54 protein-coding genes and 1 tRNA gene (2 of these 55 running past the window's edge) are annotated in these 56,612 nt (G+C 70.3%); 9 read left to right on the top strand and 46 right to left on the bottom strand.

The annotated features are described in order from the left end of the window. Together ABWV20_RS18890 and ABWV20_RS18885 are read right to left on the bottom strand one after the other, a co-directional pair. Positions 1-729 carry the 5' end (the start) of an AAA family ATPase gene (locus ABWV20_RS18890; protein ID WP_353357953.1) on the bottom strand. It extends 1,734 nt beyond the left edge of the window, so the window shows 729 of its 2,463 coding nt (coding positions 1-729); it begins with the start codon at positions 727-729; its stop codon lies off the left edge, out of view. 636 nt (positions 730-1,365) lie between these two features. Next, the gene (locus ABWV20_RS18885) at positions 1,366-1,548 is read right to left on the bottom strand and encodes a helix-turn-helix domain-containing protein (RefSeq protein WP_353357951.1); all 183 of its coding nucleotides are present in this window, start codon (positions 1,546-1,548) and stop codon (positions 1,366-1,368) included. Between the two features lie 216 nt (positions 1,549-1,764). Between ABWV20_RS18885 and ABWV20_RS18880 the strand changes: the two genes are divergently transcribed. Genes ABWV20_RS18880 through ABWV20_RS18870 form a run of 3 tightly spaced genes read left to right on the top strand, consistent with a single transcriptional unit; the run spans position 1,765 to position 3,967 of the window. Beyond that, a complete protein-coding gene (locus tag ABWV20_RS18880; protein ID WP_353357949.1) occupies positions 1,765-2,280 on the top strand; it encodes a hypothetical protein in 516 nt (171 codons plus the stop codon). 13 nt (positions 2,281-2,293) lie between these two features. Continuing rightward, positions 2,294-3,628 (top strand): site-specific integrase, encoded by a 1,335-nt coding sequence (locus ABWV20_RS18875; RefSeq protein ID WP_353357947.1) that lies wholly within the window; start codon positions 2,294-2,296, stop codon positions 3,626-3,628. A 42-nt stretch (positions 3,629-3,670) separates the two neighbouring features. After that, positions 3,671-3,967: a hypothetical protein gene (locus ABWV20_RS18870; RefSeq protein ID WP_353357945.1), complete on the top strand. Its 297-nt coding sequence runs from the start codon at positions 3,671-3,673 to the stop codon at positions 3,965-3,967. 122 nt (positions 3,968-4,089) lie between these two features. Here the strand turns inward: ABWV20_RS18870 and ABWV20_RS18865 are convergent. From ABWV20_RS18865 to ald, 11 genes are all read right to left on the bottom strand, one after another. Continuing rightward, positions 4,090-4,163: transfer RNA gene (locus ABWV20_RS18865), tRNA-Pro, on the bottom strand. An 89-nt stretch (positions 4,164-4,252) separates the two neighbouring features. Next, positions 4,253-5,740, bottom strand: coding sequence for a ribosome biogenesis GTPase Der (gene der, locus ABWV20_RS18860; protein WP_353357943.1), 1,488 nt, complete (start codon positions 5,738-5,740; stop codon positions 4,253-4,255). Positions 5,741-5,818: 78 nt separating this feature from the next. After that, positions 5,819-6,484 carry a lysophospholipid acyltransferase family protein gene (locus tag ABWV20_RS18855; protein WP_353357941.1) on the bottom strand — a complete coding sequence of 222 codons (666 nt, stop codon included), beginning with the start codon at positions 6,482-6,484 and terminating at the stop codon, positions 5,819-5,821. Further along, positions 6,481-7,227: a (d)CMP kinase gene (gene cmk / locus ABWV20_RS18850; RefSeq protein WP_353357939.1), complete on the bottom strand. Its 747-nt coding sequence runs from the start codon at positions 7,225-7,227 to the stop codon at positions 6,481-6,483. The genes ABWV20_RS18855 and cmk overlap by 4 nt, the downstream gene beginning before the upstream one ends. Positions 7,228-7,358: 131 nt before the next feature. Then, positions 7,359-8,447: a prephenate dehydrogenase gene (locus ABWV20_RS18845; RefSeq protein ID WP_353357937.1), complete on the bottom strand. Its 1,089-nt coding sequence runs from the start codon at positions 8,445-8,447 to the stop codon at positions 7,359-7,361. Positions 8,448-8,451: 4 nt separating this feature from the next. Continuing rightward, positions 8,452-9,471 (bottom strand): pseudouridine synthase, encoded by a 1,020-nt coding sequence (locus ABWV20_RS18840; protein ID WP_353357935.1) that lies wholly within the window; start codon positions 9,469-9,471, stop codon positions 8,452-8,454. Next, entirely contained in the window at positions 9,468-10,100 is a 633-nt protein-coding gene (gene scpB / locus ABWV20_RS18835; RefSeq protein ID WP_353357933.1) for an SMC-Scp complex subunit ScpB, read from the bottom strand. Before scpB ends, ABWV20_RS18840 begins: the two co-directional genes overlap by 4 nt. Further along, entirely contained in the window at positions 10,093-11,079 is a 987-nt protein-coding gene (locus ABWV20_RS18830; protein WP_353357931.1) for a segregation and condensation protein A, read from the bottom strand. Before ABWV20_RS18830 ends, scpB begins: the two co-directional genes overlap by 8 nt. Positions 11,080-11,092: 13 nt before the next feature. Further along, a complete protein-coding gene (locus ABWV20_RS18825) occupies positions 11,093-12,079 on the bottom strand; it encodes a ParA family protein (RefSeq protein ID WP_353357929.1) in 987 nt (328 codons plus the stop codon). A 75-nt stretch (positions 12,080-12,154) separates the two neighbouring features. Further along, the gene (gene xerD / locus ABWV20_RS18820) at positions 12,155-13,132 is read right to left on the bottom strand and encodes a site-specific tyrosine recombinase XerD (RefSeq protein WP_353357981.1); all 978 of its coding nucleotides are present in this window, start codon (positions 13,130-13,132) and stop codon (positions 12,155-12,157) included. Further along, positions 13,129-14,244 carry an alanine dehydrogenase gene (ald, locus tag ABWV20_RS18815; RefSeq protein ID WP_353357927.1) on the bottom strand — a complete coding sequence of 372 codons (1,116 nt, stop codon included), beginning with the start codon at positions 14,242-14,244 and terminating at the stop codon, positions 13,129-13,131. The genes xerD and ald overlap by 4 nt, the downstream gene beginning before the upstream one ends. A gap of 160 nt (positions 14,245-14,404) precedes the next feature. Here ald and ABWV20_RS18810 point away from each other — a divergent pair, with 160 nt between their 5' ends. Next, the gene (locus ABWV20_RS18810) at positions 14,405-14,701 is read left to right on the top strand and encodes a hypothetical protein (RefSeq protein WP_353357925.1); all 297 of its coding nucleotides are present in this window, start codon (positions 14,405-14,407) and stop codon (positions 14,699-14,701) included. A gap of 120 nt (positions 14,702-14,821) precedes the next feature. After that, complete coding sequence (locus ABWV20_RS18805; protein ID WP_353357923.1) at positions 14,822-15,433, top strand: hypothetical protein; 612 nt, start codon at positions 14,822-14,824, stop codon at positions 15,431-15,433. A 108-nt stretch (positions 15,434-15,541) separates the two neighbouring features. On the opposite strand, the gene hisS is transcribed toward ABWV20_RS18805, so the two are convergent. Beyond that, positions 15,542-16,900 (bottom strand): histidine--tRNA ligase, encoded by a 1,359-nt coding sequence (gene hisS / locus ABWV20_RS18800; protein WP_353357921.1) that lies wholly within the window; start codon positions 16,898-16,900, stop codon positions 15,542-15,544. Then, positions 16,897-17,598, bottom strand: a complete 702-nt coding sequence (locus ABWV20_RS18795; RefSeq protein ID WP_353357919.1) for an MBL fold metallo-hydrolase — start codon at positions 17,596-17,598, stop codon at positions 16,897-16,899. Before ABWV20_RS18795 ends, hisS begins: the two co-directional genes overlap by 4 nt. A gap of 180 nt (positions 17,599-17,778) precedes the next feature. Here ABWV20_RS18795 and ABWV20_RS18790 point away from each other — a divergent pair, with 180 nt between their 5' ends. Next, complete coding sequence (locus ABWV20_RS18790; RefSeq protein WP_353357917.1) at positions 17,779-18,627, top strand: peptidylprolyl isomerase; 849 nt, start codon at positions 17,779-17,781, stop codon at positions 18,625-18,627. After that, positions 18,624-20,462, top strand: coding sequence for a DUF349 domain-containing protein (locus tag ABWV20_RS18785; protein ID WP_353357915.1), 1,839 nt, complete (start codon positions 18,624-18,626; stop codon positions 20,460-20,462). The genes ABWV20_RS18790 and ABWV20_RS18785 overlap by 4 nt, the downstream gene beginning before the upstream one ends. 108 nt (positions 20,463-20,570) lie before the next feature. Here the strand turns inward: ABWV20_RS18785 and ABWV20_RS18780 are convergent, their stop codons facing one another. From ABWV20_RS18780 to ABWV20_RS18725, 12 genes are all read right to left on the bottom strand, one after another. Continuing rightward, positions 20,571-22,856, bottom strand: coding sequence for a RelA/SpoT family protein (locus ABWV20_RS18780; protein WP_353357913.1), 2,286 nt, complete (start codon positions 22,854-22,856; stop codon positions 20,571-20,573). Positions 22,857-22,883: 27 nt separating this feature from the next. Beyond that, positions 22,884-23,441, bottom strand: coding sequence for an adenine phosphoribosyltransferase (locus tag ABWV20_RS18775; protein WP_353357911.1), 558 nt, complete (start codon positions 23,439-23,441; stop codon positions 22,884-22,886). Beyond that, complete coding sequence (secF, locus tag ABWV20_RS18770; RefSeq protein WP_353357909.1) at positions 23,438-24,604, bottom strand: protein translocase subunit SecF; 1,167 nt, start codon at positions 24,602-24,604, stop codon at positions 23,438-23,440. Before secF ends, ABWV20_RS18775 begins: the two co-directional genes overlap by 4 nt. Further along, a complete protein-coding gene (gene secD, locus ABWV20_RS18765; protein ID WP_353357907.1) occupies positions 24,601-26,496 on the bottom strand; it encodes a protein translocase subunit SecD in 1,896 nt (631 codons plus the stop codon). The genes secF and secD overlap by 4 nt, the downstream gene beginning before the upstream one ends. A gap of 9 nt (positions 26,497-26,505) precedes the next feature. Next, positions 26,506-26,832: a preprotein translocase subunit YajC gene (gene yajC / locus ABWV20_RS18760; RefSeq protein WP_353357905.1), complete on the bottom strand. Its 327-nt coding sequence runs from the start codon at positions 26,830-26,832 to the stop codon at positions 26,506-26,508. A 212-nt stretch (positions 26,833-27,044) separates the two neighbouring features. Further along, complete coding sequence (gene ruvB, locus ABWV20_RS18755; protein ID WP_353357903.1) at positions 27,045-28,148, bottom strand: Holliday junction branch migration DNA helicase RuvB; 1,104 nt, start codon at positions 28,146-28,148, stop codon at positions 27,045-27,047. Further along, entirely contained in the window at positions 28,145-28,750 is a 606-nt protein-coding gene (gene ruvA, locus ABWV20_RS18750) for a Holliday junction branch migration protein RuvA (RefSeq protein WP_353357901.1), read from the bottom strand. Before ruvA ends, ruvB begins: the two co-directional genes overlap by 4 nt. Next, the gene (gene ruvC / locus ABWV20_RS18745) at positions 28,747-29,331 is read right to left on the bottom strand and encodes a crossover junction endodeoxyribonuclease RuvC (RefSeq protein WP_353357898.1); all 585 of its coding nucleotides are present in this window, start codon (positions 29,329-29,331) and stop codon (positions 28,747-28,749) included. Before ruvC ends, ruvA begins: the two co-directional genes overlap by 4 nt. A 168-nt stretch (positions 29,332-29,499) precedes the next feature. Continuing rightward, the gene (locus tag ABWV20_RS18740; RefSeq protein ID WP_353357896.1) at positions 29,500-30,258 is read right to left on the bottom strand and encodes a YebC/PmpR family DNA-binding transcriptional regulator; all 759 of its coding nucleotides are present in this window, start codon (positions 30,256-30,258) and stop codon (positions 29,500-29,502) included. Between the two features lie 47 nt (positions 30,259-30,305). Beyond that, complete coding sequence (gene pdxT / locus ABWV20_RS18735) at positions 30,306-30,908, bottom strand: pyridoxal 5'-phosphate synthase glutaminase subunit PdxT (protein ID WP_353357894.1); 603 nt, start codon at positions 30,906-30,908, stop codon at positions 30,306-30,308. A 54-nt stretch (positions 30,909-30,962) separates the two neighbouring features. Further along, positions 30,963-32,054: a class I SAM-dependent methyltransferase gene (locus ABWV20_RS18730; RefSeq protein WP_353357892.1), complete on the bottom strand. Its 1,092-nt coding sequence runs from the start codon at positions 32,052-32,054 to the stop codon at positions 30,963-30,965. Between the two features lie 126 nt (positions 32,055-32,180). Further along, complete coding sequence (locus tag ABWV20_RS18725) at positions 32,181-33,821, bottom strand: LuxR C-terminal-related transcriptional regulator (protein WP_353357890.1); 1,641 nt, start codon at positions 33,819-33,821, stop codon at positions 32,181-32,183. 48 nt (positions 33,822-33,869) lie between these two features. On the opposite strand from ABWV20_RS18725, the gene kynU reads away from it, so the two are divergent. Beyond that, positions 33,870-35,120: a kynureninase gene (gene kynU / locus ABWV20_RS18720; protein WP_353357888.1), complete on the top strand. Its 1,251-nt coding sequence runs from the start codon at positions 33,870-33,872 to the stop codon at positions 35,118-35,120. Positions 35,121-35,205: 85 nt separating this feature from the next. Then, positions 35,206-35,676 carry an RsbRD N-terminal domain-containing protein gene (locus ABWV20_RS18715; protein WP_353357886.1) on the top strand — a complete coding sequence of 157 codons (471 nt, stop codon included), beginning with the start codon at positions 35,206-35,208 and terminating at the stop codon, positions 35,674-35,676. A gap of 172 nt (positions 35,677-35,848) precedes the next feature. Here the strand turns inward: ABWV20_RS18715 and pdxS are convergent, their stop codons facing one another. The 19 genes from pdxS to ABWV20_RS18620 all read right to left on the bottom strand — a co-directional run. Continuing rightward, positions 35,849-36,769, bottom strand: coding sequence for a pyridoxal 5'-phosphate synthase lyase subunit PdxS (gene pdxS, locus ABWV20_RS18710; protein WP_353357884.1), 921 nt, complete (start codon positions 36,767-36,769; stop codon positions 35,849-35,851). A gap of 80 nt (positions 36,770-36,849) precedes the next feature. Further along, the gene (locus ABWV20_RS18705) at positions 36,850-37,398 is read right to left on the bottom strand and encodes a hypothetical protein (protein WP_353357882.1); all 549 of its coding nucleotides are present in this window, start codon (positions 37,396-37,398) and stop codon (positions 36,850-36,852) included. Next, complete coding sequence (locus ABWV20_RS18700; RefSeq protein ID WP_353357880.1) at positions 37,395-38,567, bottom strand: glycosyltransferase family 4 protein; 1,173 nt, start codon at positions 38,565-38,567, stop codon at positions 37,395-37,397. The genes ABWV20_RS18705 and ABWV20_RS18700 overlap by 4 nt, the downstream gene beginning before the upstream one ends. Positions 38,568-38,601: 34 nt before the next feature. Then, positions 38,602-39,576, bottom strand: a complete 975-nt coding sequence (locus tag ABWV20_RS18695) for a phosphatidylinositol mannoside acyltransferase (RefSeq protein ID WP_353357878.1) — start codon at positions 39,574-39,576, stop codon at positions 38,602-38,604. Beyond that, entirely contained in the window at positions 39,573-40,196 is a 624-nt protein-coding gene (pgsA, locus tag ABWV20_RS18690) for a phosphatidylinositol phosphate synthase (protein WP_353357876.1), read from the bottom strand. The genes ABWV20_RS18695 and pgsA overlap by 4 nt, the downstream gene beginning before the upstream one ends. A gap of 72 nt (positions 40,197-40,268) precedes the next feature. Then, on the bottom strand, positions 40,269-40,862 hold the full coding sequence (locus ABWV20_RS18685) for an HIT family protein (protein ID WP_353357874.1): 594 nt from the start codon (positions 40,860-40,862) through the stop codon (positions 40,269-40,271). Positions 40,863-41,306: 444 nt separating this feature from the next. Further along, positions 41,307-42,752 carry an ammonia-forming cytochrome c nitrite reductase subunit c552 gene (locus ABWV20_RS18680; RefSeq protein ID WP_353357872.1) on the bottom strand — a complete coding sequence of 482 codons (1,446 nt, stop codon included), beginning with the start codon at positions 42,750-42,752 and terminating at the stop codon, positions 41,307-41,309. 7 nt (positions 42,753-42,759) lie between these two features. Beyond that, entirely contained in the window at positions 42,760-43,251 is a 492-nt protein-coding gene (gene nrfH, locus ABWV20_RS18675) for a cytochrome c nitrite reductase small subunit (RefSeq protein WP_353357870.1), read from the bottom strand. Between the two features lie 183 nt (positions 43,252-43,434). Beyond that, the gene (locus tag ABWV20_RS18670) at positions 43,435-44,109 is read right to left on the bottom strand and encodes a MerR family transcriptional regulator (protein ID WP_353357868.1); all 675 of its coding nucleotides are present in this window, start codon (positions 44,107-44,109) and stop codon (positions 43,435-43,437) included. A 2-nt stretch (positions 44,110-44,111) separates the two neighbouring features. Beyond that, positions 44,112-45,779 (bottom strand): cytochrome c3 family protein, encoded by a 1,668-nt coding sequence (locus ABWV20_RS18665; protein WP_353357866.1) that lies wholly within the window; start codon positions 45,777-45,779, stop codon positions 44,112-44,114. Next, a complete protein-coding gene (locus tag ABWV20_RS18660) occupies positions 45,776-46,657 on the bottom strand; it encodes a peroxiredoxin family protein (protein ID WP_353357864.1) in 882 nt (293 codons plus the stop codon). Before ABWV20_RS18660 ends, ABWV20_RS18665 begins: the two co-directional genes overlap by 4 nt. Positions 46,658-46,783: 126 nt before the next feature. Then, on the bottom strand, positions 46,784-47,713 hold the full coding sequence (ccsB, locus tag ABWV20_RS18655; RefSeq protein ID WP_353357862.1) for a c-type cytochrome biogenesis protein CcsB: 930 nt from the start codon (positions 47,711-47,713) through the stop codon (positions 46,784-46,786). 33 nt (positions 47,714-47,746) lie between these two features. Then, positions 47,747-49,291, bottom strand: a complete 1,545-nt coding sequence (locus ABWV20_RS18650; protein ID WP_353357860.1) for a cytochrome c biogenesis ResB family protein — start codon at positions 49,289-49,291, stop codon at positions 47,747-47,749. 82 nt (positions 49,292-49,373) lie between these two features. Next, positions 49,374-50,111 carry a cytochrome c biogenesis CcdA family protein gene (locus ABWV20_RS18645; protein ID WP_353357858.1) on the bottom strand — a complete coding sequence of 246 codons (738 nt, stop codon included), beginning with the start codon at positions 50,109-50,111 and terminating at the stop codon, positions 49,374-49,376. Between the two features lie 46 nt (positions 50,112-50,157). Then, complete coding sequence (locus tag ABWV20_RS18640) at positions 50,158-51,027, bottom strand: tetratricopeptide repeat protein (protein WP_353357856.1); 870 nt, start codon at positions 51,025-51,027, stop codon at positions 50,158-50,160. Between the two features lie 288 nt (positions 51,028-51,315). After that, positions 51,316-53,694 carry a cytochrome c3 family protein gene (locus ABWV20_RS18635; protein ID WP_353357854.1) on the bottom strand — a complete coding sequence of 793 codons (2,379 nt, stop codon included), beginning with the start codon at positions 53,692-53,694 and terminating at the stop codon, positions 51,316-51,318. A 131-nt stretch (positions 53,695-53,825) separates the two neighbouring features. Next, positions 53,826-54,998, bottom strand: a complete 1,173-nt coding sequence (locus tag ABWV20_RS18630; protein WP_353357852.1) for a cytochrome c3 family protein — start codon at positions 54,996-54,998, stop codon at positions 53,826-53,828. Positions 54,999-55,161: 163 nt separating this feature from the next. Beyond that, complete coding sequence (locus tag ABWV20_RS18625; RefSeq protein ID WP_353357850.1) at positions 55,162-56,247, bottom strand: SMP-30/gluconolactonase/LRE family protein; 1,086 nt, start codon at positions 56,245-56,247, stop codon at positions 55,162-55,164. A 12-nt stretch (positions 56,248-56,259) separates the two neighbouring features. Further along, on the bottom strand, positions 56,260-56,612 hold the 3' portion of the coding sequence (locus ABWV20_RS18620) for a tetratricopeptide repeat protein (RefSeq protein ID WP_353357848.1). The gene runs 619 nt beyond the window's last position; 353 of the gene's 972 nt are visible here — the last part of the coding sequence; its start codon lies off the right edge, out of view; it ends in the stop codon at positions 56,260-56,262.

The raw sequence follows: 56,612 nt of genomic DNA, 5'->3' as shown, positions 1-56,612 counted from the left end.
GAGGAACGCGCGCGCCTCATCGGTGCTCGTGCCGCCCCGGGTCGTCACCTCCGCGCTCGCCCCGAGCCGACGACGGATCACCGCGAGCAGCGACTCAGGTACGGGCAGCGGGTGAACCCATGCGACGAGCCCGAGCGGGTCGGCATCGCCGGGGTCGGTCAGTCCCAGGTAGACCGAGCCGGGAGGGTGCTCGCCCCCGGTGAACTCGTATCGTCCGCCGGTCACCTCGTAGAGCGCCCCGGACCGGTGCCGGGAGCCGGGCAGGGCCGCGTAGCCCGTCGAGCCGCGCCACTCAAGGCCGGGAGCGAGGTCGCCGGTCGGCGGGCACTCGTCGCCCGCCACCGTTCCCCACAGGTGCGCCCGGTCGTGGACCCGCTGGACCCTCATCGTCTCCGCCGCCCACTGCTCCGCGTCGGGTCCAGCCTCCACGAGCAGGGCGGTCAGCGCGTCGGCGTTGCCGTCGAGGTCGATGCCTGCGAGCGCCAACCCTGCCAGGGCGGACGATGGCTGCCCGGTCATGACTGCGAACGATGGGCTGCCCCGGCGCGCGCCCTCGGGCGGCTCGCGGTCGTCGTGCTCATCGGCGGCGGCCACGACGGCAGCGGGTGAGGTGAGCCAGTGGTCGGCATGGTTATCCGCCTCCGAGCCCCGGTGCGTCGGGCGCTTGGTTCCGGGCCACAGCGCCAGGACGGGCCAGCCGCTCGCGGCGACGCTCGCGGCGATCAGCACGCGGTCGGGATGATCCCCGGGGCGCAGACGAACAGGGCCGGGCGGCTCCGTGGTGGTGGAGTCTCGCCCGGCCCAATAGCCAGCAGCGGTGTCGGTAGCGGTCGGCGGTGGTCCGCCAGGATGCTCAGTCGTCATGGTCCACACCGCTCATGCCACACCGCCGCGCATTCGCCTCGGCGTTGGCCCGCAGCCCGCTGCACCTCGTCGCGGTTGCCTGCGCGAGAGGCCGTGAGGATGGCGGCGCGGTCCTCCGGGCTCAGAGCCCGGACCTGCCGCAGTCCCTCGGACCACCTGGCCCAGCACGACGGGCAGAGTCGGTGCGAGACGTAGACCCGACCTACCCCGTGAACGACGCGCCACGATCGCAGCGACTCGGGCGAGTAGTGCCCGCAGAGGTCGCATCCGCCCCACTGACTGCGGTGGACGACGTACGTCGTGAGGCGGACTGCCAGCGTCGCCGCGTCGAGACCCCGGCGGTAAGTCGCCGGGCCGGTTACCTTCATAACGACCCCTTTCGCAAAGGTCTCTCTTTGGACGGCGGTGGCTTCCTCGGGCCGCCGCCGTTCGTGTGTCTTGGGCCGCCGGGCCGAGCGGAGCCGATCATCTCGGCCCGACCCGGCGGGGATCGTGGGCCGGTCAGCGACCGGCGATGAAGTCCCGCAGCGCGGACTCCGGCACACGGACAAGCCGACCGACGCGGATCGCCCGCAGGTCTCCACGGTGGATCAGCCGATAGACGGTTTCCTCGTCACGGCATCCGAGGTGCCGCGCAACGTCGCGCACCGTGAGAACCGACTCAACGGCGGTCGTCGTGGTCATGGCTTACCTCTCTCTGTCTTGATGGCTGTGATCCGGTCGGACCCGCTGATCAGAGCGTTTCTCACCTTGCTTTCTCAATCAAGGGGTGGAAGCATCTCAGATATGAGGACAGCGAGAAACAAGGAGTGGTGGGTCACCGGCTGGGAGCGCCCACGCCCGGGGGCACCAGAGCCCGAGGTCCGGCGCGTCACAGACACGGAGGGGCGAGCGTGGCGATTGGTCGAGGCCGAGCCGCCGGAGCACGTCGAGAACGGCGCGCAGGTGATCGACCGCGAGGCGGGCGTCACCTACCGGGCCACGATTGCGCGCACGAGCAGGAGCGCGGCTCACCTCACGTCGTTGCAGATCGACGTGCCGCCGGGCGCGCGGATTGACGGGCGATTCCTCGCCTCGGTGCCGACCGAGCGGATCGCCCAGGCCGTCGCGCAGTATCTCGACGCGGCAGCGGAGTCCGGCCCGGGTGACTTGGTAATCCTGCCGCCCGCCGCCGTCCGTGGGCGCGGCTTCGTGCCGGACCTTGACGAGTTGGCAGCCAGGTATCGCGACCCGAGCCGCACCCGAGCCGATGTGGTGGCCGAGTACGAATCCGAGTTCGGTGTGAGCCGGGCCACCGTAGACCGCTGGATAAGCAAGGCGCGCGAGGCCGGGCTCATCCCGGCGGCGCAGACAGGCCGACCCTCCAAGAAACAGACTCCCGGTGGCGACCGCCAGCCGGGCCGACCGAGCAAGTGACAGGAGCAGGACCATGAAGGAGCCGACAGGAAGTCGCGCGGGCAACCGCCAGCGACTCCCCGAGGACGCGCTCAAGGTGTGTGCGTCGTGTCAGCGGGTGCGCGGTAGCAGGCGCACCGGCTGGGAACCCATCACGCACGGTCAGCACGTCGTCGGGTGGACGTGCCCGGAGTGCCCCCGCCATGACGAGCCGATCCGCCGAGAGGTGCGCGGCGAGCGGGTGCGGTTCGTCGCCGTCGTCCGCGACGTGAACCGGCGGCAGGTCAAGGCTCGGCGCGACTCACTCGCGGAGGCGCGGGGATGGGTCGCGGAACGACGCGCCGAGGTCGAGGCAGGCCGAGAGGTCGAGCGCGGCAGCGGGGAGACGGTCGCTCAGTTGTGCGATCGGTGGCTCGTCTCGCGGGCCGACGTACGCGCGGTCACGGTCGAGTCGTACCGGTACGCGCTCGCCCCAGCGCTGCGCCACATCGGCGACCGCAAGGCGGCGACCGTGACCGCTGCGGACGTGCAGCGGCTCGTCGCGTGGCTCTCGGCCTCGGGTGGCAAGTCGAGCAAGGCGCACCCGGTCGGCAGGCCGCTCGGGCCGCGCGCGGTCCGCCTCGCGCTCATTGGGCTCGCCCAGGCGTTCGACCTTGCCGACCTGCCGGTGAATCCGGTCAGGCACAAGTCGGTGCGGCGTCCGCGCAAGGTCGAGCGCGTCGGGGCCGACCTTGAGCACTGGCAGCCCGACGCGGTGATCCGGTTCCGGGACCACGCGGATACCGACCCGCTCGCGGCGGCGTGGCGGCTCACGCTGTGCGGACTCACCCGCGCGGACGTGCTCGGCCTGCGGTGGTCCGATGTGGACCTGGACGCGGGCACGGTCACGGTTCGCCGGGGTCGGGTCGCGGTGCTCGGCGGGCGGGAGAGCGTCACCGACGAGCCCAAGTCGCCACAGCGTCGCCGCACGGTCCCGGTCGAGGTGATCCACCCCGGAACGGTCGCCCTGCTCAGGGCGCTCCGGGCGCGCCAGGCTCAGTCTCGCCTCATCGCCGGGGCGGCGTGGCATGACTCCGGGCTCGTCGTCGTGGACGAACTCGGGCGAGGGCCGCGCCCCGAGGTCTACAGCGACCGTTTCCGCCGGTTGTGCCGTGCGGCGGGCGTGCCCGTGATCCGGCTGCACTCGGTCCGGCACTCGCTCGCGTTCTGGCTCCACTCGCTCGGGGTCACCCCGGCGGACGCGGCGGCGCTGCTTGGTCACACGGTCGAGGTCCACCTCTCGACGTACCTCCCCGAGAGCGGGAACGCGGGCGTGGCCCGTGCCGCCGCCGCGCTGGGTCAGGTCACTGCCCGGGCCGTGGCGGAGTAGCGCCCAAGCGGTCCAGCATCTTGGTGATCCATACTGCCTCTTATGAGCGATCCCAGCACTCTCTATGAGGTCTATGTGATCGTCCGGGCGGCCTACAGGGGCGGGAGGGCGGCGTACCGCTTCGCTGACAAGAAGGTGGCGGAATACGCCGAGCGGGAGGGGATCACCAAGGAAGAAGCATGGAGACGGGTCCGCGCTGAGGCCGTCCGACGTGGCGACAGAGGTGTCGAGCAGATGGCGGACCTCATCATCAGGGCCGGTCCTCTGTCGGCTGCGTTGCTCGGGCCCGGCGCCCCGGTATTAGCCGTGGCTTTCAAGTATTGGAGACGGGGTCGCTGATTGCCGTTGTGACCAGCGTTGTGACCACGGACAGAGAGAGCCCCGTCCCGCGTAGCAGTCGGGACGGGGCTCTCGTCTTGTCTTGGCAGGTCAGCGGGTGTTTCCGCTGACCTGCCTCACGGTCGGGCTGACAGGATTTGAACCTGCGACCCCTTGACCCCCAGTCAAGTGCGCTACCAAGCTGCGCCACAGCCCGTTGCCCCTTGGGGCGAACGAAACCTTAGCGCACGACCGTCCCACCGTCCGAATCGGGGTGGATGGGGAACGCATTCCCCTGGGAGTGGTTCAGCGGCGCCGCTTCTCGCGGACTCGGACGGAGACCTCGATGGGAGTTCCCTCGAAGCCGAACTGCTCACGCAGCCGGCGCTCGAGGAAGCGTCGGTAGCCGGCCTCGATGAAGCCGGAGGCGAAGATCACGAACCGGGGCGGCCGGGTCGCGGCCTGGGTCGCGAAGAGGATCCGCGGTTGCTTGCCGCCGCGCACCGGGTGCGGGTGCGCGGCCACGACCTCCCCGAGGAAGGCGTTGAGCCGGGAGGTCGGAACCCTGGAGTCCCAGGACTCCAGGGCTCGCTCCAGGGCGGGCACGAGCCGGTCGACGTGGCGGCCGGTCCGCGCCGAGATGTTGACCCGCGGCGCCCACGGCACCTGGACGAGCTCCTTCTCGATCTCGCGTTCCAGGTAGTAGCGGCGCTCCTCGTCCAGGGTGTCCCACTTGTTGTAGGCGATCACGAGGGCTCGGCCGGCGTCGATGACCTGCTGGACGACCCGGATGTCCTGCTCGGCGATGGCCTCCTCGGCGTCGATGAGCACCACCGCCACCTCGGCCTTCTCCAGAGCCGTCTGCGTGCGCAGCGAGGCGTAGAAGTCCGCGCCGCGGGCCTGGTGGACCCGTCTGCGGATCCCGGCGGTGTCGACGAACCGCCACGTCCTGCCACCGAGCTCGATCAGCTCGTCGACGGGGTCACGAGTCGTGCCGGCGACGTTGTCGACGACGACCCGGTCGGAGCCGGCGAGCTTGTTGAGCAGGCTCGACTTGCCGACGTTGGGGCGTCCGAGGAGGGCGACCCGACGGGGCCCGTCCTGCGCGTAGGCGCCGTGTGCCGAGACCTGCGGCAGCACGTCGAGCACGGCGTCGAGGGCGTCACCACTCCCCCGGCCGTGCACCGCCGACACGGGCCAGGGCTGGCCGAGGCCGAGGTTCCACAGCGTTGCAGCGTCGGCCTCGCCGCGCTCGTCGTCGACCTTGTTGGCGATCAGGACGACTGGCTTTCCGGACTTGCGCAGCAGCCGGACGACCGACGCGTCGTCGTCGGTGGCCCCCACGGTCGCATCGACGACGAACATGACGACGTCAGCGAGGTCGATGGCGATCTCGGCCTGCTCGGCGACCCGCAGGTGGATCCCCGTGACGTCGGACTCCCAGCCACCGGTGTCGACGATCGTGAAGCGCCGGCCGCCCCACTCGGCCTCGTAGGACACGCGGTCGCGCGTCACCCCGGGGACGTCCTCGACCACGGCTTCGCGGCGACGCAGGATGCGGTTGACGAGGCTCGACTTGCCGACGTTGGGCCGCCCGATCACGGCGACCACAGGGAGTGGCCCCCGCTCGGCCGCGCCGGCGAGCAACTCGTCCTGGGTGTCGAGGAGAGCCTGGTCCTCCGGGCTGAGCTCGAACTCGTGAAGGCCGGCCCGGAGGGCTCGCTCGACCGACCGGTCGTCGTCCGCCGAGATCGGGGCGCCCTCGTCGGCGGGGCGGGCGGTCTCGTCAGTCACGGTGTCCTCGAATCAGTGGTGCGGGATGTCTTTCGCGTCCGACGCGCCGCAGACGGGTCATGACAGACCCTGACGCGCTCAGGACGAGGAACCATTGTCCACCCGCGCTCGACGAACATGTGACGCGAGCGCCTGCCGGAGCTCGTCGCTGGCTCGGCGCAGCCGATCCCGACCGGGCACGGCGAGGTCGGGGTGGAGGTGGAAGGGTTCGCCGAAGTCGACCGTCAGCGGGGTGCGCGGCCGGGGCCAGCTGTCGGTGGACGCGCCGGCCACCCTCGTGCCGAGCACCGCCACCGGAACGATCGGGGCACCAGAGCGAAGCGCGATCCAGGCGGCGCCATGGTTCACGCCGTCCACGTCCCCGTCCCGACGAGTTCCTTCGGGGAAGATCCCGACGGTGTCGCCCCGCGCCAGGACGGCGAGCGCCGCCGCGAGCGCAGCACGGTCACCGGTCGTCCGGTCGATGGGGATCTGACCGGCGCCGCGCACGACCATGCCGAACACGCCGCGGAAGGCCTCTTGCTTGACGAGGAAGGTGACCGGTCTCGGCGCGAGCGAGAACACGAAGGGGCCGTCGAGGAAGGCCGCGTGGTTGGCGACGAGGAGGACGGGACCCTCGGCGGGGACGCGATGCGAGTGGATGGCCCGCCCGTCGTAGAGAGTGCGGAAGATCGCCCGGCCCACACGGTGGCCGTAGGCGGCTCGTCGTCGGTGGGGCACGAGCAGGCCCGCGCTGGTGGTCATGCCCGTGCAGCGGCGACGACCTGGAGCACGGCGTGGACCGATCCGTCGAAGTCCAGGTCGGACGTGTCCACCGTCGTCACCCCGTCGGCCGCGACGGTGAACTCGGACACGGTGGAGTCGAGCCGGTCACGATCGACGATCTGAGAGCGGGTCGCGCTCACCGAGGTCGCTTCGGCATCGCCGTGCAGCTCACGGGACCGGCGCGCCAGCCTGGCGGCCTCGGACGCCGTGAGCAGGATCCGCACCGATGCGTCGGGTGCGACGACGGTCGTGATGTCACGGCCCTCGACGACCACACCGCCGCGCGATGCACCCGCCCGGGAGATCAGCTCGCGCTGCAGCCGCCGCAGCAGCTCACGCACGGGAATCACCGTGGCGACCTTGGAGACGTGGGTCGAGATGCGCGTCTCGCGGATCGCGGCGGCCACGTCGACGCCGCCGACGAGCACGTGCGGGGCGTCCGGGTCGGTGCCGATGTCGAGCGGGAGGCCACCGGCGGCCGCAGTGACCGCGGCAGGGTCATCGAGGTCGACGTGCCGGTCGAGGCACCACCAGGTCAGGGCCCGGTACATGGCGCCGGTGTCGAGGTAGGCGTAGCCCAGCGTGCGCGCCACCTGCTTGGAGACGCTCGACTTGCCGGACCCGGACGGTCCGTCGATGGCGACGACGAAGCCGGCGAGGGGTTGGTCAGTCGGCTGGTGAGCGGGCTGGGACACGTCGGGGCTGACCGGGGTTTGCGGCATGGGCGGCAGCCTAGTGGCCGGGCGGGGCACCCTTTCCTCCCCCGCCGGAGCGCAACCCAGCCGTATGCCGCTGAGCCGGCTCAGCGGCATACGGCTGGGTGGGCCTGTGGTCGGGCGACGTGACGGTGGGTTCAGTCGTGCAGCTGCCAGCCGAGCGAGGTGAGGGTCTCGGCGAGCGGCTCCGCGGCCGCCGGGACGACGGAGATGTAGGCGACTCCGAAGGGTTGGCCGAGCCCGTGCTCGAGGTGCATGTCCTCGAGGTTGATGCCAGCGTCCCCCATGTCGGTGAGCAGTCGCGCCAGGGACCCGGGCTCGTCGGGCACGAGGACGGAGACCACGGCGTAGGCGGTGGGAGCCGCGCCGTGCTTGCCCGGGATCCGAGCCTGGCCGAGGTTGCCCGCCTCGAGCATCCTGCTCAGTGCCCCCAACGCTCCCTCGCCCTCGCCGACCGTCAGCGAGCCGAGCGCATCGACGACCTCGTCGATCTGGGCCCGGACGTGGAGGAGCACCTCCCGGACCGCCGCGGCGTTTCCGGCCAGGATCTGCGTCCACAGGCGTGGATCACTCGCGGCGATGCGCGTGACGTCGCGCAGCCCCTGGCCGGCGAGGCCCACGGCCGGCTCCGGCAGGTCGCGCAGGCACGACGCGACGACGCTCGCTGCCACCTGCGGGACATGGGAGACGGCGGCGACCGCTTCGTCGTGCTCTCGCGCCGGCATCACCCGGACCGCTGACCCGACCACCGTTGCGATCTCACGGACGAGTCGGACGGCCTCCGGGCTCGAGTGCTCGTGTGGCGCGACGACCCAGGCCCGCCCGTCGAAGAGGTCCCGTCGCGCTGCGGCCGCACCGGAGCGCTCCCGGCCGGCCATGGGGTGCGAGCCGACGTACCGAGACGCGTCCACGCCCGAGCGGAGGACGTCATCGAGCACGGTCTGCTTGACCGAGGCGACGTCGGTCACGACCGCCTCGGGCCAACGGCGCAGGGACTCGACCACCACGGCGGCGGCGACGTCGGGAGGCGCGGCCACGACGACGACCTCGGGGGGACCCAGCGGATCGAGATCCGTGGCCAGCTGCCCCGCGCCCAGGTCACGCGCGAGCCGGCAGGCCGTGGGCGACGGGTCCTCGAGAGTGACGTGGAATCCCGCGGCGGACAGCGCCATCCCCAGGCTCGTGCCGATGAGGCCGGTGCCGACGACGCGAACGTGTCTGCTCACGCCGTCACAGACCTGCAGCCTTGTAGAGCGCGCCGATCTCCGCTTTGTTCAGCCGGCGCATCCGACCCGAGCGGAGGTCGGCCAACCGGATCGGACCGACCTCGGTCCGGACCAGCTCGAGCACCGGGTGCCCGACCGCCTCGAGCATGCGGCGCACGACGTGCTTGCGCCCCTCATGGAGCACGACCTCGACGAGGGCCTTGCCCGGCTGGGAGTCGACCACCTTGAAGGAGTCGATCTTGACCGGACCGTCCTCGAGCTCGACGCCCTGGCGCAGCTGCTTGCCGACGTCCTTGCCGACCGGTCCACGCACCGTGGCGAGGTAGGTCTTGAGGACCCCGTAGGCCGGGTGCTGGAGGCGGTGGGCAAGGTCACCGTCGTTGGTGAGCAACAACAGGCCCTCGGTGTCGGCATCGAGCCGGCCGACATGGAACAGACGCTGCTCGCGGTTGCCGACGTAGTCAGCCAGGCTGATCCGCCCGAGCTCGTCGTTCATCGTCGTGACGACACCCTTGGGCTTGTTGAAGGCGAGGTAGACGCGATCCTCGTCGAGGTTGACCCGCACGCCGTCGACGTGGACCACCTGGCTGCGCGGGTCGATCCGGACACCGAGCTCCGTCACGACGTGGCCGTCGACCTCGACGCGCCCCTGCTCGATGAGGTTCTCGCAGACCCGCCGCGATCCCACCCCGGCCGCCGCCATGAGCTTCTGCAGGCGGACACCCTCGGGGTCGTGGACATCGACGGGCGGGGCTGCGGGCCGACTGGGCAGACGGGTCGGCTGGCTCGGCTTGGTCGACCCCGCGAAGCTCGGACCGGTCGTTCGCCTCCCACCGCTGCTCGATGTGCGACCGGACGCGCCGCCGCGTCCGCTCTTGGGGGCACTGCCCGAGCCTGACCCGCCCTGTTGCGCTCCCCCGCCGCCACCGGCCCGCTTGGCCCCGCTCGGACGTCCGGATCCCGTTCCCCCGGGGGCCGATCCGCGCTTGCGCGGTTGGCGGGGAGACCTGCTGTGCTCGGTCATGAATGACCCTCCTCGATCAGCTCATCGATGACGTCCGCATCGGGTAGGTAGGGGGCCAGCGGTGGCAGCTCGTCCAACGACGACAGCCCCATCCGCTGGAGGAAGTATGGGGTGGTGCGGTACAGGACCGCGCCGCCCTCGCCGACGTCCTCCACCTCCTCGATCAAGCCTCGGGACATCAGGGTCCGAACGACCCCGTCGACGTTGACTCCTCGCACGGCACTGACCCTCGCCCGCGACACCGGCTGGCGGTAGGCGATGACCGCCAGCGTCTCGAGGGACGCCTGGGTCAGCTTCGCCTGCTGCCCGTCGAGGACGAACTTCTCGACGACGGGGGCGTAGTCCGCCCGGCTGTACATCCGCCACCCGCCCGCAACGTTGCGCAGCGTGAAACCCCGGTGAGCGGCGGCATAGTCCCCCTCGAGGGCGACCAGATGCGATCGAACATCCTCGACCGGAAGCTCGAGCGCGGAGGCCAGGGCCACCTCGGACACGGGCTCCTCGACGACCATGAGGACCGCCTCGAGTGCGGAGCGCGCACCACCGGGGAAGTCGTTGATGTCGAAGGCGATCTGCTCGTCGGTCAGGGGCGCCGGGTCGGCCGTCCCAGCCTCGTCCTGGTCAGTCATTGGTCGCTCCGTCGCTTCGGCTGTCGTTCGCGTTCTCGTTGGTCCCGGTGAGTTCGCCGGCGTCCTCGTCCTGAGGACTGCCGCCGTCGCTCTGCTCGCTGTCATCGTCGGACTCGTCGGACTCGTCGAACTCGTCGTCGATCGCGACGTCGCCCTCCTCGCTTCCTGTCCAACGGATGTCGAGCTCGCCGAGTGCCTCCGCCTGTTCGAAGGCGATGGCGCCTTCCTTGAACAGCTCGAGGACGGCCAGGAACCGGGCGACGATGACGAGCGTGCTGTCCGCATCGGCGACCAGGCTGCGGAAGGAGACCTGACCGCGTGCCCGGAGCCGGGAGACGATGATCGAGGCCTGTTCCCGGACGCTGACCTGCGGTGCATGGAGGTGGTCGAGCCCGACTGTTGGGGGCACCCGGGGGATCATCGCCCGCGCCGCGATCATCGCCAGCTGGTCAGGGGTGACCGTCATGACGAGCTCGGGCAGCAGGCGGGCGAAGTGGGGCTCCAGCCCGGCCTGCCGGGCCGTGATCCGCCCCGCCGTGGCCATTCGCTCGCGGATCGTCTGCGCGATCTGCTTGTAGGCCCGGTACTGCAGGAGTCTGGCGAACAGCAGGTCGCGAGCCTCGATGAGCGCGAGATCCTCGTCGTCCTGGGGACCGGACTGGGGCAGCAGTCGCGCGGCCTTGAGGTCGAGCAGCGTCGCGGCGATGAGGAGGAACTCCGAAGCCTGGCTGAGGTCCCAGTCGTTGTCGGCCGCTTGGGCCGCCTTGATGTGCGCGACGAAGTCGTCCGTGACGGTGGCCAACGACACCTCGGTGATGTCGAGCTTGTGCTTGCTGATCAGTCCGAGGAGCAGGTCGAAGGGGCCGGAGAAGACGTCGAGGTGCACCTGGAACGGCACCGCTGCGCGCCGGGTGATGACACCCCCGGGAACGGCTGGATCCTCGACCGGGTGGCGGTCGAGCGTCTCGGGCTCGGGCATGGTCCCCGCCGACTCAGGCGGCGCCGCCCCGGGCGATGAGCTCCCGGGCGAGCTGCCGGTAGGCCGCTGCCCCGGAGTGGTCGGAGGAGTACGACGTGATCGGCTCGGCCGCCAGCGTCGCGTCCGGGAACTTCACCGTGCGGCTGATGACGGTGTGGAAGACCTGCTCCCCGAAGTGGTTGACCACCGAGGAGACGACCTCCCGGCTGTGCAGGGTCCGGGAGTCGTACATCGTCGCGAGGATGCCGTCGACCTGCAGCCGGGGGTTCAGCCGGTCGGTGATCTTGTCGATGGTGTCGATCAGCAGAGCGACACCCCGCATCGCGAAGTACTCGCACTCGAGCGGGATGATCACGCCGTGGGACGCCGTCAGCGCATTGACGGTGAGCAGCCCGAGCGAGGGCTGGCAGTCGATCAGGATGACGTCGTAGTCGTCGAGGACCGGCCGCAGGACGCGCGCCAGGACCTGCTCGCGGGCCACCTCGCCGACGAGCTGCACCTCGGCAGCCGACAGGTCGATGTTGGCGGGCAGCAGATCGAGGTTCGGCGTCTGGGTGGGTCGGATGACCTCCCGCACGTCGTGGCCGTGCTCGACGAGCAGGTTGTAGATCGTGACGTCCAGCTCCTGGGCGTTGATCCCGACACCGACGGACAGGGCCCCCTGCGGGTCGAAGTCCACGGCCAGGACCTTGCGACCCAGCTCGGCCAGGGCCGCTCCGAGGTTGATGGTGGTCGTCGTCTTGCCGACGCCGCCCTTCTGGTTGCACATCGCGATGATGCGTGCGGGCCCATGGCTGGGCAACGGCGCCGGCTCGGGGAAGTCGGGCAGCGGTCGCCCCGTGGGACCGAGGCTGCCCCCCACGGTCGGCGCCACCGAGGGAAGGTGGTTGGCGGAGCCGGGCTCGTGACCGAGCGAGCCGTTCCTGCCGTCCGTGAGCCCGGTCGACCCGGCACGGTCGACCCGCTCGTCCTGCATGGTCTCGTGTGACTCGTCGTTCACCGGGTCTTCCACTCCGCTCGGTTGTGCCCTCGGCCGCGCGCTCGGTCAGCCTCTCGCTGATCAGTTGCGACCATATCAGCGCGCGCGCGGGTGAGCCCCGGCATAGACCTCCCGCAATCGGTGTGGCGACACGAGGGTGTAGATCTGCGTGGTCGTCACGGACGCGTGCCCGAGCAGCTCCTGGACGACCCTGACGTCGGCGCCACCGTCGAGCAGGTGGGTGGCGAAGGAGTGGCGCAACGTGTGGGGGGACACGTGCTCGGTGAGCCCGGCGCGGTCGGCGGCGCGCTGCACGACCGACCAGGCACTCTGCCGGGACAGCCGCCGCCCCCGCGTGTTGAGGAAGAGGGCCGGTCCTCCGAGCCCGCGCTGCGCCAGGGCAGGTCGTCCGCGCACCAGGTAGGCGTCGACCGCCTCGACCGCGAAGCGTCCCACCGGGACGATCCGCTCCTTGCCGCCCTTGCCCAGGAGCCGTACGACGCCCACCTCACCGGGACCGCCGGTCTCGAGGTCGTCCACGTCGAGACCGACCGCCTCGCTGATCCGGGCTCCGATGCCGTAGAGAACCTCGAGCAGCGCGCGGTCGCGGAGCGACTCGGGCGTGTCGCCGACCGATGCGGCTGCGAGCAGCCGCTCGACGGCATCGACGGCGATGGCTTTCGGCAGGCGGCTGGGCGGCGTCGGTGGGGCCACGTTGCCCGCCGGGTCTCCCGCCACCTCGCCCTCGAGCGCCAGGAACCGATGGAAGCCCCGGACGGCGACGAGGGTGCGCGCCGCGGAGGAGGCCGCGAGGCCTCTCTCGCGGAGCGAGGCGAGGAAGTCGGTAACGTCCCGCTCCGTCACGGCGCCGGCCCGCTCGATCCCGCGGTCGTGCAGGTAGTGCCGGTACTTGCGCAGGTCCCGCTCGTAGGACTTGAGGGTGTTCTCCGTGGCGCCCCTCTCCACCCGGACGTGGTCGAGCCAGCCGCGGACCTCACGGTCGAGCTGTGTGGTCCGCGGCTCGGGCGGCGAAGGAGGCGCCCCTGTCGGGTCGGCCGGTGCCGGAGGGGTCAGGACAGGGCCTCGTCGAGGGTGATCGAGGTCATGCCGTGGGCCTCGGCCACGGGGGCGTACGTGACTGCTCCCCCGTGGGTGTTGAGGCCGAGGCCGAGCGCGTGATCTGCCCGGAGGGCCTCCCGCCACCCGCGGTTCGCCAGCTCGATGGCGTACGGCAGCGTGACGTTGGTGAGCGCGTAGGTGCTCGTGTGCGGAACCGCTCCCGGCATGTTGGCCACGCAGTAGAACACCGAGTCGTGGACCGTGTAGGTCGGGTTGGCGTGCGTCGTCGGCCGGGAGTCCTCGAAGCATCCGCCCTGGTCGATCGCGATGTCGACGAGCACGGAGCCGGGCTTCATCCGCGAGACCTGCTCGTTGGTGACGAGGCGTGGTGCACGGGCGCCGGGGACGAGGACGGCCCCGATGACCATGTCGGCGTCGGCGATGGCTCGTTCGATCTCATAGGCGTTGGACGCCACCGTCTGGCAGTGACCCTGGTAGATGAAGTCGGCGTGGCGCAGCTTGCTGATGTCCCGGTCCAGCAGCAGCACCTCTGCCTGCATCCCGAGCGCGATCGCCGCAGCGTTCATCCCGGACACGCCGGCGCCGATGACGACGACCTTGGCGGCGTAGACCCCGGACACACCGCCCATGAGGATGCCGCGTCCGCCCTCGGCGCGCATGAGGGCATGAGCGCCCACCTGGGGCGCGAGCCGGCCCGCGACCTCGGACATGGGGGCCAGCAGCGGGAGGCTGTGATCAGGCAGCTCGACCGTCTCATAGGCGATCCCGGTCACCTTGCGGGCGACGAGCTCCTCGGTGAGCGCCTTGTCGGCAGCGAGGTGGAGGTAGGTGAAGAGGGCCTGGCCCTCCCGCATCCGCGGGTACTCCTCCGCAATCGGTTCCTTCACCTTGAGGATGAGGTCTGCGGTACCCCACACGTCGTCGGCCGTGTCGAGGATGGCTGCCCCGGCCGCCTCGTAGTCCTCGTTGAGGATCGAGGAGCCGCGGCCGGCGTCGCGCTCCACGAAGACGTCGTGTCCGTTGCGGACGAGCTCGTGCACGCCGGAGGGGGTGATGGCCACGCGGTACTCGTGGTTCTTCACCTCGCGTGGAATGCCAACCTTCATCTGCGGTCTGATCCTTCCGATGAGGGGGGCCGCGGCTTCGTTGCCGCGGGCCCGGCCGGCGGGTCGCGCCGGCGCGCTCCCCACTGTAGTCACGCGCCGAGCGGCACATGCGCCGGACCTGTTCACTCACGGACGCGTGCCGATGTGTCATCGTGCAGCCATGAACCCGCCAGCACCATCGCCGGCCGCGCACTGGCGCCCGACCACCATCGGGGCGCTCGTCGCCGGCGGGATGATCGTCCTGTCGTTCCTCGTCGGGGCCATGGTCGGACACGGCGGATTCCCAGCCCTTCTCGTCGCCGGCCTGCCGAGTGTCGTCGGCGGGGTGATCGCGTTCAGCCGCCCGCGGCTGCGCCCTTATGCCGCAGGGTTTCTCGTGGCATGGTTCGCGACGCTGGTCATCGTCGTCGTCGCGTATGTGGTCCTCGTCGCTGCGCTGTCCGAGCCCAGTGCGTGAGCTGGTCGCCGGCACCGGACCGGCGTCCCGCTCGGGTCCGCTGATCCACTCCGTATGCCGCTGGGCTCGCTCCGTCACCGAGGCGCAGCTCCGTGCCCGGACCGTTCCGAGAGGTCGTCGATGAAGCTCTATGCGGACACCACCGCTCGCCGCACCCGCCAGCTGCTCGCCGACGTCGTTGTCCTCGGATGGGTCGCGGCCTGGCTGTGGCTCGGGCGGCAGGTCCATGACACCCTGCGGCAGCTGCGTGCCCCAGCCGACTCACTGACGTCCGCCGGCGACTCGGTGCACGGCGCACTGACGGGCGCCGGGGACCAGGCGGGCCGCCTTCCGCTCGTGGGAGACGAGCTGGAGTCCTGGCTCGACCGCGCCGCGGGCTCGGGCACGACGTTGCGAGACGCGGGCACCGACATGGCCGCCACCGTCGAGAGCGTCGCGGACTGGCTCGGCGTGCTGACGGCTCTCTTCCCGATCCTCACCGTCGGCGGCCTCTGGCTGTGGGTGCGCGTCCGGTTCATCCGCCGCGCCTCGACCGCGCAGCGGTTCATCGACTCGAGCGACGACCTGGACCTGTTCGCGCTCCGTGCGCTGGCCAACCAGCCGATGACGGCCCTCGCCAGGATCAGCAGCGATCCTGTCGGTGCGTGGCGGCGCCGGGAGCCGGAGGTGGTCCGGGCTCTGGCGGCGCTCGAGCTGCGAGACGAGGGACTGCGCCCGCCGCGGGACTCCTGAGGCCTCCGGCCCACGCACTCACCCACCCCCTCAGCTCGAGTGGCCCCGCTTTCCACACGGGTCGTGTGGAAAGCGGGGCCACTCGAGGTCGTGGTGGCGGAGCTCGGTTCAGTCGGCGCGCGTGACCGTGGGGCGCAGGTCCTCCTGCGGTGGCACCCAGCTGTCTGCGGAGGCGGGCACCTGCTCGCCGCTGCGGATGTCCTTGACCTCGTCACCCGTCTCCCCCGCTCCGGGGAACCAGACGAAGGGGATCCCCCGCCGCTCGGCGTAGCGGATCTGCTTGCCGAAACGGGATGCTGAGGGAGCCACCTCGCACGGCACACCTCGCGCGCGCAGTGCCGAGGCGACCGCCACCGAGCGGTCGCGCGACTCGTCGTCCGTCAGGGCGACCAGGACCGCTGCAGGGGTCGACCGCGAAGCCTTGACGAGGCCCTCTCCGATGAGGAGGCCGAGGATGCGCGACACGCCGATCGAGATGCCGACGCCAGGGTAGGTGTTGCGTCCGTCGGAGGCGAGCGCGTCGTACCGACCGCCGGAGCAGAACGACCCCCAGCTCTCGTGGCCGATGAACTGCGTCTCGTACACCGTGCCGGTGTAGTAGTCGAGGCCGCGGGCGATGCGCAGGTCCGCCACGACCTTGCCCGGTGCGTGGGCCATCGCGGTGCCGATGACCGTGCTCAGGGACTCGAGGCCCTCGTCGAGCAAGGGGTGGGTCACGCCGAGATCCCGGACTCGGTCGACGAAGCTGAGGTCAGCGGTGCGGATCGCGGCAAGGGCCAGGCAGCGATCTGCCTGGCCACGGGTGGCGCCGGACGCGACGAGCATCTCGCCGACCGTGTCGGACCCGACCTTGTCGAGCTTGTCGACGATCCGCAGTGTGCCCGTGACGTCCGACAGGCCGATGCCCTGGTAGAAGCCGTTGGGGATCTTGCGGTTGTTGACCTGGATGACAAAGTCGCCGACGGGGAACCGACTGAAGACGTCCGCGATGACGAGCGGCATCTCTGCTTCGAAGTGCGGTGACAGGGCGCCGACGTCCACGACGTCGATGTCGGCTTGGGTGAACTCGCGATAACGGCCCTCCTGAGGCCGCTCACCACGCCACGCCTTCTGGATCTGGTAGCGCCGGAACGGGAAGGAGAGCTTTCCGGCGTTCTCGAGCACGTAGCGCGCGAACGGCACGGTCAGGTCGAAGTGCAGGCCCCACTTCGCGCCGTCCGAGTCCTCGCCGGCGATCCGGGACACGCCGTAGATCTCCTTGTCGGTGTCGCCGCCCTTGCCGAGGAGCCGGTCAACCGGCTCGATGGCACGAGTCTCGATCGAGGAGAAACCGTGCAGCTCGAACGTCTCCCGGATCACGTCGAGGAAGCGCTGCTCGACGATGCGCTCGGACGGGAGGTACTCGGGAAAGCCACTGATCGGGGTGACCTTGGTCGTCGTCGCGGTGGCGGGCTGCGGGTTGCTCACGCGGGCAAGTCTCTCAGGTAGGGGTTGGTGGTGCGCTCGTGGGCCATGGTCGTGGCGTGGTAGTGGCCGGGCAGCACAAGGGTCGTGTCCGGCAGTGGCAGGACGACGTCGCGCAGGCTGCGCAGCATCGCACCGTGGTCACCACCCGGAAGGTCCGTACGGCCGATCGAGCCGGCGAAGAGGACGTCACCGGTCAGCATGGTCCGGTCGACGTCGACCTGGTCGGCGACACCGTCCGGGACACCGTCCGTGCCGAACATCACCGAGCCCTCGGTGTGGCCGGGGGCGTGCAGCACGTCGAACTCGAGCCCGGCGAGCGTCAGGCGGGCTCGGTCTCGAATCTCGACGACGTTGCTCGGCTCGGCCCAGCTGGCCCGGGAGCCGAACTGCTGCTCGAGCATGGCCGCGAGTCCGGAGTTGCTCTGGCCGAGGGGGTCGACGAGCCGGTAGCGGTCGTCGGTGTGGATGTAGGCGGCCGTGTCGGCGCCGCACACGGGCGTGACTGACCACACGTGGTCGACGTGGCCATGGGTCAGCAGCACCGCGGCGGGGCGCAGGCGGTGCGTCGCGAGGACCTCACGGAGGGTGTCCTCCACGCCGATCCCGGGATCGACGATGACGCACTCCTCACCTGCCGCCGGAGCCAGGACGTAGCAGTTCGTGTCGAACGCGAGGGCGGGAAAGGCGATGGTCAGCACGCTGGGAGCCTAACGACGCCGCGGAAGGCGACCCAGCGGCATACGTCACCGGTGGTGCCGCTGTGAAAAGGTGGAGTTGTCACGCAGTCGTGACCCGTTGGGCACGACCAGCGAGACAACGGTCCCTAAAATGACCGAACGCCCGGGCTGATCCCGGCACATCCCGTCCGAGGAGAGTTTGTGACGAAAGAGCAGGAACGCGCCCGCGCGCGCCGCCGCCACGAAGAACTGGAGAAGACCCAGAAGCCGCCCGTCGGTGACGCGACGCGCGACAAGCAGGTCTTCGGCGTCATTCTCGCTGTCATCCTCATCCTCGCCGCCGTCCTCGTCGTGCCTCAGCTCATCCCTGACCGGACCGACGCGAAGCCCGGCGCATCATCCAGCACCGCCCCCACCACGGCCCCGGACGGCGCGAACGGTGGGCTTGCCGCGGGTCAGAAGCTGGCGGACGGGTGTGTCGAGCCGCCCGCGCTCCAGACCGCGCCGAAGTCCTTCACGGAGGTGCCCGACAAGGCCGCAGCTGCCGGCAAGACCTGGGTTGCCACGGTCGACACCACCTGCGGTGAGATCACCCTTGAGCTCGATGGCACCAAGGCGCCGCAGACCGTCGCCTCCTTCATGCACCTGGCCAAGGAGGGCTACTGGGCCCCCAGCCCGTGCCACCGCCTGACGACGGAGGGCATCTTCGTCCTCCAGTGCGGCGACCCGACCGGAACCGGCTCGGGTGGCCCCGGCTACACGTACGGCATCGAGAACGCGCCCGCCGACGGCACGTACCCCGTCGGAATCCTCGCCATGGCCCGCACCCAGGACCCGAACAGCAACGGCGGTCAGTTCTTCATCACATACAAGGAATCCCAGCTGCCCACCGAGGGCGGCGGTTACACGATCTTCGGCAAGGTCACCCAAGGTCTCGACATCGTTGAGAAGATCGCGGCGAACAAGGCGCTCGACCCCAACCCGGCTGACGGGACGCCGGTGTCGCCGATCAGCATCCTCAGCGTGAAGGTCACGGAGAAGAAGGCATGACGGAAAGCAACCAGCCTGAGCAGCCGACACCAACCGCGGCCGCCACCGAGTCGACTCCGGAGCCGACCCCGGAGCCGACCCCGGAGCCGACCCCTGAGCCGACCCCTGAGCCGACCCCGGAGTCGACCCTGGAGCCGACCCCCGACGTGCCCGCTGAGGCCCCCGCCGAACCCGGCACTGACGCCGCCACGGAGTCGACCCCTGAGGCTCCCGCTGAGGCACCCGCTGAGGCACCCGCGGAACCCGAGGCACCCGCTGAGGCGACCGCGGAGCCCGAGGCACCCGCTGAGGCGACCGCCGAACCCGAGGCGCCCGCCGAACCCGGCACTGACGCCGCCACCGAGTCGACCCCCGAGTCGACCCCCGAGTCGACCCCCGAGTCGACCCCCGAGGCGCCCGCGGAACCCGAGGCACCCGCTGAGGCTCCCGCAGAGGCGCCCGCGGAACCCGAGGCTCCAGCTGCCGCACCGACGCCGGCATCGATCCCCAAGCCGAGCGCCATCCCCACGCCGGCCGCGCTCGCCAAGTCCGCTCCGCACCCAGTCGCGCCAACCGCCCCTCCGGCGATCACGACCGACCATTCGGCGTCAGCGGCCTTCGGCCGCGTGGACGAGACCGGCGCGGTCTTCGTCCGCACCAAGGAGGGCGACAAGGAGGTCGGCTCGTATCCCGGCGCGACTGCGGACGAAGCGCTCACCTACTTCGCCCGGAAGTACGACGAGCTCTACGCGTCCGCGGTGCTCCTGGAGCAGCGCCTCGCGCAGCCGGAGGTGCCCTCGAAGGACGTCGCCGAGGCGCTGAAGGTGCTGACGGGGCAGGTCGAGGAGGCCGCCGTCGTCGGGGACCTCGAAGCCCTCGCCACCAAGCTCGACGAGATCCAGTCGGGCGTCGCCGCCAAGCGCACCGTCGAACAACAGCATCGTGCCGAGGCGCGGGCTGCGGCGACCGCGGAGCGCGAGCGGATCGTCGACGAGGCGGAGTCCATCGCGGGGCAGCCCGAGAGCAGGATCCAGTGGAAGCAGAGCGGTGCCCGCATGCGGGAGCTCCTCGACGAGTGGAAGGCACACCAGCGTTCCGCCACGCGCCTCGACCGCGAGACCGAGACCAAGCTGTGGCAGCGCTTCAGCGCCGCCCGTAACCGGTTCGACAAGGCCCGGCGCACCCACTTCGCCAGCCTGGACGCGGTGCACTCGGAGGCGAAGGCGGCCAAGGAGCGGCTCGTCGCCGAGGCCGAGCAGCTCTCGACGAGCACGGACTGGGCGGCGACGGCCGGCGCGTTCAAACGGCTCATGGACGACTGGCGACGGGCCGGTCGCGCGAGCCGGACCGACGACGACCGCCTCTGGGCCCGGTTCAAGGCTGCGCAGGATGCGTTCTTCGCGGCCAAGGACGCGGTCGTGGCGGCCGAGGAGGAGCAGTACCGCGGCAACCTTGCCGTCAAGGAGGCCCTCCTCGTCGAGGCCGAGGCGCTCCTGCCCGTCACGGACCTCGAGCGGGCGAAGGCACAGCTCCGCGTCATCCAGGACAAGTGGGATGCTGCCGGCAAGGTCCCGCGGAATGACATGGACCGCATCGAGAAGGCCATGCGACGCGTCGAGCAGACGGTCCGCGAGGCCGAGGACCGCAAGTGGCGCTCGACGAACCCCGAAGCTGCGGCCCGCGCCCAGGGCATGGTCGAGCAGCTCGAACGCGCCGTGGCTGACCTCGAGGACGACCTCGCCAAGGCGGAGGCGTCCGGCAACCCGGCCAAGGTGAAGAAGGCGAAGGACGCGCTGGAGGCCCGCCAGGCCTGGCTCGACCAGGCTCGTGCCGGGGTCCGCGAGTTCGGCGGCTGACCCGATCGAGAGAGCAGTTCGCGACACGGGGTGTATGTCGCGAACTGCTCTCTCGATGTGGACTGGCGGGTCGCGAGCTGCGCGCTCGACCTCGACGCGGCGGCCGACCTATGCCGTCGACTTCCCGCCGTTGACCCGGTACACGTCGAAGACGCCGTCGATCCGGCGAACCGCCTTGATGACGTGCTCGAGGTGGGTCGGATCACCCATCTCGAAGGTGAACCTCGAGATGGCCACCCGGTCACGTGACGTCTGGACGGACGCCGACAGGATGTTGACGTGCTGGTCGGACAGGACCCGGGTCACGTCGCTGAGCAGGCGGTTGCGGTCGAGGGCCTCCACCTGGAGCTGGACGAGGAAGACGCTCGCCGAGGACGGGGCCCACTCGACGTCGATGAGCCGCTCAGGGTTGGCCGTCAGCTGGGAGGCGTTGGTGCAGTCGACCCGGTGCACCGACACCCCGCTCCCCCGCGTCACGAAACCGAGGATCGGGTCACCCGGCACCGGCGTGCAGCACTTGGCCAGCTTGACCCACACGTCGGCCGTCCCCACGACGACGACGCCGGGATCGCCGCCGCGGCGGCGCCGGGCCGCCCCCCGCGTCGGGACGGTGGCCTCGGCCAGGTCCTCGGTGGCGCCCTCCACGCCGCCCATCGAGGCGACGACCTTGGCCACGACGTGCTGCGCGGACACGTGCCCCTCGCCGACCGCTGCATACAGCGCCTCGATGTCCTGGTAGCGCAGGTCGGTGGCGACCGCCGTCATCGACTCGTGGCTCATGAGGCGCTGGAGCGGGAGGTTCTGCTTGCGCATCGCCTTGGCGATGCTCTCCTTGCCCGCGTCGATCGCTTCCTCGCGACGCTCCTTGGAGAACCAGGCCTTGATCTTGTTGCGTGCCCGGGCGCTCTTGACGAAGCCGAGCCAGTCGCGGCTCGGCCCGGCTCCGTCGGCCTTCGAGGTGAGCACCTCGACGACGTCGCCGTTCTCGAGGGTCGACTCGAGCGGCACGAGCCGCCCGTTGACTCGCGCGCCGATGCAGTGATGGCCCACCTCGGTGTGGACTGCATAGGCGAAGTCGACCGGGGTGCCGCCGACGGGCAGGGCGACCACCGAGCCCTTGGGCGTGAAGACGTAGACCTCGCTCGAGCCCATCTCGAATCGCAGGGCGTCGAGGAACTCCCCCGGGTCCTCGGTCTCGCGCTGCCAGTCCAGGAGTTGGCGCAGCCAGGCCATGTCGTTCTGCGGGACGCCATCGCCGGGCTTGGCCGGTGCGCCGACTGTCTGGTCCTTGTACTTCCAGTGGGCCGCGACGCCGTACTCGGCCCGACGGTGCATCGTGTGGGTGCGGATCTGGATCTCGACCGGCTTGCCCTGCGGCCCGATGACCGTGGTGTGCAGCGACTGGTACATGTTGAACTTCGGCATCGCGATGTAGTCCTTGAACCGGCCGGGGACCGGGTTCCACCTCGCGTGCAACGCGCCGAGAGCGGCATAGCAGTCGCGCACCGTGTCGACGAGGACGCGGACTGCGACAAGGTCGTAGATGTCCTCGAAGTCACGGCCGCGGACGATCATCTTCTGGTAGACGGAGTAGTAGTGCTTGGGCCGTCCGGTGACGACGGCCTTGATCTTCGCCGCCGTCAGATCCTCGGAGACCTGCGTCCGCACACCGGCGAGGTACTCCTCGCGTGCGGGAGCGCGCTCTGCGACGAGGCGCACGATCTCGTCGTACACCTTGGGGTAGAGCGTCGCGAACGACAGGTCCTCCAGCTCCCACTTGATGGTGTTCATCCCGAGACGGTGGGCCAGCGGAGCGTAGATCTCCAGGGTCTCGTTGGCCTTGCGCTTCGCGGACTCCGGGCTGACGTATCGCCATGTCCGGGCGTTGTGGAGGCGGTCGGCGAGCTTGATGACGAGCACCCGGATGTCGCGGGCCATGGCGATGACCATCTTGCGCACCGTCTCGGCCTGGGCGGCCTCGCCGTAGGTGACCTTGTCGAGCTTCGTGACGCCATCGACGAGCATGGCGATCTCGTCGCCGAAGTCCCGCCGCAGCTCGTCGAGGCCGTAGGACGTGTCCTCGACGGTGTCGTGGAGCAGCGCCGCCGCGAGGGTCGGCGGCGTCATGCCGAGCTCGGCGAGGATCTGCGTGACGGCCAACGGGTGCGTGATGTAGGCGTCACCGCTCTTGCGCATCTGGCCCTCATGCGCCCGCTCGGCGACCGCGTAGGCCCGCTCGATGACCGAGAGGTCAGCCTTGGGATGGTTCTGCCGCACCGCCGTCATGAGCGGCTCGAGGACGGGGTTGCCCGACGGCCGGCTCGCGCCGAAGCGGGCAAAGCGAGCGCGCACCCGCGATGGGGCGCTCAGCTCGCTCCTGACCTCCTCGCTCATGAATTGAGTCTAGGGGGCCACGGCAAATCAGACCGTGAGGATGGCGTTCACGTCCCGGTCGCCGAGACGCCTGCGACCCTCGAGGAACGCGAGCTCCAGGACGACCTCGATGGCCGTCACGACCGCACCGGCGCGTTCGACGAGAGCCGCGGTCGCCTCAGCGGTTCCCCCGGTCGCGAGGACGTCGTCGATGATGAGGACGCGCTGGCCGGGCAGGAAGGCGTCGGTGTGCACCTCGATCTCGGCGTGGCCGTATTCGAGCGCGTAGGACTCCTTGAAGGTCTCCCCTGGCAGCTTGCCGGCCTTGCGGATCGGCACCATGCCGAGGCCGAGCTCGTAGGCCACCGCGGCACCGAGGATGAAGCCACGGGCCTCGATCCCCACGACGACGTCGACGCGCCCGGCGTAGCGCCCGGCGATGTCGACGACAAGGGCCCGCATGGCCGGGCCGTCAGCGATGAGCGGCGTGAAGTCCTTGAACACCACGCCCGGCTTGGGGAAGTCGGGGATGTCGCGCAGATGCGTCCGCACGATCTCGGCAACCGCCTCGCGCGAGTCCTCGGCGGAGCCCACGCCCGCGCTCACCGCTTGGACTTCGGCGCGCGTCGCGGCTGGTTGCGCGGACCGGCCTGGGCGTACTTGTGCACCGGACGGGTGGCCCCTGCCGCCCCCGCGCCGGCGCCGGGCTCCCCGCTCCGCTCCGCGGCCCCGACCGCGATCGGTTCGCCGGTCAGGTCGGCGCCGCCGACGGGTGCCTCTGCGCGCCGGGACAGCTTGGCACCGTGCCTGGCGACATACCGGTCGAGGTCCATGACGGCCGGCTCCTTGTGGCGCAGCTGCACCAGCAGCGGCGTCGCGATGAAGATCGAGGAGTAGGCGCCGACGGCGATGCCGATGAAGAGCGCGAGCGAGAGGTCGAGCAGCGTGCCCGGGCCGAGCATGGTGAAGCCGACGAAGAGGATCGCCGCGATGGGAAGCAGCGCGACCACGGTCGTGTTGATGGAGCGGACGAGCGTCTGGTTGACCGCGAGGTTGGCGGCCTGGGCGTATGTCATCCGCTTCGTGTGGAATGCCTCGGCCGTGTTCTCGCGGACCTTGTCGAACACGACGACCGTGTCGTAGAGCGAGTACCCGAGGATGGTGAGGAACCCGATCATCGACGATGGGGTGATCTCGAAGCCGAAGAGCGAGTAGATGCCGACCGTGACGACGAGGTCGTGCAGGAGGGCCGCCAGGCCGGCAACGGCCATCTTCCAGGTGCGGAAGTACAACGCCATGACGATGGTGACGAGGATGAGGAAGACGATGAGTCCGCGGATCGCCTGCTCACTGACCGCGGCTCCCCAGCTCGGACCGATCAGGGTCGAGCTCACCGTGTCGCGACCGACGTCGAAGGTCTCGGCGAGGCTCGTCCGCGCGGCGTCGGTGCGGTCCTGGGCCGTCTCGGTCTGGACCCGGAGCGTGTTGCCACCGACGATCGTCGTCGTCACGGAGCCGGCGATGCCCGCGTCGTTGACCGCCTCCTGGGCCCGTGCCTCGTAGTTCTGGGTGTTGGTCACCCCGAGCACCCGGAACTCCATGCCGCCTCGGAACTCGATGCCGAAGTTGAGGCCCTTGAAGAGGATTCCGGACAGGGCGATGGCCAGCAGGACAGCGGAGAAGGTGTACCAGACCCTGCGCCGCTGGACGAAGTCGATCGACCGGCGTCCCGTGTAGAGATCGTTGCCGAACTGGGCGAAGTTGATCATGCCTGGGCCTTCCCCTCGGCGGGACGCGTCGCGCGGGTCACTGGTGCCGGCCCGGCGGGTCGGAACTGGCCGCGACCGCGGTAGCGCGGAGCCTCCTTGGCGCCGAGCCGCTGCGGGTCGAGGCCGGACCACTTGTGGCCGTTGCCGAAGAACTCGGTCCGGGCGAGCAGCTGGACCATCGGGTGGGTGAACAGGACGACGATCGCGAGGTCGATGAGCGTCGTCAGGCCGAGCGTGAACGCGAAGCCGCGGACGTTGGCCGAGGCGAGCAGGTAGAGGACGACGGCGGCGAGCATGTTGACGGCGTCGGCCGCGATGATCGTCCGTCGGGCCCGCTTCCAGCCCGTCTCGACCGCTGCGACGAGGGGTCGGCCCTCACGCACTTCGTCTCGGATCCGCTCGAAGTAGACGATGAAGCTGTCCGCCGTGACGCCGACCGCCACGATGACACCGGTGACGCCGGCCATGGTCAGGCGGAAGCCGTGCGTCGTCCCGAGCACGACCAGGGCGAGGTAGGTCAGCAGCGCAGCGACGACGAGCGACATCACGGTGACCATGCCGAGCGCGCGGTACTGGAAGAGCGAGTAGAGCACGACGAGGACCAGGCCGATGAGGCCGGCGAGGAGCCCGAGCCGGAGCTGCTCCTCGCCGAGCTGTGGCGTGATCGTGTCGTTGGTCTGCAGGGCGAACGACATCGGCAGGGCACCGAACTTCAGCTGCTCGGCCAGCCGCTTGGCGGAGTCGAGGGTGAAGGACCCGGTGATCGACGCGCGCCCGTCGGTGATGACCGCCTTCGCCTGCGGCGCCGTGATGACCCGCTTGTCGAGGACCACCGCGAACTGGTCGAGCGGCGGCTGCCCTTGCAGCCCGACGAGCCGCTTGGTCACGTCAGCGAACTTCGTCCGGCCGGCGTCCTTGAACGACAGCGCGACCTCGACGATCGAGGTGGGCTGGCCGGTCGGGCCCGGCTGGTAGCCGCTCGTGGCGTCCCGGATCTCGCTCCCGTCGATCTCGACGGGCCCGAGGACGTACTTGGAGACGCCGTCCTCGCCGCAGGTCGCCATCGGGGCGTCCTTGAGGTCGGGGGCCTTGTCGACCGCGCCCGGCTCCAGGCAGTTGAGGGCGACGTACTCCTTGGCGACCTTCGCGGCTGCCTCGTCGGCCTTCTTCTGCTCCCAGTCGAGGGTCAGCAGGCCTCGCGACGTCTGCGCGGCGATCGCTGCCTCGAGCTCGGCGGCCGTCGGTGGGGTCGGGGTCGGAGTGGGTGTCTGCGTGCTCGGGGAGGTGCTCGTGGCGGTGCCGGACGGGGAGGTCGTCGGGGCGGTGGTGGCGGCGCGCAGCGCCTCGGGAACCACGCCGTTGGCTGCCGTGGTGGCGGAGGCCGTGGGGGTGCCGGTCGCGGTGCCGGTGGCCGTGCCGGTGGCCGTACCCGTCGCGCCCGGGGTGGTGGCGGTGCCGGACGGCGTGGCGCCGGAGTTCGCCTGGGGCGCGGTCGCCTGGAAGTCCTGGACGAAGACGGCGCGGAAGCGCAGCTGGGACGGCTTGCGGATCGCGTCGAGCTGCTCCTCCGACGGCGTGCCCGGGATGGCGACGACGATGTTGCGGCCGCCCTGCGTCGAGATCTCGCTCTCGGCGACGCCGTTGGCGTCGATGCGCTGGCGGATGATCTCGACGGCGCGGTCGAGCTGGCCGGGGTTGATGGCCGAGCCGTCCTCGATGACGGGCGCGAGGACCATCTCGGTCCCACCCTCGAGGTCGAGGCCGAGGCGCGGGGTGAGCTGCCCATCGGCCCACTGGAACAGCCCGCCGGCCAGGGCGGCGAGGGCGATGGTCAGGGCGAGGAGGGCGGTCAGGCTCCGCAGAGCCGACTTCCTGATGGTGCTACGAGCCACGGTCCGGCCTCACTGACCGGGTTCGGACACGTCGTCCGACGACGGTGCCCGGCCGGGTGGCGGGGCCGTCACGTCGGCCTGCTTCATGGCCAGCGCCCTGCGGTCGAAACGCATGATCGTGCCTTCTGCCACCTCGAGGTGGGCGCTGACGTCGTCGAGGTGCCGGATCGTGCCGAAGATGCCCGACGAGGTGACGACCTGGTCACCGACGTTGAGCGAGGAGTTGAACTGGCGCATCTGCTTCGTGCGCCGGTTGGCGCTCCAGAACATCCAGCCCAGCAGCATCAGCGGCAGGGCCAGGATGATCAACGAGGAGGCCCCGCTGGGGTTATCCATATCAGGCTCAAATCCTTCGACTTCTCGATCCGGGCAGCGCGCGACCCAGCGGTCGGGCGGACTCCACGTCAAACGTCCGGAGGCACATGATGGTGCCGCGGTGGCGGCGGAGGTGCCCGCAGGAGTCTACGTCCGGTGTGCGGGTTTGTCAGACCGAGGGGAAGCTGTATGCCGCTCAGCTCGGTCACGTTTTGGCCGCGGTTGCGTCGGGGTCACGTCTCGAAGCGTCCGCCGGACGTCTCCTCCAGCGGAAGAGTGGCGGCCCAGAGGCCCTGGGCGTCGAGCGGAGCGGTCAGCCCCAGGTGCTGCCACGCCAGCGCCGAGGCCGCCCGCCCACGCGGGGTGCGGACCATGAAACCCTCGCGGACGAGGAAGGGCTCGGCCACGGTCTCCACCGTGTCGGGCTCCTCCCCCACGGCGACCGCGAGCGTCGACAACCCCACGGGGCCGCCGCTGAAGCGCCGGCAGAGGGCGTCGAGGACGGCCCGGTCGAGCCGGTCGAGGCCGCGCTCGTCGACGTCGAAGAGCGCGAGGGCCTGTCGGGCGGCAGCCTGGCTGACCCTGCCGTCACCGTGGACCTGAGCCCAGTCGCGCACCCGCCGCAGCAGACGGTTGGCGATGCGCGGGGTGCCTCGCGAGCGCAGCGAGATCTCGACGATGCCGTCCTCGTCCGCCTCGAGGTCGAGCAGGCGGGCCGACCGGTGCAGGATCGTCACCAGGTCGCTCGGGTCGTAGAAGTCGAGGTGGCCGGTGAACCCGAAGCGGTCGCGCAGCGGGGCGGGCAGCAGCCCGGCCCGGGTCGTCGCACCGACCACGGTGAACGGCGGCAGCTCGAGCGGGATCGCGGTGGCGCCCGGCCCCTTGCCGATGATGACGTCGACGCGGAAGTCCTCCATCGCGAGGTAGAGCATCTCCTCCGCGGCGCGGGACATGCGATGGATCTCGTCGAGGAAGAGGACCTCTCCCTCGGCGAGCGAGGAGAGGATCGAGGCGAGGTCGCCCGCGTGCTGGATCGCGGGCCCCGAGGTGATCCGGATGGGCTGCTCGAGCTCACTGGCGACGATCATCGCGAGCGTCGTCTTGCCGAGGCCCGGCGGCCCCGACAGCAGCACGTGGTCGGGTGGCGTGCCCCGCCGTTTGGCCGCCTTGAGCACGAGGCCGAGCTGGTCTCGCACCCTGGTCTGGCCGGGGAAGTCGTCGAGGCGCCGCGGCCGCAGCGCGGCCTCGACCTGCCGGTCGTCGGAGTCGCTGCGGGCGTCGACGATCCGCGCCGTGGCCTCGTAGGACTGGTCCCAGGCCTGCTCGTCGACGGTCATCGGCCCAGCTCCTGGAGGGCGGCTCGAAGCATCGCGGAGACGCTGGCGCCGTCAGCCGCCTGGGGGGCGACCCGGTCGAGCGCGTCGTCGGCCTGTCGCACCGTCCAGCCCAGGCCGACGAGCGCCTCGCGGACCTGCTCTCTCCACTGCTCGCCGTCCGTCCGGTGGGTGGTGACGCCCGGGGCACCCGTCGAGCCGCCCAGGGCGCCGAGCTTGTCGCGCAGCTCGAGGACGAGTCGCTCCGCGCCCTTCTTCCCGATGCCGGGGACCTTCGTGAGCGCCGCGATGTCGCTCGACCCGAGCGCCCGGCGCACCGACGTCGGGTCATGGACGGCGAGGAGGGCCAGGGCCAGCCGTGGCCCCACCCCGGACACCGTCTGCACGGTCTCGAAGACGTGCTTCTCGTCGTCCGTCGCGAAGCCGTAGAGCGTCAGCGAGTCCTCCCGCACCACGAGGGTCGTGGCGAGCTCCGCGGCCTGGCCGACGCGCACCGAGGCAGCGGTCGCCGGCGTCGTGTGGACGAGCATGCCCACCCCCCCGACCGCGACGACGACGGAGTCGAGGCCGGCCTTGAGGACGGTTCCGGACAGAGAGGCGATCATGGGCGAGGCACTCCAGCAGTCGTGGTTCGGCGGTTGCGGGTGGCGGCGGCTCGGGCAGCGACCACGGTCGAGGCGTGGGCCTCGGCGGCCTGCGCGAAGCGGCTCTGGGTGCCGCCTCGCCACACGTGGCAGATCGCCAGCGCCAGGGCGTCGGCAGCGTCGGCCGGCCGGGGTGGGCTGTCGAGTCCGAGCAGTCGCGTGACCATCGCGGTGACCTGCCGCTTGTCGGCCCGGCCGCTGCCGCTGACGGCGGCCTTGACCTCGGTGGGCGTGTGCAGGGTGACGTGGAGCCCTCGGCGCTCGGCGAGCATCATCACGATCCCGGTGCACTGGGCCGTGCCCAGCACGGTCGAGACGTTGGTGTCGGCGAAGACGCGCTCGATGGCGACGGCCTCCGGCTGGTGGCGCTCGAACCACAGCCGCAGCTCGTCCTCCAGGGCCACGAGCCGCCTCGGGGTCGGGTCGGTCGACGGGGTGCGGATGACCCCGACGTCGACGAGCGCGAGGCGCCGGCCGGGCAGACCGTCGACGACGCCGACGCCGCACCGCGTCAGGCCCGGGTCCACCGCGAGGACGCGCACGACCCACCTCCAGACTTGACCAGCTGCTGACCGAACACGTGTTCGGCTCAACCGTAGCGGCCCGCTCCCCCGGATCCGTGGAAGGCACGCCGCGCCCGGCCCCGCCCGGTGCTGGGACCGAGCCCAGCGGCATACGGCCTCAGTGGTGCCTGCCGACCGGGCTCGGCGTCACTCCTCGTTGTCGAGCTGCGCGAGGACGTCGTCGGGGATGTCGCCGTTGGCGTAGACGTTCTGGACGTCGTCGCTGTCCTCGAGGGCCTCGATGACCCGGATCATCTTCTTCGCGCCCTCGAGGTCGAGCGGGACCTGGAGGTTGGGCACCCAGGAGGCCTCCGCGGACTCGTAGTCGATCCCCGCGTCCTGGACGGCCTGGCGCACGGCGACGAAGTCGGTGGCCTCGGACACGATCTCCCACGTGTCGCCGTTGTCGTTGACCTCCTCGGCGCCCGCGTCGAGGACGACCTCGAGGATCTCGTCCTCGCTCCCGGCGTCCTTGGGCACGATGACGACGCCCTTGCGGTTGAAGACGTAGGCCACCGACCCGGGGTCGGCCAGCTGGCCGCCGTTGCGGGTCAGGGCCGTCCGCACCTCGGCCGCGGCACGGTTGCGGTTGTCGGTCAGGCACTCGATGAGGACGGCGACCCCGTTGGGCGCGTAGCCCTCGTAGGTGATCGTCTGCCAGTCCGCACCGCCCGCCTCCGCGCCGGAGCCACGCTTGACCGCCCGGTCGATGTTGTCGTTGGGGACCGAGGTCTTCTTGGCCTTCTGGATCGCGTCGTAGAGCGTCGGGTTGCCGGCCGGGTCGCCGCCGCCCTGCCGGGCAGCCACCTCGATGTTCTTGATGAGCTTGGCGAAGAGCTTGCCGCGCTTGGCGTCGATGGCAGCCTTCTTGTGCTTCGTGGTGGCCCATTTGGAGTGGCCGCTCATGCAGTTCCCTCGCGTTCCGTTTCCTGATGCGTTCGCCGGCTCGTGCCTCAGCGGCTGTGCTCGACGATCCTGACGAACTCGGCGTGGATCCGGCGATCGTCACCGACCTCGGGGTGGAAGGACGTCGCCATGAGGTTTCCCTGCCGAACCGCGACGATCCTACCGGCGGCGGCCCCGTGGCTCACGCGGGCGAGCACCTCGACCCCCTCGCCGACCTCCTCGACCCACGGGGCCCGGATGAAGACCGCATGCACCGACCCGTCGAAGCCGGCGTAGTCGAGGTCGGTCTCGAAGGAGTCGACCTGCCGCCCGAAGGCGTTGCGCCGCACCGTCATGTCGATCCCACCGAGCGTCTCCTGGTCGTCCCTGGCGTCGGCGATCCGGTCGGCGAGCATGATCATCCCCGCGCAGGAGCCGTAGGCAGGCATGCCGTTGGCGAGCCGCTTGCGCAGCGGTTCCTGGAGGTCGAAGGCGCGGACGAGCTTGTCCATCACGGTGGACTCACCACCGGGGATGACGAGCGCGTCGATCGTCTCGACCTCGGTCGGTCGCCGGACGGTGACGACCTCGGCGCCGAGGGCGGTCAGGGCGCTCGCGTGCTCACGGACGTCGCCCTGGACGGCGAGGATGCCGATGCGGGGTGCAGCCATGAGGGGAGGGTATGCCGCCCGGCGCGGTCACCGTGAATCGACGGCCCCGCAGGGTCAGGCGCGAGCGACGAAGTAGACGTTGAAGGGGTTCTCCTCGAGGCGGTGGGTCTCGACCGTCGCGAACCCTGCCTCACGGAGCATGCGCTCGGCGCGCTCGACGCCCCACACGGTCCCGAGGCCGTCGCCGCCCTGAGCCAGCGACACGGACATGCAGTGGGTGGTCGAGACGGCATAGAGGAAGCTGGCCCAGGGCAGGTCCAGGTTGTCCTCAAGGCGGGTGGCAGCGTCGATGTCGCCCATGAGGAACGTGCCTGCGGGTCGCAGCGCGGCGTAGATGTTCGCGAGCACCTTTGCCGGGTGGGCCTGGTCGTGGATGGTGTCGAACGCCGTGATGAGGTCGTATGCCGCTGGGCTGGCTTCCGCTGCTGCGTCAGCCACCAGGTAGGTGGCGTTCGTCAGCCCCCAGGCGGCGGCCTCCGCACGCGCCGCCCCGATGGCGTCGGGCTCGAAGTCGATGCCGGTGAAGCGACTCGCCGGGAAGGCTCGGGCGAGGAGGTTCACCGCGTGGCCCGATCCGCAACCGACGTCGGCGACGTCGATTCCGGCGCGCAGCCGGTCGGTGGCACCCGTCCACGGGAGGATGAGGTCGACGAGGGCGAGGTCGAGGACCGCACCGGTGTCTGCGGCCTGGATCTCATGGAAGCCCGGGTAGTCGGCATAGGTGAGGCCGCCGCCGGACCGGAAGGCCTCGGCGACCTTCGGCACGACCTCGCCCATGAGGGTGACGTACTGAAGGGTCCGCGCCAGGTTGTCGGGGCTCGCCCCGGTGAGGAACGGCGCGTGGTCGGGCCGGAGCGCGTAGGTGCGAGCCACCGGGTCGTAGTCCACGAATCCCGCTGTCGCCACGCCGCCGAGCCACTCGCGGACGTAGCGCTCGTCGAGGCCTGCCGCGTCGGAGACCTGCTGGCTGGTGGCCGGAGGAAGGGCGAGCAGGGTGTCGAAGAGGCCGAGCCGGTGGCCCAGGCTGGCCAGGACGGCGATGCTGCCGTCGTTGAGGACGTCGAGGAGTCGCCCCGCCACCTCGTCGGCGGTGTCGGTGCCCCTCGGACTCTGGTCGATCGGCTCGACTGGTGTCGTGGTCGTCATGTCGTTCTCCCGGAAAGCAGGTGGGCGGGTTCCCACCACGGAGACGCTACGGAGACGAGCCCGTGGGGCACATCGAGCGAATCGTGCACTCGTCTCGGGGAGCGTGGTGCGTTCGGTGCAGCGTGGTCAGTCCGGGCGCCGGGCGACGATGCCGTGCTCACGGGCCCACGCGGCAGCCGCTGTCCGGGAGTTGACCGCAGCCTTGGTGTAGATGTTGGCCAGATGCCGGCTCACCGTCTTCTCACTGATCCGCAGCCGGGAGGCAACCGCTCGGTTGCTGGCCCCGGATGCCACGCAGGCAAGCACCTCCACCTCTCGCTCGGTCAGTCCGCCGGGACGCGCGGCGGGGGCGAGCCGTCTGGCGTCGGGCTCGGCGCCGAGCTGGCGATAGATCGCCAGCGCGGTCGCCTGCTCCGCATCGGCGAGCGCCTCCTGCCCCAGCGCGCGATGGGCCAGGGCCAGGTGCTCGTGCACCGTGGCCGTGGCGTAGCGGTAGCGCTGCTCGCGGTAGACCCGGGCCGCCGAGTCGAGCAGGGCCGCTGCCTCGCGCTGTCGTCCGTTGGCCAGGGCGACGAGTGCTTGGGCGTGGTCGGCCCGCGCGAGGAGTCCTGGGGTTGCATAGAACCCAGCGGTGTCGACGAGCTCCGTGGCCAGCTGCCCGGCTGCCGCGGCATCGCCCAGCTCGAGCGCGACCTCGACGCCCGCCAGGAGCAGCTTGGCGCGCCCGAGTCGGTCGCGCTGGGAGAGCGAGGCCCGGAGCTGCGAGAGCGCCTCGTGCGCCTGACCGCGGGCGCGCAGGAGCAGCGAGTGGCCGGGTTGCGGGTCGACGCCGAGGGCTGAGGCACGGTCGTAGGCGGCCCGCGCCCCGTCCAGGTCGCCGCGCAGACGCTTGATGTCGCCGAGCTCGGTGTAGCCCGCACCAGCGACCCACACGTGTGATCGGCCGAGCGCATCGCTTCGTGGACCCAGCTCGGCCTCCACCACGTCCCAGCCGCCCTCCGCGCTGATGAGCTGCAGCTGGTGAACTCTCGTCACGCCGGCGTACACGAAGGTCCGGGACAGCGGCGTTGCCCAGCGCTCGAGGGCGTCGGTCCAGGCGCGCATTCGTTGGAGATCGCCCAGCTGCTCGCAGAGGTGGATCACCGAGCAGTAGACGTCGCCCGCCCAGAGCGGATGCACCCGCCCGGCGAGCACGGAGAGCATCGCCTCGTCGAGCTCGTTGAACCCGTCGAGGGCCCGACCCGAACGAATCGCCGCCATGGCCCTGAGCACCTTGCCGAGGCAGCCGAGTGCCGGGTCGCGGAACGCCTCGGCAATCCGGGTCACCTCCTCCGCGGCCGCCTGGGCCGGCCCCGGATCGCCACCGACGTCGAGTGAGAGCCCGGCCCTGCAGTAGGCCGCGTAGCCCTTCGCGGGATGGGCTGGCCCGCCCTCGAGGAGGCGGTCCGCCCGGACGAGCCACCCGGACGCGACCGTCATCTCGCCGTTGAGCGCCCACTCCAGCGCGAGCCTCAGGGCAAGATCGGCGGCGTCGGTGGTCGCCCCGTCGGTGGCAAGTCGCTCGAAGAGGAGCTCGGAATCGGCGAGCGACTCGGGCCCGTCGCCGAGGAACCAGGCTGCCGTGCTCAACTGCTCGAGGTCCGCGGGCTCGAGGCCCGTCGTCTCGCGCGCCGCGAGAAAGCCGGCGCGCGCAGTCAGCCAGTCGCCACGCGCGAAGGCCTCGCGCGCTGCCGCCAGGTCTGGCCGGTCGTGTGACGTCTCGGACACCTCTGCACCTCGCCAACCAGCGTAGGCCGACGCGGTACCTTGCGAGCCATGACCGGCCAGATCCCCGATCACCTGCAGACCCGAGCCCATGAGCTGGACGCCCGGTCCCCGCTCGCTGGGACGCGAGCCCGGTTCCAGCTGCCCGACGGCGTCATCTACCTCGACGGCAACTCCCTGGGGGCCCTGCCGCGCTCGGTGGCGCCTGCACTGGCCCGCGTCGTCGAGCAGGAGTGGGGCGAGCGCCTGATCCGGTCGTGGAACGAGGCGGACTGGTGGGGTGCCCAGACCAGGGTCGGCGACCGGATCGGCGCGCTCGTCGGTGCTGCGCCCGGCCAGGTCGTCGTCACGGACTCGACCTCGGTCAACCTCTTCAAGGCGGTGGTCGGCGCGGCGCGGCTGCGGCGCGGGCGCAACATCGTGCTGACCGACCCGGCGTCGTTCCCGACCGACCTCTACATGGCCGAGGCGGCCGCTCGAGTCGAGGGCCTGGAGGTCCGTCGCGTGCCTCCGACGGAGGCGCCCGCGGCCCTGGCCCAGCTCGGCGCGGACGTCGCGGTCGCGGCGTACTCGAGCGTCGACTACGCAACCGGCGAGCTCTGGGACCTGGCGGCCATCACGGCCGCGGCTCATGACGTCGGTGCCCTCGCCTGCTGGGACCTGTGCCACTCCGCCGGCGCCGTCGACGTCCGGCTCGACGACTCCGGTGCCGACGTCGCGGTCGGGTGCGGCTACAAGTACCTCAACGGCGGCCCCGGCGCCCCGTCCTTCATCTACGTCGCGGAGCGGCACCAGGCCGACTTCGACCAGCCGCTCACGGGCTGGTTCGGCCACGCTCGACCGTTCGAGATGGACCGCGAGTACGAGCCCGCGCTCGGGATCGACCGGGTCCGGGTCGGCACTCCCCCGATGCTGTCCGTCCTTGCCCTCGAGGCGGCTCTCGAGGTGTTCGACGGCCTGACCATGCGGGACGTGCGCGCGCAGTCGCTGTCGCTCACCTCGACGTTCCTCGAGGCCCTGGATGCGCTCGCGGTCGACCTGCCCGTGGCGACGCCCCTCGCACCCGAGCGCCGCGGGTCGCAGGTGTCCCTGCGTCACCCCGACGCCTTCGCCGTGGTGCAGGCCCTCATCGCGCGCGGTGTCATCGGCGACTACCGCGAGCCCGACATCGTGCGGCTCGGCTTCGCACCCTTGTACGTGACGCACGTCGAGGCCGTCCAGGCGGCCGGCCACCTCCGGGCGGTCCTCGACGGGCGTGAGTACACCCGAGCCGAGTTCGCTCGGCGCGGCGCCGTCACGTGATCGGGGCGGCATTGTCTTTGTCACGTTTCGCCCTCCTGCCCGGCCCCGGTTGGAACGATGGGGTGACCCGACCCAAGGAGTGCCGATGACGCTGGAGACCCAGCTGCGAGAGTCCGAGACGAGCATCCTGGACGAGGCGTTCACCGCACTCCAGCGGTCGCACGTCAGCCACTACGAGAAGGCCGGCGAGACGTTCACCCGCGACCGGTTGGCCAAGCTCTTCGACCTCGTCGTCGGCGCCATCGAGACACGCAACCTCGCCCCGCTCAGCGCCTACGCCGACCGCATCGCCGCCGAGCGCTTCGGTGCCGGCTTCGACATCTCGGAGGTGCAGATGGCCTTCAACTCGCTCGAGGAGGCCATGTGGCGCCGGGTCGTCACGGTCGAGCCTGCCGACGAGCTGGCCGAGGCGATCGGCCTGCTGAGCACCGTCCTCGGCTTCGGCAAGGACACGATGGCCCGCAAGTACGTCTCGCTCGCCTCACACAAGCACGTTCCGTCGCTCGACCTCACGGCGCTCTTCTCCGGGGTCGAGGAAGGCTCGCCAGAGGCCTGAGCGTGCCGTGCCGCCGACACACCCGGACAGCGCGGGCGGCCTCGCCCTGCAGCTGCGGTGAGCTCGCGGTCCGCGGGTGTGTCGCGAGCGACGAGAACCCGCCACAGGCAGACGTATGCCGCTGGGCTCAGTCAGCCCAGCGGCATACGGCGTGCTCGGGGTTGCGGCTACGTCACCAGCCGCGCTCGGCCAGCCGGTGCGGCTGCGGGATCTCGTCGACGTTGATGCCGACCATCGCCTCACCGAGGCCCCGGGAGACCTTGGCGATGACGTCGGGGTCGTCGTGGAACGTCGTCGCCTTGACGATCGCCTCGGCGCGCTGGGCCGGGTTGCCGGACTTGAAGATGCCCGAGCCGACGAAGACGCCCTCAGCGCCGAGCTGCATCATCATCGCCGCGTCAGCCGGCGTCGCGATGCCACCCGCGGTGAACAGCACGACGGGCAGCTTGCCCTCGCGGGCGACCTCGGCGACGAGGGCGTAGGGCGCCTGCAGCTCCTTGGCCGCGAGATAGAGCTCGTCCTCGGGGAGGTTCTGCAGACGGCGGATCTCCTGGCGGATCTGGCGCATGTGGGTGGTCGCGTTGGACACGTCACCCGTGCCGGCCTCGCCCTTGGAGCGGATCATCGCGGCGCCCTCGGTGATGCGGCGCAGGGCTTCGCCGAGGTTGGTCGCCCCGCAGACGAAGGGAACGGTGAACTTCCACTTGTCGATGTGGTTGGCGTAGTCGGCCGGGGTCAGCACCTCGGACTCGTCGATGTAGTCGACACCGAGGCTCTGGAGCACCTGGGCCTCGACGAAGTGACCGATGCGGGCCTTGGCCATGACGGGGATCGAGACCGCCTCGATGATGCCGTCGATCATGTCGGGGTCGCTCATCCGGGAGACGCCGCCCTGGGCGCGGATGTCGGCGGGCACCCGCTCGAGGGCCATGACGGCGACGGCGCCGGCGTCCTCCGCGATCTTGGCCTGCTCGGCGTTGACGACGTCCATGATGACGCCGCCCTTGAGCATCTCGGCCATGCCACGCTTGACGCGGGGCGTGCCGGTGCCGGTGTCGGGCTGGGGGTGAGACTGGGTCTCGGGAGTGCTCACGCTCGTCCTGCTTTCGTGCTCGGTTGTTCCCCAAATCGTAGGCCCCCCGCCGGGGTCCTCCGCACCGCCTCCGATCCGGGTCAGGCGGTGAGCCCGGGCGGCATCTCGTCGTCGAACTCGACGGTCCGTGGCATCGGGGTGTGGCCGGCCAGTCGGAAGAGGCGCACCGCCCATTTGCGTCGCACGCGTCGGACGTCGGTGACGGCGTCGTTGTGGAAGCGCCGAGCGAGCTGCACGCGGTTGCAGGCGGACCGCAGGCGGGCGAGGTGGTCGATGCCGAGCGGTCCGTCCTCGCCGAGGGCCGTGCAGACCTCGTGCGTCAGGGAGACGTGCAACGCCTCGGTGAGGTCGTTCTCGACGACCTCCCGGATCTCGCCGTGCTCGCCGGGGTTCTCGAGGGACTCCGCCGCCGCGTTGGCGAGGATGAGCGAGGTGGCGCCGTCGAGGAGTCCGCTGTTGGCCAGCTCGAGGGACGCCTCGGCCCGGCGGACGACCTGGGCGTCGAGCGCTGCGAGGGTGCCGGTGAGCCGCACGTGGAGCCGGTCGAGCCGGGCCGCCGTGTAGGTGAGGTACCAGGCGATGATGACGAGGACGAAGAGGACCGCGAAGACCCAGGACAGGTCACTCACCGGGCACCGCCGCGCAGGAAGCGGTTCCATCGCGTGGCGGGCTCGGTCCGCGCCGCGAGCCGCCCCTCGATGACCGTCTCGTAGACCGCCCGGATCTGGTCCGCCACGACCGACCAGTCGAAGATGTGGGCCCTGGCCTGGCCCCGGGCCGCGAGCTCTGCCCGACGGTCAGGGTCCTTGAGCAGGGCGACCAGCTGGGCGGCGAGGTGGTCTGGCTCCTCGTTGTGGAACATCGCCCCCACGGCGCCGCCGTAGAGGACGCGGGAGAACGCCGGCAGGTCGCTGGCAAGGACGCACGCCCCAGCCGACATGGCCTCGATGAGGATGATGCCGAAGCTCTCTCCCCCCGTGTTGGGAGCCACGTACACGTCGGCGGAGGCAAGGAGTGAGGCCTTGTCGTCGTCGGAGACCGCCCCGAGGAACTCCGTCGCTCGCCGCACCTGCTCGGGCCAGCCCTGGGTGATGTCATCGGGGTCTCCCGGGCCCGCGACGAGCAGGCGCAGCCCGGGCACCTGCTCGAGCACGCTCGGCAGCGCAGCAGCGAGGACCGGCAGCCCCTTGCGCGGCTCGTGCATCCGTCCGAGGAAGGCGATGGTCGGCCGTTCGGGGGTGCTCGTCCACTCGGGCCGTCGCGGTGCCGAGGCGAACCTGTCGACGTAGACACCGTTGGGGATGACGACCGCGTCGCCGCCGATGTGCGTCGTGACGGTCCGGCGAGCGTCCTCGCTCACGGCGATCCGGGCCGCCACCTTCTCCAGGGACGGACGGATGATCGGGTAGGCCGTCTGCATCGTGCGGGACCGGATCATCGAGGTGTGGAACGTCGCGACGATGGGCCCGTCGGCCGCCATGAGGGCGAGCACGCTCACGCTCGGCGCCATCGGCTCGTGGATGTGCAGCACGTCGAACCGGCCGTGGTCGAGCCAGCGGCCGACCTTGGCCGCGGTCACCGGACCGAAGTTCAGCCGCGCGACCGACCCGTTGTAGCGGACCGCGGTCGCCCCACCGGAGGAGACGACGTAGTCAGGAAGGGCCGTCTCGGTCTCGGCGGGTGCCAGGACGGAGACCTCCTCGCCCTCCGCGATGAAGTGCTCGGCGAGGTCTCGGACGTGGAACTGCACCCCGCCCGGCACGTCGAAGGAGTAGGGGCAGACGATGCCGATCCTCATCGTCCCGTCCTCGGTACCCGCGTCTCCGGAGGCTTCATCGCGGTCCGCCGGAGAGGTCCTCGACGAAGACCCGCTGGAGCATGTGCCAGCTCGACGTGTGCTCACGGATGGTGACCGAGAGATGGTCTGCACACTGCTGGATGAGGTCCTGGGCCTTGGCGGAGGTCGGACCCTGCACTCGCGGGTACAGCCGCTCGCTGAACTCGATCACGGTCCGGTAGCCGCCCAGCCCGGTGCCGTTGGGCGCCGGTTCGTAGTGGATCGCCGCGCAGTAGAGCGGGGCGCCGGTGAGGAGGGACAGCACGGCCGGGCCCTTGGCCATCCTCGCCGGGTGACCGACGAGGTCGACCTCGACGCCGTTGCTCGTCAGGTCGCGGTCGCTGGCCAGGGCGATGATGCGGCCCCCGGCGCGAGCAGCCTGGACGAGCGCGGCGAAGGGGTCGCCGCCACCCGTCAAGGGGATGATGTCCATGTCGATGGAGTTGCGGAACGCGACGAACTCCTCGAAGACCTCCTCGGGCTGGAGCCGCTCGGCCACCGTCGTCGTCGGGGCGAGCTGCCCCGCAGCCCAGGCGGCCGCCAGGTCGAAGTTGCCGAGGTGCCCCACGAAGGCGATGACCGTCTCGCCGCTCTCGGTGAAGCGGCGCACCTCCTCGTCGCCGCGGCACACCACGGCCCCGTTGATCTGCTCCCGGCTCAAGGAGGGCAGTCGGAACGCCTCGCAGTAGTACCGCATGTAGGAGCGCATCCCGGCCCGGACCAGTGCCTGCAGGGCTGCGTCGTCGAGCTCCGGGCGCGCGCGGCGGTAGTTGGCCCGCAGGCGCTCGATCCGCTTGCCCCCGCGCTTGACGCTGAGGTCGGCGATGCGGTCGAACAGCCCGTAGGCGAGCGGCTCGGGCAACCCCCGCAGGGCGCGCCAGCCCAGCTTGAAGCCGGCGACGGTGACCGTATCGGTCACCCGCTTGGCCAGCGGCGCCCTGAGCTCAGCGGTGCCTGGCTCTGCCGTCAATGGTTGACCTCTCCCGTGGCCAGCGCCTGCGAGCGGACGGTGGTGATGCGCTGCAGCACCGTGACGAAGCTCGCGACCGCCAGCAGTGCGAGGACGACGCCGAGCAGGAGCGTCGAGTCGAACAGGTCGGCGAAGAAGGCCGCCGCGAGCACCGCGACCAGTCGGTCCGCGCGCTCTGCGATCCCGACCGAGGCGGTGAAGCCGAGGCCCTCGGCCCGGGCCCGCGCATAGGAGACGACGCTGCCGAGGATGAGGCAGGCGAGGGCGAGCCCCGCCATGACGCTGTTGTCGCCGATGGACGCGTAGTAGAGGACGAGGCCTCCGAAGATGGCGGCGTCGCCGACGCGGTCCAGGGTCGAGTCGAGGTAGGCGCCCCACTTGGTCGACCGGCCCGACTGCCGCGCCATGATGCCGTCGATGGTGTCGGAGAAGACGAAGGCCGTGACGACGAGGACGCCGACCCAGAGGTCCCCGCGGGGGAAGAAGATCAGCGCTCCAGCGCTGACTCCGACGGTGCCGACGATGGTCACGATGTCCGGGCTGATGCCGAGCCGCAGGAAGAGGTGGGCAATGGGGCCGAGGAGCTTGGTGACGGTCGCACGCAGGAATCTGTTGAGCATGGTGGGTCCAGCCTACTGACCGGGCCGGGGACGCACCGCTCGCCTGCTGCGCCCGGCGGTGACGATCGGGTGTCAGTCAGCGGGCCACGCGGCGACGACGCGCTGTCGGGTGTCCTCGAGGAGGACGGGCAGGGCCTTCGTCTGCCCGACGATCGGCAGGAAGTTCGAGTCGCCGCCCCAGCGCGGCACGACGTGCTGGTGCAGGTGCGCGGCGACGCCGGCGCCCGCGACCGCCCCCTGGTTCATGCCGAGGTTGAAGCCGTGCGGGCCCGAGGCTGCCTCGAGCGCCCGGATCGCTGCCTTGGTGAGCCGGGTGAACTCGACGGTCTCCTCGTCGGTGAGATCGACGTAGAGCGACACGTGGCGGTAGGGACAGATGAGCAGGTGGCCGGGGTTGTAGGGGAACAGGTTCATCACGACGTAGCAGTGAGTCCCCCGGTGGACGATGAGGCCCTCGTCGTCCGGCTTGTCCGGGGCGGTGCAGAAGGGGCATCCGGCGCCGGCCTCGTCGCCCGGCTTCTCGCCGATGATGTAGGCCATCCGGTGTGGCGTCCACAGCCGTTGGAACCCGTCGTCGACGTGGGCGAAGGTGGCGTGGTCCTCGAGCCCGGCGGCCCCACCCGGCTCGCCAGCCTGGGCCTTCGTGTCGCTGCCCTGGTCGGTCATGGCCGAAATCCTATGTCGAGCGTCGCGCGCGTCGACGGGCGTGTCGATTTGGGCGGACGGGGTCGGGCCGGTTCAATGGTGGTGGCCCTGCGGTGTGTGAGACCGCAGGGCCTTCGCATGCAGCCGTATGCCGCTGGGCCGGCCCGCGTTGGCAGGGGCACGTCGCGGCCCCGTGGGTGTGAGAGCCACGGGGCCGAGAATCGTCCGCGTCCGAACCGGGTCGCGGTGGGAAGGTGAAGGCCCGGGAAGTATGAGTTCCCGGGCCTTCGATCTTCTTCACCGAAGTGAGGAAGATTCCGATCCGCCGAGGCGGTTCGGTAGTTCCTTTCTAATCCCGCCGACGGTCGTTGGCAAGGGGTTCACCGAATGTTTCTCCAGCAGTTCTGCGGTTTCCCGGCGTGTCGCACGGACACGCCGGGAAACCGTTGCGCGAGGCGGGAGGGCTCAGTCCGTCATGGGGGGCTGGAGCGCCGGCCTCGTCGTCGTCTTGGGCTCCACCCCGAGGAGTGCGAGCTGTCCGAGACGTGAGGCGTCCGTCGCGTCGTTGAGCACCCGGAGCGTGTACTGCGGGGCGTGGAAGCCGCGGGAGTTCTCGGACACGACGTAGTCCACGAAGAACTGCGCCTTGCGCTGGTAGGAGCGCGCCTTCTCGAGCCGGTCCTCGGCGACACCGGACGTCTGGGCCTTCTCGATGTCCCCGATGAGGGCCGTCAGGGCGTCGAAGGACACGTTCTTGGCCGCCTCGTAGCGGTCGTGGATCGTCTCGACGCGGTCGCGCATGTCCGCCTCGGTGGTGTTGTGGCAGGTCAGGCACGACTGGTTGATCGTCACGTCGCTCGTCATGGGGCTGCGCACCTGGTGGTCGGTGATCTTCATGGCCCCCTCCCGCTTGTACGACATGTGGCAGTCCGCGCACGTGACCCCGGCCTTGGCGTGCACGCCCTGCTCATACGTCTCGTAGTCGGGGTGCTGGGCCTTGACCACGCGGCTCCCGGTGAGCTTGTGGGTGAAGTCCTTCCACCCGACCTCGTCGTAGTACGCGAGGGCGTTGTCCACGGTCAGACCCCGGTCCCAGGGGAAGGTCAGGGTCTTCTCCTCGCCCTTGAAGTAGTACTCGACGTGGCACTGTGCGCAGACGAAGTTGCGCATCTCCTTGAAGGTCGCCTGCGTGTTGACGTCGTAGTTCTCGACGCCCTGCGAGGCCTTGAGCTCGCGGATGCCCTGGATGAAGGCGGGGCGGCTGACCCGCAGCGCCATCGTCTTGGGCTCGTGGCAGTCGATGCACCCGACGGGGTGCTTGGCCAGCTTGGTGACCTCCTTGTACGGCATCTTGTTCATGGCCGCCCAGCCGGCCGCCGGGTCACCCTTGCCGAGCGTGTCGACGACCTCCGGCAGCGAGGCGTGACAGTTGAGGCAGGCACCCGGCTGTTCGCGCTCGAGCACCCGCTTGGTGTGGCGCTGGTCGAGCAGCATGTACGCGTGACCGCGCGGCTCGCGGTAGTCGATGGCGAAGGCATACCCCTGCCACATGGTGACGAGGCGCGGGTCCTTCTCGAGCTTCTGCTGGGCGACCGTCGTCCGTGGGTCCTCGGGAGTTGCGGCCCGGCTCGTCTGGTCGCGCGGTTCCATCTGCTCGGTTGCCTTCCACCCCTCGTACTCGGGCCGGAAGTTCTGTCCCCAGACGGCGGAGTCGTAGGTCTGGTCGGTCAGCTCGGCGACCTTGGCGAAGGTGTTCTGGTCCTCCGCCCGCCGCTCGATGATGTTGACCAGGAGGGCGGCGACGGCGAACGTCACGACCGCTCCCCCGACGAGGAAGGCCAGGAGGAGGAACCGCCTCCGTCGACGGGGAGCAGACTGCGCTCCGGTGGTTTTCGGTGTGTTGTCGCTCATGGCGCCCTTACCTCTCGTGACCGACGTCGCTGTGGCACTGCAGGCACGAGACACCTTGGTCGTGTGGACGGCCGATCTCGGTCCTGCTGACGAATTCCTTGTGGCAGTAGAGGCACGCCTCTTGGACGACCTCGCGGTTCTTCTCGCGGATCTTGATGTTCTGGGGATACGCGCCGAAGGTGAACTTGAGCGAGTGCCAGAACCCGTTGTCGGCCTCGTCCAGCGCCCACGCGATCGGGTCGTCGTGGGGGGCGTGGCAGTCCTGGCAGGTCGCGACGACGCGATGGGGACCGTTCGACCAGGCGTCGAAGTGGTCGTTCATCGAGTGGCACTGGGCGCACGCCTGTGGATCCTTGCCGAAGTAGGCCGAGCCGTTGGCGTAGCCGAACGTGAAGAACGACAGCCCCACGAGGACGCCGACGAGGACGCCGACGATCGGGAGGAACCATCGTCTGACCCGTCTGGCCAGTGTGGCTCGTGTGCTCTGGTTCGCGGCCATGTCCCCTTCTTCCGGCTCCTCGACTCCCTTCGATCGTTCCGAGAAACCCATCGACGCACAATGAGCACAATCCCGCTTATGGTGTGAATCAGGCCACGCCACAATCTAATTCGCTCAAGACGACGAAAACCGCTCATCCCTGCAGACAGCGGGGATGAGCGGTCTCGGCTCGTTCGGGGCCGGTCAGGAGGAGCGGGCGACGGGTCTCGGCGCAGCTGCGTGTGCGTCCACGAGAGCGACGATGAGTCGGTCGACGCCGTCGTTGGCCCGAGCCATCAGCCGTGTCGCGCGAGGCGTGTCCAGCCCGGCCAGGCAGGCGCGCGCAGCGAGGTCGTCGACCACCGCCCCGCGGATCCGATGGAAGGTCTCGAGCGTCTCGCCGAGGTCGCCGTGGTGGCGCGCCGCGATTCGTCCGTGCAGGGCGGCAGCCTCGATCGCCGGCCGGATCGCCGCCTCGGACTCGGGGTCGGAGCGCCCGTCGACGTAGCCGAGGAGCCCGTGCACCATGGATCGCCCGGCCAGACCGAGGATCTGCCGCTCGTCCGGTGTGGTCCGCTGGATCCACGACAGGCCGCCGCACACCGGCGCGAGCTGCTCGTGGAGCAGCCAGGCGGACCGGTCGACCGACTCACCCCACGCGGACCCCGAGGAATCCGTCCCGGCCGCCCGACCGAGCAGCTGCCGGATCGTGGTCTCCGCGTAGCGCCGGTGCCCCCCGGGTGTGGTGAACGCCCGGACCTTGCCCGCCGCGCTCCACCTGCGGAGCGTCGCCGGGGAGACCCCGAGCATGTCGCTCGCCTCCTGGACGCCGAGCCAGACCTCGTGGTCCTCGACCGTGTGATGGCGTGGAGTGCTCATCGCTACCCACTTCCCTTGCTCAGCTTCGCGTTGGACTGCACGAGGACGGGGTCCTTGTGGCACTGCGAGCAGTACGCCGGCTGATGGCACACCGCACAGGCGTTCTTGCTCCCGGCCTTCACGACCGACTGCGCGTGGTTGTAGAGCATCCCGTAGTGGTCCACCTTGACGGCGCCACTGTCGTGGCAGTCCTCGCAGTACGAGGCCTCGTGGCAGGCACCGCAGGTCTCCGCCGCCGGTTTGACCCCACCGGCGACGTTGCGGTGGCTGAAGACGAACAGTGGGTCGACGTGGTCGGCCGGCCGCTTCCCGATCGGGACGCTGGCCGGGGTCGCCGTCCCCTGTGGGAAGGTGTGGCAGGTGTTGCACGTGGAGGGGATCGTCTCCTTGGTGACCTGCCCCTCGACGACCTTGTAGTGCGCTCCGTCGTGGCACCGGAAGCACCCGGGGGAGCTCTGGTGCCCGAGGTTGTCGGCGTAGGTGCCGCCGCGGGTGTTCATCTCGGAGGTGACGACGAGCTCGTAGATCCCGGCGATGGCCTTGCTCGCCGCCGCGATCTCCTTGGCCTTGTCCTTCGCCACTGCCGGGTAGTCCGCGGCGTAGAGCTGGGCCAGGTTGCCGATCGCAGCCTCGCCGTCCTCGTCAGTGGTGTACTTGCGGTTGAGCAGGGTGATCGCGTTGCGCTTGATGTACGGCAGCGTCGGGCTGATGGCACCGCTGGCCATGGCCTGGTCGACCGCCTTGTCCACGGACGGGATGTCGTGCCCGACGCGGTTGTGGCAGGCGAGGCAGTCCATCGCCCGCGTGGACCCGGTCGCCTTGAGTCGGGCGATGTCGGCGTCCGCGTTGGAGGACTGCCGCACGGCGCCCTCGGCGATGTACTGGACGAGCTGGCCGGTCCTGGAGTCCCGGAACTCGACCGAGTCGATCGTCTGCTGGTGCTCGTCGGTGGACGTGTAGGTGACGTCCTGGAGGACGTGCCAGTGCATCGACACCTCCTCGGCGGTGCCCGCCTGGGCCGGCCGGATGAGGACCGCGAGGTCGTTCCGGGTGTTCTTCTCGTCGCGGGAGAAGCTCGCCCGGGTGATCAGCTTGGTGGGCTGTCCGTCCTTGGCGATCTGCGAGAGCGGGTGGCACTTCTCGCAGGTCTGCTCCGTGGTCGGCAGCGCGTCGTGCTCGATCGCGGGGATCGGTGTCGGGTAGGTGTTGGTGACCAGCGCATAGAGCTCGCGCGTCCCGGCGAGCTTGGCCTTGACGAACCCCAGCACCCCCGGCTCGACGTGGCACTCGCCGCACGCGACGTCCTGGTGCACCCCCGCCTCGTAGGCCTTCTTCTGGGGCTCCATGGTGTGGCACGTCGTGCAGAAGCTCGCGCCCTCGGAGTAGTGCACGACCTCGACCCCGCCCAGGGTGCCGATCGCGCCGATGACGAGGACGCCGCCGACGAGGGCGAGGACGCCGAGGGGGGTCTTGGGGATCGGCACGAGGCGACGCAACCTCCGTCGCCAGCGGGCCCAGAACCCTTCGGGTGGCGCAGAAGCGGCCTCAGCCGAGCCCGCAAGTGCGGGCTCGGCGTCGGTGTCCACGGTGTGCGGCGGGTCTCCCCGACCTTGTCCGTGCACCGGACCGTCGCTGTGCTCGTTGGCGGGCCCGCTCGCGGGTCCGGTCATGGCGTCACCAGTCCTTTCAGCGAGGCCTCGATGCTGGTCTCGGAGACGCTCCCCTGCCAGATCTGCTTGAGGACGCCGTCCTTGTCGATGAAGAAGTGAGCCGGGATCGCCGACACCCGGTACGCGTCCGCGACCGCCGACTCGGGGTCCGCCGCGACGGGGAAGGTGATGCCCACCCGCTTCGCGTAGTCCCGCACCGTCTGCGTGTCCTCGGTGATGTTGATGCCGAGGATCTCCAGACCCTTCGGCGCGAACTTCCGGTACGCCGCCTCGATGTCCGGCACCTCGGCCTGGCACGGGGCGCACCAGCTGGCGCCGAAGACGACCCAGACCGCCTTGCCCTTGTAGTCGCTCAGGGAGACCTGGTCGCCGTCGATCGTCGTGACCGTGAAGTCCTGAGCCGGTGACCCGACCTTCGGCGGCGGGACGGTCGACTTGCCGGGAATGCTCACGGCGGTCGCCCCGTTGGGCAGCGTCTCGCCGCCGGGACTCCTACCGTCGACGAGCCACATCCCGCCGGCCACCAGGCCCGCGGTGACGAGGAGCACGACGAGCGTGCCGTACCGGCTCGACCGGATCCGCTCGCGAAGGCCACGTCGGCCCCCGGAACCGGGCCCAGCGGCATCCGGCCGGGTCTCGGGCTCGGCGAGCCCGTCGACCGCTCCCGCTGGTGGCACGGGACGGGGAGCCGGCGTGGCCACCACACTCGACGCCGGTTCCCCGTCCGCGCGGTCCTCCTCCCCGTTCAGCTCGGCCTCGAGGATGTCCTCCACGTCGAAGTCCTCGTCGTACTCACGGCCGACCAGGTCGACCTCCTCGAGGAACTCGTCCTCTGGGACCCGCTTGGCGGATGTGTCCCGGAGAGCCCGATCGGACATCTCGATCGCTTCCTTTCAGTGTTCGCTTTCAGTGTTCGCTGTCAGTGTTCGCTGTCAGTGTTCGCTGTCCACTGTTCGCTGGCTGCGTTGCGCCTGGAGGGTGGCGCGGCTCGCGGGCGGAGGAGGTCAGGCGTAGCTGTGCAGGCCGCCGAAGAAGGCGTTGCCGACGAAGGTCAGCACGACGCTGGCGAAGCCGATGACGAGCAGCCACGCCGCGCGCTTGCCGGTCCAGCCACGAGCGACGCGAGCGTGCAGGTAGCCGCCGTAGATGAGCCACGTGACGAGCGAGGCCGTCTCCTTCGGGTCCCAGCTCCAGTAGCTGCCCCAGGCGATCTCGGCCCAGACGGCGCCGAGGACGAGGACCATCGTGTCGAGCGGGAAGGCGATGACGACGGCGCGGTAGCCGAGCCGGTCGAGGACCTCCGGCTTGGGGATGAGGTGACGCCACTTCTGCGGGGTCCACAGGTCGAGGGCCGCGGCCGCGAAGCTCACGGCGAAGGCGCCGTAGGCGAACACCGCGACGATGATGTGGAGCGTCAGGAGCAGGCTGTTCTGCAGGGCAGGGACGAGCGGGTCGATCTCGGTCGGCTGCGTGCCGGCGTAGGCGAGCGCCACGACCGCAAGCGGCATGACGAAGAGCGCCAGCGTCCGCGCGCGGTACTTCCACTCGAAGTACGCGTAGGAGACGAGGATGCCCCAGGCCATCGAGGTCGCGAACTCGTACTGCGTCACGAAGGGGCCGTTGCCCGTGGCGGCCATCCGCATCGCGAGGCAGGCCGTGAGGAAGGCGATGGCGAGCCAGGTGAGGCGGGTGCCGATGCGGGCCAGCGTGGCGGCCGACATGGTGGAGTAGGCGGGCGCGGCGGGCGCAGTCCCGGGGCCGTCGAGGTCGTCGAGCAGGTCGTCGCCGGCCTCGCCGACGAGCACTCGCTGGCGTCGGGGTGCAGCCTGCGACACGGCCCGGTGTCCGGCGGCCATGGCCCAGAAGTAGGCGAAGGTCGCGAGGACAGCGGTGATGAGCGCTGCGACGAACGCGAACTGTGAGTAGGTGAGCATCTCCGTGGCTCCTTGGTGGTGGTGGTGGTCGACTCAGGCGTCGGAGGTCTTGATGGTGGAGACGATGTTCTTGAACACCGGCTCGAAGGCGGGGTCCCGCTTGAGCGGCGCGCCGATCATGACGCGGCTCGTGCCGTCGCCGTTGGACCGGACGCGGGCCCAGATCCTGCGGTGCGGCATGAAGAAGACGAGGTAGCTGCCGAGGATGAGCAGGGCCGAGCCGAGCCAGACGAGCCAGGACCCCTTGTCCTGCTTGACGGTGAGGCCGGTGTAGGGGCGGTTGCGCTCGAAGGTGTAGGTGAGGCCGTCGACGTCGGCGGAGTCGCCCTGGTCGATGACGGGCCAGCCGAGCGGGTTCTCCACGCCGTCCTTGTGCACCTCGAACTGCGCGGTGCCGGCGGGGAGCTCCTTGAGGACCTGGCCGGAGGCGGCCTGGATGACGTAGACACTGACGCCCTTGCCGGGGATCTCGAACTGGCCGATGCTCTGCTGGCCGTCGTTCGACTGCCACTTGAGCGGGACCATCTGGCGGAAGATCTCCTTGCCCTGCTCCTTGACGGTGACGTCGACGCCGATCCCGAAGAAGGCCTGGTGGAACCAGACGCCCTCGTAGATGAGCGGGGTGTTGACGCGCACCTCCTGGCGGGCGACCTGCTTGCCGTCCTTGGTGAGGACGACGTCCGAGACGTAGTCCTTGGGCTGGCCGCTCTCGTAGTAGGTGTCGGTGAAGGAGAGCGCCTTGGCGGTCAGGCCGGTGCCGTGGCCGACCGGTACGTCGACCCCGACGGGCGCGATGAAGTCGGTGTCCTTGAAGCCGGTCGTCGCCGACACGACGAAGCCGAGCATGACGACGATGATGCTGAGGTGGGCGACGACGGTGCCGAAGGGGCCCCAGCGGAACCGGTCGCCGTAGACGTCCGACCCGCTCGTCGCGGTGCCGTCGAGGACGCGGAAGTGCTTGCTGTGCAGGGCGTCTCGCACTCGCTGGGTCGCGGTGTCAACGTCACCGGGCAGGTCGATCGTGGCGCGGAGCGGAGCGTGGGTGAAGAAGACCTCCCGCATCGACGTGCGCGGGTGGGTGGCGACCCGCCACAGCTTGGGAGCGCGGTTGATGGAGCAGGCGAGGATGCTCATGCTCAGCAGGACGAAGAGGCCCTGGAAGTACCACGTCGAGAACACGTGGAAGAGCCCGAGCTTGTCGAGGATCCCGACCCAGCCGCCGTAGCGCTCCGAGGGGGCGCCGGCGAGCCATTGGGCGTAGGTCTGCTCGTCTGCGCGGGCTTCGGGCGTCGCCTGCATGAGAAGGGTGCCGAAGAGGGTGAGGATCCCGAGGAGCAGGATGATCCAGAGACCCGTACGCATCGAGATGAGGAACAGCCAGACGCGCTTGAGCGGGTGCTGGGTGCGGTGGTGCGGGTGGTGCTCGTCCTGCTTCTGGAGGCCGTCGAGGACGTCGACGCCGTGCTCGACGTGCCCGAGGTCGTCGTCGATGCTGTCGACGTGGCCAGGCACGTGGGCCGTGACGCGCGTCGCGACGCGCGAGCTGGCCTCCTGGCGGTTCCTGACGCTGGTGGTCATCTCGATGCCTCTTTCAGCTGGCGGTGGTGGTGGCGGGTGGTGCTGCAGGTCGTGGTGGAGGCGGGCTGCGGGCCGAGGCGGCTCATATCGTGAACCCGGGGACGTACTGGGAGAGTCGGACGAAGAGGTTGGTCATCATCAGGAAGCCGACGATGACGAGCATCGAGCCGGTGACCATCGACACGGCGGCCTCGTGTCGGACGAACCAGTTGAGGCGGTTGCCGAGGGCGCTCACCCCGAGCGCGACGAAGATGAAGGGCAGACCGAGCCCGACGGCATACGCGACGAGGAGCGCAGCTCCCTCACCGACGCTCGAGCGGAGCGAGGCGAGGCCGATGATGCCGCTGAGGATCGGGCCGACGCAGGGTGTCCAGCCGGCGGCGAAGACGACCCCGAAGAGGACCGACCGGCCGACGTGCGGGCTCTGGTGCTCAACGGTGCCGTCGGGCCGCCGGCGGAGCAGGCTGCCCATCGACAGCCCGCTCTGCCGGGTGAGGAGGGGGAGGGAGATGAGGCCCGCGACGTGCAGGCCCATCAGGATGAGCACCACTCCCCCGACCTTGCGGAGCACGTCGACCTGGTCGCGGAGCAGGTAGCCGACGAGCCCGATGGAGGCCCAGAGGGCGACGAAGACGACGGTGAAGCCGATGACGAAGGCCACGGCCTGCTGGAGGGTGGTGCGCCGGGTGGGCTGCATCTCGGCCCCGGTGCCGCCGACGATGTAGCTGACGTAGGCGGGCACCATCGGCAGGCAGCACGGCGAGGCGAAGGAGACGATGCCTGCGACGAACGCCACTGCGAGGGTGATGTTGCCGTTCATGTCGCTCTGCTCCGTGGTCCGCGTCGTCCGCTGGGTGGCTGGTCGGTTACTTGGTGGTGGTGGGCTGGCCGGACGGCGTGGTCACGGCGCCGACCTGGGACTGGACGGTCTTGGCGAGCTCGCTGTTCGGGTCGATGTCGACGACCTTCTTCCACTCGGACTGCATGAGGTCGGAGCGACCGGTCGTCATGTAGAGGAAGCCGAGGTCGTAGTGCAGCTCGGCGTTGTCCGGGTGGGCTGCGATGCCGGCCTTCCACGTCTTCTCAGCGGTGGCGTTGTCGCCGGAGTTGTAGGCGGCTGCGCCGAGGCTGATGAGCGCCTGGGCGTTCTTCGGGTCGACGTCGAGCGCCTTCTGCGAGAAGGCCTTCGCGTTGGCCCAGTCGTTGGCGCCGAAGTACAGGTCGGCGATGCCCTGGAGGGAGGCGATGTCCTTCGGGTTCGCCTCGACCTTCTTGGTCAGCTCGGCGAGCTTGGCGGGGTCGACGGCTGCGGCCGTCTGCGTCTGGGTGGTGTCCTGGGCGGTGGTCATCTCGGGGACCTGGGGCTTGCCCATCCAGTAGACGCCGAGGACGACGCCGATGGTGACGAGGACGGCGATGATGCCGACGAGCATCCGGTTGGTCCGGTTCGGGCCGGTGGTCTCGGCCGCCGCGTTCGTCCCGCTCGGACGGGCGAGGGCCCGCAGCTCGGACTCGGGGCCGGTCAGCAGGGCGAAGACGCGGTCGATCTCCTGCTGCCGGCGGTCGGCCCACCCGCGGATGTCGTCGGGGGCCCCCTCGAGGTACTCGACGATCTGTTCGTGGGTGGCCTCCACCTCTTGGTCGTCCGCCGCCGCGTCGAGCCCGAGCCGGGCCAGGAGGTCGGACTTGACGCGCGTCGCGCTCGTGGTGGCGGTGGCGCCCTTGGCTCGGGACATGGGTCTCACTCCTGGGTCAGAAGACATTCGTCGGTGGTGAAGGTTGGTGAATCCAGTGTGCTTTTGAGCGATTTGCTGAACTATCCGCCGCAAGGCACATGTCGGATAGAGATCCGGTCCATGCCCGTCCATGCCCGTCCATGCCCGTCCATGCCCCGTCCGGATGCGCCCCCTGGCCACGGAGACCTGGCTCACACGCGGGCTCCGGGAGACCACGCCGTATGCCGCTGGGCTCGCTTCCGGGGTCATCGACGTGGCGTGGTGGGCGGGGTGGGAACGAGAGGGCCATCAGTTGCTGTAGGTGGCGCCCTGGTGGTCCTTGCCGTGGCAGGTCAGGGTGCAGGTGCCGCCGGTAGCCGTCTTCCTGAAGGTCGGGACTCCTCCCATCGCCTTGCTCGGCAGGACGTTCGGCGAGAAGCCGATGAGCCGGTCCCCCGCGACCGTCTGGCCGGCCGGCAGCTGGGTCGTGCCATGGCTGCTGAAGTGGCACTCCGCGCACCGCGCGTTGCCCTGCCCGGCACCCGGGGTGTCGATGTCGAGCCCGCCGCTGCCCTTGGTCGTCATGCCGGAGACGTGCAGACCGTGGAAGACGAAGTTCGTGCCTTCGGCAGCGGCCGGCCGGAGCCGGTTCATGTAAGGCGTCTCCATGTGGCAGGCGAGGCAGAGGGCGAAGCCCTTGGCGTCGTAGAACTGACCGGCCTTGGACAGGACGCGGTTCTCGTAGGGCCGGATGAGGATGCCGCGGTTCGTCGAGGCGTGCACGGTCAGCGTGGCGTCCGGGCCGTTCTGCGCCGGGTCAGCGGAGGTGCCGGTCGTGTTGCTCGCGTGGCAGCTGACGCACCGGACGGTGTCGTTCGTCGTGAAGTTCCACAGCTTGTACGGCGAGGGGCCGGCGAGGCTGTCGGCGAGCTTCTGGGTCTGGTTGCGGCCGGGGGCCTCGATCGGGTGGTAGGAGGCGTTGGCCGGGTTGAAGTCGACGGCGAGGTCGGTGAAGCTCTGCGACGGCTTGCCCGGCACGTCCTCGGGGAGCGTCGTGTAGCCGGAGTGGCACTTGAAGCAGAGCTGGTACTCGGCCGTCACGGGCTGGACCATGCCGTCGAGCCACGTGTAGGAGGGTGCGGTGCCCGCCGCCCCGTTCGTCACGGCGACCCCGGAGATCTTGGTGAAGCCGCCCGGCGCGGTCCAGCCGGTCGCGGTCATGACCGACTTGGTCGTCGTCGCGCCGTGGGGGTCGTGGCAGTCGCTGCACTGACTGTGGCGGGTCAGCGTGCCCTCGAACTCGTTCGCGGAGTCGAGGGTGTGGTCGCCCGGGTCAGTGGTGTCGTGCGACCAGTAGGAGCGAGTCGTGGGGTCGTTCGCCGGCTGTCCCAGCGTGTATTGGGCCTGGACGTCGGCACCACCGGTTCCGCCGGCATGGCACGTGTAGCACTGGTCGGTCTCGGACTGCTTCTTCACGAGGTTCTGTGAGGCCGCCGAGTGCGTCTGGTGGCACACGCCGCACTGGCCGCTCGTCGTGGAGCCTCCAGGATCGTGGATCGTGCCCGGCCCGTTGGGGCCAACGGTGACGACCGCGTCCGTCGCCACGTCGGGGCCGGCGAGGGCGGAGTACAGGGGATAGCTCGTCTTCGTCGCGTCCGCCTCGGGCGCCCCGACGAGGGCGTAACCGGTGACTCTGGTCTCCGGGAGCCCGGGCACCAGCTCGCCGTCGTGCTGGCCCGGGCTGGCGAGGGTCGCCGGGGCAGCTCCGACGGTGACGGTCGCCGGCTCGAGCAGGGGGACCACTGCCCCGTCGTCCGTGACGCGCAGCTCGTAGCTCGTCCCGTAGGCGGCGTCGATCGACAGCGCGACGGTGAACTCCTGCACGGTGGCGGTGCCCGGCGGGAGGACGTAGGGGTTGACCGGGTTGACCCCGCTGGAGCGCTGACCAGCCACGGCCGTGAGGCCGTCGGGGATCGTCACGTGCAGCGAGTCGGCCGGGATCGGGCTCGATCCCGGCGCCGGGGCGGAGCCGGTCTCGGTGGCGACCCACTCCTCGGCGGAGTGGATCGGCACACCCGGCGTCGCGGCCTCGGGAACGACCTGGAAGTCGCCGCTGCCGGCGACCCGGAACTCCAGCCGGGGGGTCACCGTCACGGCGTCGGTCCCACCGTTGCGCAGCGCGGCGACGAGACGGAGGGACTGGAAGGGGATGAGGTCCGCCGCTGACGCACCTTCCGGCAGGTAGCGCGGGGTCGCGCCGGGGTCGCCCACCAGCGCGAGGGCGCTCGGTCCGCCGCTCAGACCCGGGACCGGGAGCGCGAGCAGCTCTGTCGACGTGGCGGCAGACTGGATCGCCGGATCACTGGCCGCGACCGGGGCTGACTCGGGGACTGACTCGGGGGCCGCTCCGGCTTGGGCCGGGGTGGTCGTCCCGGTGGCTGTCACGGACGTCGTCGGTGACGGTTCCGCGGTCGGCGTCTGCGTGGGTGTCTCGGTCGTCGAGCTCGTCGGGGTGGACGAGGGCCCGGTCGTCGTGGTGGTCGCGGTGGGGGTGGGCAGGTCCTCGGCTGCGAGGCCCACCGCCGGCGTCGCGGTGAGGGCGAGGGCGAGGAGGGGCACCGTGGCGACGGCCGCGGGCCACCCACCGGGCCGCATTCGGCGCGGTGGGGTGATCCGGTTGCCTGTCATCGGTGCCTGTCCTCCGGGCCTCGGAGAGTGGGGATTGGGGGTGTGGGGCTGCGGGCGACCTGGGTGAGAAGCCACCCGCAGCCTCACGGTGATCTGGTCAGACTCGGCTGTTGTGTCTCAGCTGGGCCGGATCAGACGTTGTGGCACATCACGCAGGTGCCGCGATCGTCGACTCGGAGGAGCCGGCTGTCGTTGCTCTTCGTGGTGCCGCCCGGGTACTCCACTGCGGAGTTGGCTGCCATCTGCGCGTTGGAGCCGTGCGCAACGTGGCACTGGATGCAGTTCCGGTTGGCCGCAGCGTCGCCGCTGACGTTGTCACCGGTGTGCCGGTAGGTGAACACCGAGTCACCCGAGCTCTTCCCCCACGAGCCCGAGGGGGCGAGGTAGCGCGTGTGGCACGTGGTGCACCACGCGGCGACGTTGGCCTGGAAGGAGCTCACGCTGGCGGAGATGGTCTTCGCCACGGGAGTCGGGTCCGTGGTGGACGTGCCACCGAGGATCGTGGTCGTTCCCGTGTCAGCCACGGCTGCAGGGTCACCGGCGGTCCAGTAGTTGGTCGTCGTGTAGACCTTGTTGGCCGTGTCCTTGATGAAGATCCCGGCCTGCGTGTTCGTCCCGATCTTGGCCACGAAGCCGGAGTCGCTCGGTACCGGCTTGAGGATCCGGTACTGCTTGTTCCCGTGCGGGTCGTGGCAGGACGAGCACTCGAGCTTGGTCGTCGTGGTCGTGGACATGTCCTTGCCCACGTTGACCGTGCCGGATAGAGCGCCATTGCCCCACATGATGCCGACGCCACCGAAGTGGCTCGACGTGGTCGCCGCCGGAGCAGCGGCCGGTGGGATCAGGCCATTCCTTGAGCTCCACGAGCTCCGCGACGTGTTGAAGTAGATCTCCTTCGTCGCCTTGTCGGAGCCGATCATTGCCTTGTCGAAGCCACCACCGCGGAGGGCTCCGACCTGGGAACCGCGGACGACGGACAGCGTGGTGCCGTCCGGGTACGTGGCCGTGGACGTGGCGTCGTAGCCGACACCGTTCTGGACGTCCGTAGTTGCGCCGGTGCCGCTGCCGCCATGGCAGCTGAAGCAGAGGCTCTCCTCATCCGCCGCGTTGAGCAGGTACGCCGACTTGGCCGTGTGGGCACGGTGACAGGAGGCACATCGCCCTTGTCCGGCGTCGCTGATCTTGACGCCGGTCGTTGCAGTGGTCGTGGCGGTGGAGACGTGCGGACCGTTGTCGGCTTGCGCCGGCGAGGCCCCCATGAACAGCGCGGCGGAGGCGGCCGCCACAAGGACGAGCCTCCGCATCACTTCTCGTTCAGTTCTCATGATCGTTGAGTCCAATCTGAGCTGTGAATTTGTGTATTCAGTTGTGTTGTGACGTGAACCAGACCGTCCGCCTCGCCGTAGTGCCGGCGCGCCTCCGTCAGGCCACTCCTATGGGGGTCCGGTGCGTGAAGTACACGGGGCATCAGTAGCCCCACACCTGGATCCGATTGTTCTCCCGGTCGGCGACGTAGACCCTCCCGCGAGTGTCGGTCGCGACGCCGTTCGGGAAGAGGAAGGTGGCGTCCTCGCGGCCCTGGTCGCCGAAGGATCCGACATAGGTCGGGTGGTCGGTCGGCTTGGCCGCGGCCGTGAAGACGCGCACCTGCTGGTCGGTCGTGTCGACGACGAACAGCCGGCCCTGGTCGTCGAGGGCCAGCCCGCGGGGCAGGCCGAGGTCTCCGTCGCCGATCCCGCGAGAGATCAGCGGGGTCATCGCTCCGCTGGTGTCGAAGACGACGACCCGGCCGTTGTTGCTGTCTGAGACGTAGATCTGACCCTGCGGGCCCGGCACGATGGCGTTCGGGTAGTTGAGCTCGCCCTTGCCGAGCGTCTTGACCAGGGTTCCGTCCTGGCTGAGGACGAGGATCCGGTGGTCCTTCGGCTCGGAGCTGGCGGCGTCGGCGACATAGAGCGTGCCGTCCGCGGACACGCCGATCCCGAGCGGGGAGAAGGTCAGCTTCTTGTCCTTGGGCGTGAAGGTCGACCGGTAGGTGCCGGCCCCGTCGTAGACGTAGACCTTGCCCGCGGCGCGGTCGCCGACGTAGACGTCACCGGTCGTCGGGTGGACCGCCACGTAGACCGGCACGTGGTAGCCCTTGTCGGAGGCCGGCGGATTGAGCTCGCCGAGCTTGGCGCCATCCCGGTCGTAGACGAACGTGGCGGCCTTGGTGCCGGACTGGGTCACGTAGATCTGGGACCCGTCGGGAGACACGGCGACTCCGAGGGGCTTCTCGACTCCGTAGAAGGCCGTCTTGTAGGTGGGGACCTTTGCGGTCTGGAGGCCAGGCAGCTCAGTCAGCGGCTTGCGGTTCATCAGGTACCAGGCGGCGAGGCCGCCGAAGAGCACCAGGGCCACGACGAGCAGCCAGGCGATGATCTTGCGCCGCCGCCTGCGGTTGGGGTCGGCGACCACTGTCGGGGGCGTGGCCGGGGGGCCACCCAGGTCGTCGAGCTCCTCGAGGAGGGCGTCGTCCGACGCGGGCGCCGGGCGGGTCTGGATATCACTCATGTCGGGGTGTCCTCACTTCTTCGCCATGGGCTTCTCGCCGGGCGTCACACCCAGGGACGCGAGCGACGACATGGCCGCCACGTTCTTCGGGTCCTTGGCGAGGGCCTTCTGATACCACCCGATGGCTGTCTTGGGGTCGCTCTGGCTCTCCGCGATGAGACCGAGCCCGAGCATCGCCTCGACCGCGGCTGGGCCCTTGGCCAGCGTTGTGAGCTGGGCCTTGGCCTCGTCGACCCGACCGGCGCAGAAGACGGCCATGGCGGACGCCGAGGAGGCAAGCTCTGGCTTCTTCATCGTCGTGTAGGCGGTCTGCATCTGCTGGTGAGGCTCGCACCAGCCGGTGGGGACGAAGCGGAGCGCGTTCT

Source organism: Intrasporangium sp. DVR (assembly GCF_040365325.1).
GTDB lineage: Bacteria > Actinomycetota > Actinomycetes > Actinomycetales > Dermatophilaceae > Intrasporangium.
Note: the sequence above shows the minus strand (reverse complement) of the source record. Positions and strands in the feature narration are given on the sequence as shown.

Bases quoted from the DNA above. Each gene is read 5' to 3' on its own strand.
- pdxT (WP_353357894.1), bottom strand. From the start codon at position 30,908: ATGGCTGCACCCCGCATCGGCATCCTCGCCGTCCAGGGCGACGTCCGT.
- ABWV20_RS18635 (WP_353357854.1), bottom strand. From the start codon at position 53,694: ATGACAGGCAACCGGATCACCCCACCGCGCCGAATGCGGCCCGGTGGG.
- ABWV20_RS18665 (WP_353357866.1), bottom strand. From the start codon at position 45,779: ATGACCGGACCCGCGAGCGGGCCCGCCAACGAGCACAGCGACGGTCCG.
- ABWV20_RS18645 (WP_353357858.1), bottom strand. From the start codon at position 50,111: ATGAACGGCAACATCACCCTCGCAGTGGCGTTCGTCGCAGGCATCGTC.
- cmk (WP_353357939.1), bottom strand. From the start codon at position 7,227: ATGCCGCAAACCCCGGTCAGCCCCGACGTGTCCCAGCCCGCTCACCAG.
- ABWV20_RS18870 (WP_353357945.1), top strand. From the start codon at position 3,671: ATGAGCGATCCCAGCACTCTCTATGAGGTCTATGTGATCGTCCGGGCG.
- ruvB (WP_353357903.1), bottom strand. From the start codon at position 28,148: ATGACCGTCGACGAGCAGGCCTGGGACCAGTCCTACGAGGCCACGGCG.
- ABWV20_RS18700 (WP_353357880.1), bottom strand. From the start codon at position 38,567: ATGAGGATCGGCATCGTCTGCCCCTACTCCTTCGACGTGCCGGGCGGG.
- ABWV20_RS18640 (WP_353357856.1), bottom strand. From the start codon at position 51,027: ATGTCCCGAGCCAAGGGCGCCACCGCCACCACGAGCGCGACGCGCGTC.
- ABWV20_RS18840 (WP_353357935.1), bottom strand. From the start codon at position 9,471: ATGACCGAGCACAGCAGGTCTCCCCGCCAACCGCGCAAGCGCGGATCG.
- ABWV20_RS18625 (WP_353357850.1), bottom strand. From the start codon at position 56,247: ATGAGTGATATCCAGACCCGCCCGGCGCCCGCGTCGGACGACGCCCTC.
- nrfH (WP_353357870.1), bottom strand. From the start codon at position 43,251: ATGGCCGCGAACCAGAGCACACGAGCCACACTGGCCAGACGGGTCAGA.
- ABWV20_RS18630 (WP_353357852.1), bottom strand. From the start codon at position 54,998: ATGCGGAGGCTCGTCCTTGTGGCGGCCGCCTCCGCCGCGCTGTTCATG.
- kynU (WP_353357888.1), top strand. From the start codon at position 33,870: ATGACCGGCCAGATCCCCGATCACCTGCAGACCCGAGCCCATGAGCTG.
- ABWV20_RS18685 (WP_353357874.1), bottom strand. From the start codon at position 40,862: ATGACCGACCAGGGCAGCGACACGAAGGCCCAGGCTGGCGAGCCGGGT.
- ald (WP_353357927.1), bottom strand. From the start codon at position 14,244: ATGAAGGTTGGCATTCCACGCGAGGTGAAGAACCACGAGTACCGCGTG.
- scpB (WP_353357933.1), bottom strand. From the start codon at position 10,100: ATGACTGACCAGGACGAGGCTGGGACGGCCGACCCGGCGCCCCTGACC.
- ABWV20_RS18740 (WP_353357896.1), bottom strand. From the start codon at position 30,258: ATGAGCGGCCACTCCAAATGGGCCACCACGAAGCACAAGAAGGCTGCC.
- ABWV20_RS18715 (WP_353357886.1), top strand. From the start codon at position 35,206: ATGACGCTGGAGACCCAGCTGCGAGAGTCCGAGACGAGCATCCTGGAC.
- ABWV20_RS18730 (WP_353357892.1), bottom strand. From the start codon at position 32,054: ATGACGACCACGACACCAGTCGAGCCGATCGACCAGAGTCCGAGGGGC.
- ABWV20_RS18780 (WP_353357913.1), bottom strand. From the start codon at position 22,856: ATGAGCGAGGAGGTCAGGAGCGAGCTGAGCGCCCCATCGCGGGTGCGC.
- yajC (WP_353357905.1), bottom strand. From the start codon at position 26,832: ATGGATAACCCCAGCGGGGCCTCCTCGTTGATCATCCTGGCCCTGCCG.
- pgsA (WP_353357876.1), bottom strand. From the start codon at position 40,196: ATGCTCAACAGATTCCTGCGTGCGACCGTCACCAAGCTCCTCGGCCCC.
- ruvA (WP_353357901.1), bottom strand. From the start codon at position 28,750: ATGATCGCCTCTCTGTCCGGAACCGTCCTCAAGGCCGGCCTCGACTCC.
- ABWV20_RS18810 (WP_353357925.1), top strand. From the start codon at position 14,405: ATGAACCCGCCAGCACCATCGCCGGCCGCGCACTGGCGCCCGACCACC.
- ABWV20_RS18875 (WP_353357947.1), top strand. From the start codon at position 2,294: ATGAAGGAGCCGACAGGAAGTCGCGCGGGCAACCGCCAGCGACTCCCC.
- ABWV20_RS18670 (WP_353357868.1), bottom strand. From the start codon at position 44,109: ATGAGCACTCCACGCCATCACACGGTCGAGGACCACGAGGTCTGGCTC.
- ABWV20_RS18855 (WP_353357941.1), bottom strand. From the start codon at position 6,484: ATGACCACCAGCGCGGGCCTGCTCGTGCCCCACCGACGACGAGCCGCC.
- ABWV20_RS18885 (WP_353357951.1), bottom strand. From the start codon at position 1,548: ATGACCACGACGACCGCCGTTGAGTCGGTTCTCACGGTGCGCGACGTT.
- secF (WP_353357909.1), bottom strand. From the start codon at position 24,604: ATGATCAACTTCGCCCAGTTCGGCAACGATCTCTACACGGGACGCCGG.
- ccsB (WP_353357862.1), bottom strand. From the start codon at position 47,713: ATGCTCACCTACTCACAGTTCGCGTTCGTCGCAGCGCTCATCACCGCT.
- ABWV20_RS18785 (WP_353357915.1), top strand. From the start codon at position 18,624: ATGACGGAAAGCAACCAGCCTGAGCAGCCGACACCAACCGCGGCCGCC.
- ABWV20_RS18830 (WP_353357931.1), bottom strand. From the start codon at position 11,079: ATGCCCGAGCCCGAGACGCTCGACCGCCACCCGGTCGAGGATCCAGCC.
- ABWV20_RS18680 (WP_353357872.1), bottom strand. From the start codon at position 42,752: ATGAGCGACAACACACCGAAAACCACCGGAGCGCAGTCTGCTCCCCGT.
- ABWV20_RS18805 (WP_353357923.1), top strand. From the start codon at position 14,822: ATGAAGCTCTATGCGGACACCACCGCTCGCCGCACCCGCCAGCTGCTC.
- ABWV20_RS18660 (WP_353357864.1), bottom strand. From the start codon at position 46,657: ATGTCCGATCGGGCTCTCCGGGACACATCCGCCAAGCGGGTCCCAGAG.
- ABWV20_RS18650 (WP_353357860.1), bottom strand. From the start codon at position 49,291: ATGACCACCAGCGTCAGGAACCGCCAGGAGGCCAGCTCGCGCGTCGCG.